We start from the raw sequence: 55169 nt of genomic DNA, 5'->3' as shown, positions 1-55169 counted from the left end.
CTCGCGGCGACCCTGGCCGCCGGCTGCACGCCGGCGACCGGCAACGATCCGGCCGCGGCCCCTACGGCAGCGAAAGCCGGGGGCGCGCGCACGGTGACCACCATCGCCGAAGCCTTCCTGTCACCGATGACCCCGGCCGACAACATCGACTCGCCGGCGGCCTGGCGCGCGCCGGACGGCGCGCTGTGGCTGATCGCCACCGCCAAGGCCACCGACAAGCTGGTGGTCTACGATGGCAGCACCGGCCAGCACCTGCGTGACGTTGGCAGCAGCGGCACCGGGCCAGGGCAGTTCGATCGCCCAAACGGCATCGCGGTGACCGACGACCTGCTGTGGATCGTGGAGCGCGACAATCATCGCGTGCAGGTGCTGAGCCTGCCGGACTTCATCCCGCTGGCAACGTTCGCTGCCGAGGATCTGCGCAAGCCGTACGGGCTGTGGGTCGACCGCCGTGCCGATGGCTACAGCGTCTACGTTACCGACTCCTGGGACAACGGCGAGGATGCGCAGGGGCGTGACATCCTGCCGCCGCTGGCCGAGCTGGACAAGCGCGTGCGCCAGTACCACGTGACCCGCGACGGTGCGAAGGTCGAGGCGAAGCTGGTGGCCAGCATCGGTGACACCAGCGAAACCGGTGCGCTGCGCGTGGTCGAGTCGATCTGGGGCGATCCGGAGAATGATCGCCTGCTGATCGCCGAAGAGGATGAAAGCTACGCCAGCGAGTTCAAGGTCTACACCCTGGCCGGACGCTTCACCGGCACCACGTTCGGCCGCGACGTGTTCAAGGCGCAGGCCGAAGGCGTGACCCTGCGCACCTGCGGCAAGGACGGCTGGTGGATCACCACCGAGCAGGGCAAGCAACGCAGCGTGTTCCATCTGTTCGACCGGCACACACTGAAGCCGGTCGGCGCGTTCCAGGGCAACACCGTGGCCAACACCGATGGCATCTGGATGATGCAGCAGCCCAGCGCGCGCTTCCCGCACGGTGCGCTGTATGCGGTGCATGACGACCAGGGCGTGGTGGCGTTCGACTGGGAGAGCATCGCCAAGCAGCTCGCGCTGCCGCTGGAGTGTGGCGCATGAGCGGCCAGTGCGTGATGCGTTCGCTGGTGCTTGGCCTGCTGCTGGCAATGCCGTCGCTGTCGTTCGCAGCGGCCGAACCGAATACCCAGGTGTCAGCGGGCAGCCGGCATTACGCAGCGACGGCGGTGCCGGACCGCATCGTCGCCTCGCCCTCGGCTGATCCCAGCCACGGTTTCGCCGTGGCCTGGCGTACCGATGGCAGCGTGCAGGCGCCGCTGCTGGAGATCGCGCTGGCCGCAGATTCGCCGGCCATCGAGGGCATCCGCCAGGTGCGTGCGACGACGCGAGCACTGCAGACCGAGAACGGGCTGTCGCATCATCATCGCGCGGACATCAGCGGCCTGCAGCCGGATACCCAGTACGTCTACCGCGTGCAGGGCAACGGCAGTTGGAGCGCCTGGAACCAGTTGCGCACGCTGGCCGCGGCCGATCAGCCGCTGACCCTGCTGTACTTCGGTGATACCCAGAACAAGAACGTCAGCCATGTCAGCCGTGTAGTGCGCGCCGCGCAGAAGGCCGCACCGCAGGCACGCATGAGCCTGTTCGCCGGTGACCTGGTCAGCGGCGGCGACAACATGGATGACAGCGAATGGGGCGAGTGGTTTGCTGCCACCGGCTGGCTGGCGCAGGAAACGCTGTTGGCCCCGGCGATCGGCAACCACGAGTACTTCGAGGAATTCGAGGATACCCCGCAGGAGCGGCGCGTGCTGGGCAAGCATTGGCCGGTCACCTTCGCGCTGCCGGGCAACGGCGCCACCGCCGCGCAGCAGACCAGCTACTGGTTCGATGCGCAGGGTGTACGCGTGGCGGTGGTCGATGGCACCTCGGCACTCGACCTCGGCACCGCCAAGGCACAGGCGCAATGGCTGGACAAGGTCCTGGCCGGCAACCGGCAGCCGTGGACCATTGTGCTGCTGCACCAGCCGTTCTACTCACCCCGCGAAGGCCGCGAGAACGCTGCGCTGCGTGACGTGCTGCTGCCGGTGGTACGCCGCCACAGCGTCGATCTGGTGCTGCAGGGCCACGATCACACCTATGGTCGCCGTGGCGAAGGGCAGGCCGCCACGCCGCAGTACGTGGTGACCGTGGCCGGACCGAAGCAGTACCGCCTTTCCGACGAAGCACGCAGGACGATGGATCCGGTGGCCGAGGATACCCAGTTGTTCCAGGTGTTGAACATTGATCCGCAGCACCTGCGCTATGAAGCACGCACGGTGACCGGCCGTCTCTACGATGCCTTCGAACTGCGCCGTGATGCCAAGGGTGGCAAGCAGCGCACGGAGCTGACCGAAGGTCGCATCAGGTCACGCGACTGCCCGCGTGCACAGACCGCCAAGGGTCGTGCCGACCGCTGCTGGGAGTGAGAAGACGCATATGACCACGCTCCGACGCATCCTTCCTCTCGCTGCCATCGGCGCCGCCCTGCTGTTGCTGGCCAGTGCGGTGACGGCCGCCGATACCGTGCTGCATCCGTTCCTGGTCGCCCAGCCGAAGCAGGCCCCGCAGGAGGTGAATCTGGCGGTGGAGATTCCGGCCGGCAGCTTCACCAAGTACGAGATCAAGGAAGACGGCCTGGTCCACGTGGACCGCTTCCAGTCGATGCCGGTGGCCTATCCGGCCAACTACGGTTCGATGCCGCGCACCCTGGCCGGTGACAACGATCCGCTGGACGCGCTGGTGCTGACCCGTGAACCGCTGCATCCGGGCGTGATCGTGCGCTTCCGGCCGATCGGCTATCTGAAGATGATCGATGGCGGTGAGCACGACGAGAAGATCATCGGCGTGCCCACCGACAAGGTCGACCCGACCTACGCCAGCATCCGCGACCTGAAGGATCTGCCGGAGGTCGAGCGTCAGCGCATCGAGGCGTTCTTCCGGGTTTACAAGGACCTGCCGGCGGGACGCAACCCGGTGCAGCTCAATGGCTGGGGCAACGCCGCCGAGGCGCGGGTACTGATCAGCGAAGCGATGAAGCGCTTCGAAAAGTAGATCCACGCCATGCGTGGATTCAGTCCAGCAACGTCCCGATGAACGACTCGGCCTGCAGGCGGTCGCCCAGTACCCGGGCCACCGCCTGTACGGCTGCCTCCTGGTGTTCAGGACGGATGCCGCCATCGTCATCGTCGTTGTAGAGGTCATCGCCGGCATCGAGGTACACCGTGCCTGCAGCAGCCAGAGCCGCCATCAAGGTCGGCACATCGGCAGTGATCTCGCCGGCATCCAGCAGGCCCGCACCGTGGTGACTGAACAGCACACGGCCGTCATCCAGGTCGAGGATGAACGGATCAGCGCCGCGATCGGCAATCACCAGCCAGTTCGATGGCCAGTTGTCGATCGGATCGCCGCTGATGCCATGCCAGCGATAGCCGGCCTGGTGACTCCACACGCGTCGCAGCGGCGGTATCCAGACATCGAGGCCCGGAACGGTGATTCCGGAGTTGCCCACCTTCGCATTGATCTCATGACCCAGCGGTCCCACCTGCGCGTAGAAGCACGCCAGCACCGGTGGTAACGGGAACGGTCCCTGCCAGTCACCTTCGTGCTGGGCCCGCAGCAGCCCGAAGCGGGCGAATGAGGCGTACAGATCATCCATGGCGGGTCCAACGAGGAGCGGCCCAGCAGCCTAGCAGACGGCGTCTGCGTGCAGCGCCTTCACCGCCGCTGGCTATCATGTCCGCCTTCAACAACGAAGGCGGTGTCTGTGTCGGTAGCGTTGGTATGGTTCCGCCGTGATCTGCGGCTGCAGGAAAATCCGGCCCTGCAGGCCGCGCTGGATGCCGGTCACGACGTGGTGCCGATCTACATCCATGCGCCCCACGAAGAGGGTGAGTGGGTGCCGGGTGCCGCCTCCGATGCGTGGCGCCACCGTTCACTGGCCGCGTTGGACGCCGACCTGCGCGTGCGCGGTTCGTCGCTGGTGCTGCGCAGTGGTGACAGCCTGCCGGCCCTGCAGTTGCTGATCGAGCAGACCGGCGCCGGGGCGGTGTACTGGAACCGCAAGTACGAACCGGCCACCCAGCCACGCGACGCCACCATCAAGCGCACGTTGCGCGAGCAGGGCATCGACGCACAGAGCTGCAATGGCAGCCTGCTGTTCGAGCCGTGGGACATCGCCACCCAGCAGGGCCAGCCCTACAAGGTATTCACGCCGTACTGGCGCAATGTACTCAGTCATTGGCGCCTGCCCGCGCTGCAGGCCGCACCGGAAGCATTGGCGACGCACGCGGTCGACAGCCTGGCATTGGATGATCTCCAGTTGGCACCGACGCTGGACTGGGATACCGGCTTCTGGGAGCACTGGCAGCCGGGTGAAGCCGGTGCGCTGGAAGCGCTGTCCGTGTTCGAGGACGGTGCGCTGCGCGGCTACCGCGAGCAGCGTGACCTGCCAGATCGCGTGGGCACCTCGCGACTGTCGCCGCACCTGCATTTCGGCGAAATCGCACCCTGGCGGATTGCCCATGCGCTGGAAGGGCTGCGCAGTGCCGGCACCGACGCCGACATCGACGGCTACCTTCGCCAACTGGGCTGGCGTGACTTCGCCTACCACCTGCTGCATCACTTCCCGAAGACGCCGACCGACAACCTCAACCCGCGCTTTGACCGTTTCCCGTGGGCCACACCGAGTGCCGCGCAGCTGCACGACTGGCAGCGCGGCAACACCGGCGTGCCGATCGTCGATGCAGGCCTGCGCGAGCTGTGGCACACCGGTTACATGCACAACCGGGTGCGGATGATCGTGGCCAGCTATCTGTGCAAGCACCTGCGCGCGCACTGGCTGCATGGCGCGCGCTGGTTCTGGGACACCCTGGTCGATGCCGACCTGGCCAACAACACGATGGGCTGGCAGTGGGTGGCCGGGACCGGTGCCGATGCCGCACCTTACTTCCGCGTGTTCAACCCCGTGACCCAGGCCGAGAAGTTCGACCCCCAGGCCCGCTACATCAGCCGCTGGGTGCCCGAACTGGGGGCGCTGCCGGTGAAAGCGCGCTTCGCGCCGTGGCAGCATCCGTTGCTGCTGGCGGCACATGCCCCGGGCTATCCGCGCACGCCGCTGGTGGATCTGGCGGTTGGCCGCGATGCCGCGCTGGCTGCCTATCGGCAGTCGGGAGCGGGGTAAAGTGCGGGCCGAGCGATCCGGTCAGTTAGCTGAACGCGGCCCTGTCGATGTGCCCGATCATCATTCCGGCATCGCATCGGGCTGTTTATTCTCTTTGCGCCCGCAGGCCGCCGGCCGACCGGAAACCAAGGAGAACCTCATGATCCGCAATACCACCCGCAACGTCGCACTGGCCCTGATGAGTGCGGCCGTCCTGTCGGCCTGCGCCACCGGCGGCTCCTACGTACAGAGTGACCAGTACGGCAACCCGACCGAGCAGCAGAACCGCACCGGCCGCAACGCGCTGATCGGCACCGCCATCGGCGTAGCCGCCGGCCTGCTGACCGGTGACAGCGCCACGGAGCGTCGTCAGCATGCGCTGATCGGCGCCGGTATCGGCGCGCTCAGCGGCGCCGCGGTAGGCCAGTACCAGGATCGCCAGGAACGCGCACTGCGCGAGCGCACTGCCAACACCGGCATTGATGTGCAGCGCCAGGGCGACAACATCATGCTGAACCTGCCGGACGGCATCACCTTCGACTTCGGCAAGTCGACCCTGAAGCCGCAGTTCTACGGCTCGCTCAATGGCGTGGCAGGCACCCTGCGTGACTACAACCAGACCATGATCGAAGTGGTCGGCCATACCGACAGCATCGGCAGTGACGCGGTCAACAACCGCCTGTCGAAGGAACGTGCCGACTCGGTCGCGCAGTACCTGATCGGCCAGGGCGTGCAGAGCGTGCGCATCGAAACCCTGGGCGCCGGCAAGTCGTACCCGATTGCCGACAACAGCACCGATGCCGGCCGCGCCAAGAACCGCCGCGTCGAAATCCGCGTGATTCCCCTGAAGCAGTAACGCGTAGCGTTACGGTTCCGGCGTAGCCGGAACGAAAATGCCGCCCTTGCAGGCGGCATTTTCTGTAGGTGCCGAGCTTGCTCGGCACACCGATAGCGCTCCCGGTTGCGGTTTCTCCAAACGGCGCCGACCAAGGTCGGCATCTACCGAAAGCCACGTAGCCGGAACGAAAATGCCGCCCTTGCAGGCGGCATTTTCTGTAGGTGCCGAGCTTGCTCGGCACACTGATAGCGCCCGTAGAGTCGAGCGTGCTCGACAGAAGCGCAAGAGCAGTCGAGCAAGCTCGACTCTACGGAATGCCGGTAGATCCACGCCATGCGTGGATGCTTCCGGTCATGCGGCCGAAGCGGCCACCTTCTCCAGAATCCGCTTGCCGCTGCTTTCCAGCGCCGCGTCTTCCTTTTCCTTCTGCTGCTGCGCCAGCTTCGCGCCCGGGCACTGCGCCAGCATGTAATTGGCGTCGAAGTTGAGCTTCTCGACCAGGAAGTCGACGAATGCACGCACCTTCGGCGAGACCAGGCGGCCACCGGCGAACACGGCGTTGAAGTCCACTTCCGGGCCGGTCCAGCCAGCCAGCACGCGGCGCACCATGCCCGACTCAACGAACGGCTTGGCCATCACGTCGCCGGTCAGCAGCAGGCCTTCGCCGCACACCAATGCACCATTCAACGCAGACATGTCGTTGGCGGTCATCAGCGGGGTAACAGGGAAGTCGCGCAGCTCGCCGCCGTTCTCGCCCAGCTGCCAGGTGAAGCGCGGCGAGTTGCCGGTGTGGTACGGCTTGCGCATCGCCAGGATGCGATGGAACTGCAGCTCTTCCGGATGCAGCGGCTCACCATAGCGTTCGATGTAGGCCGGGCTGGCGAACACCTGCGTGCGCAGGCTGCCCAGCTTGCGTGCCACCAGGTTGGAATCGGGCAGGGCACCCACGCGCAGGGCCAGGTCCGCCTCACCTGCAATCAGGTCCAGCTTCTCGTTGCCCATGTGCATGTCCAAGCGGATCTCTGGATACTGCGCATGGAACTGGCCCAGCAGCGGTGCAATCCAGGTGATGCCGATCGAGTAAGGCACAGTGAAGCGCAGCCAGCCGCGCGGACCGGACTGGAGCTGGCTCACCGCGCTCTCAGCTTCTTCCAGTTCGCGCGCGATGCGCTGGCAATGTTCGTGGTAGATCGAACCCGCTTCGGTCAGGCCGAGGCGGCGGGTGGTCCGGTGCAGCAGGCGCGCACCCAGGCGCGTTTCCAGCTCCTGCACTTTGCGACTGACCGTGGTCTTGGGCAGGCCGAGCGATTTGGCAGCGGCAATGAAACTGCCTTGCTCGACCACTTTGACGAAGATCAGCGTCTCGTTGAGATCGTGGGACATGGTCTGGGATCCTGGACGTCGGGGATGGGACAATCGTGACAGAACGATTGGACCGGGAGCGGGATGATTATTCCCCTTAATCAGGACTAATCAAGTAAAGGTTTGAGGTCTATCGTGGCGCCATTCGTTATTTGGAGCCCGTCCGCCATGAGCCTGCGCAACATTCTTGCCCGTCTCCGGAACGCCGGCCAGAGCACCCTGGACCTGGCAATGACCGTTGAAGTCCGCCCGAGTTCCTTGGTACACAAGGACTTCCGTGAGTTTACCGCGCCGATGCGTCAGCAGCGTGGCGGTGCCATCCGCCTGGCCCCGCACAAGGGCGACCGGCTGCGTCGAATCGGGACTATCCCGGATTTGGGAGGAAATGTCCCGTGAATGGGATGCTGACGCCCGAAGTCCTGGTCCTCGGCGGCACCGGTGCCGTCGGCCAGGGCGTGGTTGGCGCACTGCTGGAAGCCGGCAGCCCGGTGCTGGTGGTCGGTCGCGACCCGGGCCGGCTGGCGGGGCTGCATTCGCAGTTCGCTGATGAGCCTGGCCTGGAGACGCTGCTGGGTTCGCTCAGCGATGACGGCTCGGCGAGCGCACTGGGCGAACGCATCGCGCAGCGCCCGCGTCCGCTGGCGGCAGTGATCGCCGCAATGGGCGGCCCTTACCGTCGCGGCCGGGTGACTGACCGCAACGGCGATGAACTGCTGGGCGCGATGCAGGCCGATCTGATGCCGCACGTGCACGCAGTGCGTCATCTGCTGCCGCTGCTGCAGGACAACGTGCATGCGCGTCGCTACGTGATGATCGGCAGCCCGGCCAATGCCAAGCCATGGGCGGGCTATGGCGAAACCTCGATCACCACTGCGGCGCTGCGTATGTACGCGCAGGTGGTGCACCAGGAAGCCCAGGCATTGGGCGTGCGCGCGCAGATGCTGGAAGTCTGCAGCCCGGTGTGTACGCCGGCCAACGCGGCCAATGCCTGCATCGAGTGGCCCAGCTCACTGCTGGTCGGCCGTCGCGTGGTCTCCCTGCTCGACGGCTGCCGCGACAACCGCGCCATCGTCCGCTGCGACAGCAGTGATGCCGAACTGCCGCGCGGCCTGCTGCACCTGGACGTTCCTCCCCTGTGGCGCGATACCGCAGGCGTCGCTTGACCTCGACCATGGTTGAGGTCGCAGGATACGCCGCCTGTTTTTGCAACACGTTCTCATCTAGCTGTACCACCCCTCCGTACGGATGCATGCCATGACTTCCCCCAATTCCACCCCACATCGTTTCGGCCATCGCATCGCGATGGTCGGCGTGTCGATCCTCGCCGCAGCCGTGCTGGCGGCCTGCAGCGGCGGCCACGCCGAAGAAGCCGGTGCACCGCCGCCGCCGCAGGTCAGTGCTGCACCGGTGCTGGTCAAGCAGGTCAGCCAGTGGGACGAGTTCAGCGGCCGCGTCGAAGCGGTACAGAGCGTTGAACTGCGCCCGCGCGTGTCCGGCTACATCGACAAAGTCAACTATGTCGAAGGCCAGGAAGTGAAGAAGGGCGAAGTGCTCTTCACCATCGACGCGCGCAGCTACCAGGCCGAGTACGATCGCGCCGCTGCCGAACTGGCCCGCGCCCGCACCCAGGCCACGCTGGCCCGCAGTGAATCCGAGCGTGCCAAGCGCTTGTCCGAGCAGCAGGCCATTTCCACCGAGACGGCCGAGCAGCGTCGCGCTGCGGCTGACCAGTCCGGTGCCGCCGTACAGGCGGCCCAGGCTGCGCTGGATGCGGCCCGCCTCAACCTGGAGTTCACCAAGGTGCGTGCGCCGATCGACGGCCGCGCCGGCCGCGCGATGGTCACCGCCGGCAACCTGGTCACCGCCGGCGACAGCGCCAGCGTGCTGACCACGCTGGTCTCGCTGGACACCGTGTTCGTCTACTTCGATGCCGATGAAAGCACTTTCCTTCGCTATGCACAGATGGCACGCAAGGGTGAACGCCCGAGCGAGCGTGACAGCGATCTGCCGGTGAAGGTCGGCCTGTCCGGCGAAGAGGGTTACCCGCATTCGGGCAAGGTCGACTTCCTCGACAACCAGGTGGCACGCAGCACCGGCACCATCCGCGTCCGAGCGCTGCTGGACAACGCCGATCGCCAGTTCACGCCGGGCCTGTTCGCCCGCGTGCAGTTGCTCGGCAGCGGCCAGTTCCAGGCCCTGCTGATCGACGAGAAGGCTGTTCTGACCGACCAGGATCGCAAGTACGTGTACGTGGTCGACAAGGATGGCAAGGCCCAGCGCCGTGACATCCAGCTTGGGCGCACCGCCGACGGCCTGCGTATTGTCGAGCACGGCCTGGCCGCCGGCGACAAGGTGATCATCGACGGCGTGCAGAAGGTCTTCATGCCGGGCATGCCGGTGCAGGCCAAGGCCGTGGCGATGCAGCCGCAGGCTGCGCCGCCGGCACCGGGCCGCGATGCCACCGCCGCGCTGAACCACTGATCCGCCGTCTCCTGATCCGCGTCCCCGCTTAGCTGCCGGCGCCAGCAGCAGCCTTCCCTGCCTTCGTCATCTCGGCGAGGGGCGGGGAGGCTGTTGCCCGCCGAACGCCTTTCCCAGGAATTCCTCCATGGACTTTTCCCGTTTCTTCATCGACAGGCCGATCTTCGCGGCGGTGCTGTCGATCGTGATCTTCGCCGCAGGCCTGATCACGATTCCAATCCTGCCGATCAGCGAGTACCCGGAAGTGGTGCCGCCGTCGGTGGTCGTGCGCACGGTGTATCCGGGCGCCAACCCCAAGGTCATTGCCGAGACCGTCGCCACCCCGCTTGAAGAGGCCATCAACGGCGTCGAAGGCATGATGTACCTGAAGTCGGTCGCCGGCTCGGACGGTGTGCTGCAGATGACCGTCACCTTCCGCCCGGGCACCGACCCGGACGCGGCGGCGGTGAAGGTGCAGAACCGCGTGGCGCAGGCGCAGGCGCGCCTGCCCGAGGACGTGCGCCGGCAGGGCGTGACCACGCAGAAGCAGTCACCGACCTTCCTGATGGTGGTGCACCTGACCTCGCCGAACGGCAAGTACGACACCCTGTACCTGCGCAACTACGCCCGTCTGCACGTCAAGGATGCGCTGGCGCGTATTCCGGGCGTGGGTGACGCGCAGATCTTCGGTGGTGGTGACTACGCCATGCGCGCCTGGCTGGACCCGGACAAGGTCGCCTCGCGCGGCCTGACCGCCAGTGACGTAGTGCGCGCCATGCGTGAGCAGAACGTGCAGGTCTCGGCCGGCCAGCTCGGCGCCGAACCGCTGCCGAACAGCCAGTTCCTGACCCTGATCAATGCCCAGGGCCGCTTGAAGACTGAAAAGGAATTCGGCGACATCGTGCTCAAGAGCGGTGTTGATGGCGAGATCGTGCGCCTGGCCGATGTGGCCCGCCTGGAACTGGGTGCCGGTGACTACACCCTGCGTTCGCAGCTGGACGGCAAGAACGCGGTGGGTATCGGTATCTTCCAGTCGCCGGGTGCCAATGCACTGGAGATCCGCGACCAGGTCATCTCGACGATGGACGAGATGCAGAAGACCATGCCGGCCGACGTGAAGTACGAAGCCGTGTATGACACCACCATCTTCGTGCGCGACTCGATCAAGGCCGTGGTCTCCACGCTGCTGGAAGCGATCGCGCTGGTGGTGCTGGTGGTGATCCTGTTCCTGCAGACCTGGCGTGCGTCGATCATTCCGCTGATCGCGGTGCCGGTGTCGGTGGTCGGTACTTTCGCCGCGCTGTACCTGCTGGGCTTCTCGATCAACACGCTGAGCCTGTTCGGCCTGGTGTTGGCGATCGGCATCGTGGTGGATGACGCGATCGTGGTGGTGGAGAACGTCGAGCGCAACATCGAGGAAGGCCTGTCGCCCACCGCCGCGGCCCACCAGGCCATGCGTGAGGTATCCGGCCCGATCATCGCGATCGCGCTGGTGCTGTGTGCCGTGTTCGTGCCGATGGCCTTCCTGTCGGGTGTCACTGGCCAGTTCTACAAGCAGTTCGCGGTCACCATCGCCATCTCCACGGTGATCTCGGCAATCAACTCGCTGACCCTGTCGCCGGCCCTGGCTGCGCGCCTGCTGAAGGCCCATGGTGCGCCGAAGGACGGGCCGAGCCGCTTGATCGACCGCCTGTTCGGCTGGGTGTTCCGTCCGTTCAACCGCTTCTTCAAGTCCAGTTCGGAGAAATACGAGCGTGGCGTGGCCCGCATCCTCGGCCGTCGTGGTGCGGTGTTCGTGGTCTACGCGATCCTGCTGGTCGGTACCGGTGTGATCTTCAAGCTGGTGCCGCCGGGCTTCATCCCGACCCAGGACAAGCTGTACCTGATTGCCGGTGTGAAGCTGCCGGAAGGTTCGTCGATCGCGCGTACCGATGAAATGCTGCGCAAGGTCGCCAAGATCGCTCAGGAAACCGATGGCGTGGCCCACACCATCTCGTTTCCGGGTTTGAACGCGCTGCAGTTCACCAACACGCCGAACACCGGTGTAGCGTTCATTCCGCTCAAGCCGTTCGCCGAGCGCCATGGCCGTACCGCCGCGCAGATCAACGCCGAGATCAACCAGAAGATCGCCGGCCTGCAGGAAGGCTTCGCCTTCTCGATGATGCCGCCGCCGATCCTCGGCCTGGGCAACGGCAACGGCTACCAGATGTTCATCGAGGACCGTGGCAACCTGGGTTACGGCGCGCTGCAGAATGCTGTACAGGCAATGCAGGGCACCGTTGCGCAGACGCCGGGCATGGCCTTCCCGATTTCCAGCTACCAGGCCAATGTGCCGCAGCTGGATGCCGAGGTCGACCGCGTCAAGGCCAAGGCACAGGGCGTGCAGCTCACCGAACTGTTCGACACGCTGCAGACCTACCTCGGCTCGGCCTACGTCAACGACTTCAACCAGTTCGGCCGTACCTGGCAGGTCATCGCGCAGGCGGACGGTCCGTACCGCGAAACGGTCGAGGACATCGGCAAGCTGCGTACCCGCAATGACCGCGGCGAGATGGTGCCGATCGGTTCGATGGTCACCATCAAGCAGACCTTCGGCCCGGACCCGGTGCTGCGCTTCAATGGCTATCCGGCGGCGGATCTGGCCGGTGAAGCCGACCCGCGCCTGCTGTCTTCGGCCGAGGCGATGAACAAGCTGACCGAGATCGCCGGCAAGGTGCTGCCGGTGGGCATGACCACCGAATGGACCGACCTGAGCTACCAGCAGGCAACCCAGGGCAAGGCCGCCTTCATCGTGTTCCCGGTGGCGATCATGCTGGCCTTCCTGGTGCTGGCCGCGCTGTACGAGAGCTGGTCGCTGCCGCTGGCGGTGATCCTGATCGTGCCGATGACCCTGCTGTCCGCGCTGTTCGGCGTGTGGCTGACCGGTGGTGACAACAACGTGTTCGTGCAGGTCGGCCTGGTGGTGCTGATGGGCCTGGCGTGCAAGAACGCGATCCTGATCGTCGAATTTGCCAGAGAGCTGGAGATGGGCGGCAAGGGTATCGTTGAAGCTGCGCTGGAAGCCTGCCGCCTGCGCCTGCGCCCGATCGTGATGACCTCCATCGCGTTCATCGCCGGCACCGTACCGCTGGTGCTGTCGCACGGTGCAGGTGCCGAGGTGCGCTCGGTGACCGGTATCACCGTGTTCGCCGGCATGCTGGGCGTGACCCTGTTCGGCCTGTTCCTCACCCCGGTGTTCTACGTGGCCCTGCGCAAGTTCGTCACCCGCAACGGTGGTGGCCAGCTGGTGCAGCACGGCGAGCCGACCATCCACCACTGACATGGAACCCCGTCGCCGCCGGTCGCTGGCCGGCGGCGGCTTCCCCCTCACGAGGCAAGAATCCATGAACTCTCATCAGAACAAGATCGCGCTGGTCACCGGCGCCACCCGCGGCATCGGCGCCGAGACCGTGCGCCAGCTGGCCCAGGCCGGCGTGCATACGCTGCTGGCCGGCCGCAAGCGCGAGACCGCCGTAGAGCAGGCGCTGAAGCTGCAGGCCGAGGGCCTGCCGGTGGAAGCCATCCAGCTGGACGTGACCGATGCCGCCAGCATCGCCGAAGCGGTCGAGCAGGTACGCCAGCGCCATGGGCGCCTGGACATCTTGGTCAACAACGCCGGCATCATGATCGAGAACCCGGCGCAGGCGCCGTCCGAACAGTCGCTGGATACCTGGAAGCGCACCTTCGACACCAACGTGTACGCGCTGGTCGCGGTGACCCAGGCCTTCCTGCCACTGGTCAGGCAGGCCAAGTCCGGGCGGATCGTCAACGTTTCGAGCATGCTCGGCTCGCAGACCCTGCACGCTGATCCGACCTCGGGCATCTACGATTTCAAGATCCCCGCGTACAACGCGTCCAAGGCGGCGGTGAACAGCTGGACGCTGGCGCTGGCGCATGAACTGCGCAGCACCCAGATCAAGGTCAACACCGTGCATCCGGGTTACGTGAAAACCGATATGAACGGCGGCCACGGCGAGATCGAGATCAGCGAAGGCGCGCGCTCCAGCGTGCAGATGGCACTGATCGGCCATGAAGGCCCGAACGGCAGCTTCACCTACCTGGGTGAGGTGCTGCCATGGTGATCCGCACGTTGGCGATGGCTGTCTCCAGCCTGGTGCTGGCAGGCTGTGTCAGCGTCGGCCCGAACTACAAGGCCCCGGTGCAGGAACCGGTGGTGCTGCAGGGGGCGCAGCAGCCGGTGTTCAGCACCACCTCGCCGGTGGCGAGCTGGTGGGCGCAGTTCGATGATCCGGTGCTGGAAGAACTGGTTCACGGCGCACTTTCGGACAACCTGGACCTGCGCGTGGCCGTGGCCCGCGTCAGCCAGGCCCGCGCGGTGTTCGTCGAAAGCCGCTTCGACCAGGCGCCGCATGTCACCGCAGGCGGCAGTTACGATCGCCGCAAGCAACCCGATCCGCAGCTGGGTGGGCAGCGGGTGTTCAGTGAAAGCTACCAGCTCGGCTTCGATGCGGGCTGGGAGCTGGATCTGTTCGGCCGCAAGCGCCGTGCTGCAGAAGCCGCCCGTGCCGACCTCGATGCCGAGCAGGCCAACCTGGCCGACGCACAGGTACTGATCGCCGCCGAAGTGGCACGCAACTACTTCGAGCTGCGCGGCACACAGAAGCGCATCGCCGTGGCCCAGCACACCCTGGTCAATCTGCGCGAGACGCAGAAGCTGACCGAGGCACGCTGGGAGCTGGGCGCCGGCAGCGAGCTGGACGTGCAGAGCAGTCGTGCCCGGCTGAAGGCGATCGAGGCCGACATTCCGCTGCTGGAAGTGGCCGAAACGCAGTCGCGCAACCGCCTGGCGGTTCTGCTGGGCCAGCGTCCGGAAACGCTGACCGCCATGCTTGCGCCGCACGAAGTGCCGGCATTCGCCAAGGCGCTGCCGCTGGGCGATACCCGCGAGCTGCTGCGCCAACGCGCCGACGTGCGCGTGGCCGAGCGTCGTCTTGCTGCCGCTACCGCGCGGGTGGGCGTGGCCACGGCGGATCTGTTCCCGCGGCTGTCGCTGTCCGGTTTCGTCGGCTTCCTCGGTGGCGATGCCAGTGGCCTGGTCAATGGCAACAACAAGGCCTGGTCGCTGACGCCGTCGCTGAGCTGGGCGGCCTTCGATTTTGGCACCGTGCGTGCACGCCTGCGTGCCAGCAAGGCCGAGGCCGAAGGCGTGGCAGCACAGTATGAGCAGACGGTGCTGCTGGCACTGGAAGACACCGAGAACGCGCTGACCCGCTATTCCAAGCAGCAGGCGCGGCTGGCGATCGTGGTCGAGCAGGCGCAGGCGGCACGCCGTGCCGAGTCGCTGGCGCAGATCCGCTATCGCGAGGGCTCGGAGGACTTCCTGACCCTGCTGGATGCGCAGCGTACGCAGCTGGCAGCCGATGATGCGTTGGCCGCGGCCGAGTCCGAGGTCAACGTCAGCGTGGTGGGGGTGTACAAGGCGCTGGGTGGTTGGGGTCAATCACCGCAGCCGGCGAGTGTGGCGCAGGTGCAGTAACCGCAGGGGACGGAAGCAGTGGCTTCCGTCCCTTTCTTCTTTCAGGGCCAGCGATTGGCCGGTACCTCGCGCTCGCGCATGCGCACGATGCAGAAGCGATGGCCGGTCGGTGCTTCCATCACCCACCAGCGTTTGACGAAGCCTATCCGCCGCGCGCCGAGCTTCTCCAGGCGGTCGGCCTCGGCGTCGATGTCGTCACTCTCGATGTCCAGGTGCACCCGTGAAGGGTGATTGACGCGTTGCACCTCCACGTTCAGGCCTGCGGGCGCGCCCTGCAGGTCGGCGTACTCGGCGCCGTCTTCGGCATAGGCGGGCTGCGCCTGCAGGCCGAGCGCGGCGGACCAGAAGCGGGCACCTTCGTCGGCGGGAATGCCCTCGCAATCGATGATGAAACCGGCCAGGCGGCTCTGGTGTGCCATGCCTTTCTCCACAGTTCGGGAACGGGGGCAGGGTAGCGCGGTGTGTGCTGTGGACGTTGTCACAGTCGTGACGTTTCTGACTCTGCCGGAAGCCGTGTCCGCCGTGTAACTAGTGGGGCAGATTCCAGGGAGTAAAGACGATGAGTGATGACAGGCGGGATACCCAGCGCATGCTGTTTGGCGACCCGGGGCCACCCGGCGCGGGCCTTTCGGTGGCGGTCGTTGTGCTGCTGGTGCTGGCGACGATGGCCGCTGCGATCGGTTTCCTGCGACTGCCTGATCCGATGCTGGGGCTGGGCCTGATCGGCGTTGCCGTGTTCCTTGCTGTCGGCGCCCGCATCTGCCAGGCGCGCAACCAGCACCTGGCATTGTACCGGCTGTTGTCGCGGCAGCCGCCGCGGTAGCCACGGCTGCCGCAGAGATTCAGTGCGTCGGCCAGTCCAGCTCGACCACCAGCGGGAAGTGATCCGACGGCAGCACGCCGTCGATGCGGCGGTCATCGGTGAGGAAACTGCGGGCATGGAAGCCGCGCACCAGCACCCAGTCCAGCTGCACGGTGGCCTTGCCGGTGAAGTCGTGGAAGGTCAGGCGTGGTCCCTGCGGTGCCTTCACCTGCGTGCGTGTGTCCTGCAGCAGGCGGGTGAACGCCTTGTAGGTGTCACCGCCGGGCTCGCTGTTGAAGTCACCGGTCAGGACCACCGGCAGGTCGGCAGGCAGGGCTTGCAGGCGCTTGCCGATCAGCTCGGCACCCTTCACCCTGCGCGGTTCGTCCTCGTCGCGGTAGGGCAGGTGGGTATTCATGAAGTAGAAACGGCGGCCATCGTCCAGGCGCCGGAACAGGGCCCAGGTGACCATGCGCGGGTACAGGTTGCCCCAGCTGATGCTGCCGGGTACTTCGGGCGTATCGGATAACCAGAAGTTGCCGGATTCCTCGATGGCCAACACCTTGCTGTCGTAGAACACGCCCATGTGTTCATCGCCGCTGCCACCGCGGCGGCCTTCACCGAACCAGCGGTAGCCGGGCAGATGCCCGGACAGGAAGTCGGCCTGTTCCTTCACCAGCTCCTGCGTGCCGATCACGGCCGGGTGTGCATCGAGGATGACCTTGACCATGGCATCGCGACGGTCCGGCCAGCGCTTGCCCGGTTCGGTATCGGCCGGGGTACGGACATTGAACGACATCACTTTCAGTGGCGCCGGCGCAGCAGCCCAGGCGACGGCAGGCAGAGCAAGCGCCAGCAGCGCATACAGCGCAGGGCGACGGAAACGCGACAACATAGTGGAATCCCTCCATTCCATGAAAACGGTTTCATGAAGCATGCCATGGACGGTGGGGTCGGCGATATGCCGGGATGGGCGGATGGAAGATGCCGGGCGGGCGGTGAAGGTCCCGCCCGGCGGATAGCGCGGGCGCGATCAGGAGGTCATGGGTGCTCAGTCGGCGGGCAGGTACCACTGGCCATTCTGGTCAATCCAGTACACCTGGATGTAGGGAGTGCCGTCCTCGTCGAAGTACGTCACTTCGCAACGTTGATGGTAATAGGGCCCCATCTTGACCCGGACGCAGTTCGTGTTCTCCGGACCACCGCCACCACCGCCGGCGGTGGCCTGGGACGGCGTGGAGAGAGCTCCCACGGCAAACATCAGTGCGGCCATCGAGGCCAGGTGCAGTTTCATGGGCATCATCCTTGTGTCTGCAATCGCGCATCTGCGCGGTGTCGTGCAACTACCCCCGGGTAGAGCATGCACCCGAGCGGCAGCTGCTGCATGCGCGCCGGCCCGGCGGGCGGCCCGGCGCAGTCCCCTGCCGGCTCAGTCGCGCAGGTAAGGGTTGCCGTACTCGTCGATCCAGTACTCGGCTTCGTACACGTTGCCGAACTCATCGGTGTAGGTTTCCGTGCAGTGCTGGTGGACCCGGTTGTGGTCCACTTTCACCGGCACGCACGACACATTTTCTTTCGGTCCCCCGGCATTGGCGTCCGCCACCGGAGCCAGGGTTGCCGTTGCCATCACCAACGCGGCCATCGCGGCCAGTTGCAGTTTCATAAGCATCGTCCTTGCTTTCTGCAATCGCGCACATGCGCATGGCGTGTGTAACACGCGAACCAGAGCGCCGGAAGTGTCTTGCCCGGATCAGTCCTCGATCTCGCCGCGCCGACTGGCAGCACGCACCGCCTGCGCGGTGGTTGCCACGCCCAGGCGCTGGCGCGCGCGTCGCAGATGATTCTCCACCGTACGGGCGGAAAGCCCCAGCGTGGCCGCGATTTCCGCCTGGCGACGGCCGGCGGCGACCCAGCGCAGCACCTCGCGTTCGCGCGTGCTCAACGCTATTCCGGAAAGCTCGGTGGGCGTCTCGGAAAGCCGGCGTGCGGCACGGAATGCTGCAGCTGCAGCAGCATCCAGCAGCAGTCGCGCGCTGGCCGATGCATCGATCGCTGTCCCGGCAAAACTGATCGCGCCTTCCAGCCCTGTGGTGCCGAACACCGGCACCTGCAGACCGTGCAGGCCTTCACCACGTGGCTGCTTTACCACCTGATAGCGTTCGCCGCGAACGCCCTGGCGCTTGCTCCAGAAGAACGGCGCGTCACTGTCCAGAACGTGGCGATTGACCGGACAGGCGTGCAGGTAGCGCGCGAGGTCGGTAGTGCTGCCGTCGCCGAACCAGTCGCCCTCGATCCAGTACACGCGCTGGGTACCGCGTTCCAACCCCGTGCCGGTGGCGAACACCAGCACGCGGTCGTAGCCCAGCGGTGCACAGATGCCGCGCAGTACCGCGCCCACCGTACTCAGTGAGCGGGCGCGTTCCAGTTCCAGCAACGCCTGCACCAGATCGCTCACGCCAGTCAGCGCCCGGCCAATGCGTCGAGCAGCGTGCGCGCGGCCAGCTTGCCCAGCGCATTGCCGGCCAGCGGGCTGTCGCCGGTCAGCAGCAGGCGGTCCTGCAGCACGCTGCCATCGATGCCGTCGTTGACGATCTGCACGCCCTGCTGCGCCAGGCGCTCACCGAAGAACCACGGCAGCTGCCCGGGCATGTAGCCGATCTCTGGCGTCTGCCGGTCCATCGCATCGGGGAAGGCACAGATGCGGTAGCCGCGGAACAGCGAGCCACCCTCGGCCTCGTCAACGCCTGCGGCCAGCAATGCGGCCGGGCCGTGGCAGAGGGTGATGATGTGACGTTGCTCGGCCATCGCCCAGTGCAGGGCCGCCTTTACCGCGCGACTCTGCGGCAGCCCGATGAGGGCGCCGTGGCCACCGGGAATGAACACGGCTGCATAGTCCGACGCGGCATCGAGGCCTGCCACCACTTCTTCCAACGGCAGTGGCTGGCGGAAGCGGGCTTCGTAGCGGTCGTACAGTCCGCCGATCTCCTTGTCCTCATGCGGGAACGCCCACCACTCGAACTTGGCGGCGTTGCCGGACAGCGTCGCCACATCGATGTCGAAGCCAGCCTTGTCCAGGTGGTACATCGGCAGCAGGGTTTCCACCGGATGGTTGCCGGTGGAGAACAAGTGGCCGTTGGCGGTGGGCAGATAGCGTTCGTCCGCAGCGATCATCAGCACCTTCCAGCGGCCATCGCGGCGCGCGTCGGGATAGTCGGCGCCGGACAGGTCGCTCTTCGCCGATGTGAACTGTGACAGCGAGTACGGCGACGGGAAGAAGGCGTCGCGCTCGGCCGGATCGGGGCTGGGGTGGCGGCTGGGCTCTTGCGTGTTCATGCGGACCTCCAGTGGGGTAGTGGAGCCAGCATAGAAGGGCGGATGCGTACAGGCGATGAGGGTTTTCCCCTCATTCGCGCGACGTTGCCACCTGTTGGCGCCAGGCATTCGGGCTCATACCGAAGGCGCGGCGGAAAGCACGACTGAATGCCGGTTCGGAGAGATACCCGACGTCTCCGGCGATCTGAGAAACCCGCCGGTTTCCGCTGCGCAGCAGCTCTGCGGCCAGTTGCAGCCGCGATCCAGCGAGATAGCGCATGGGTGACATGCCAGTGGCCAGGCTGAACCGCTGCGCGAAATTCGAGCGCGATTGATTCAGGCTTGCCGCCAGAGACTCGACCGTCCATGCCTGTGCGGGGTGTGCCTGCATCAACGCCAGTGCCCGCCCGATCAATGGGTCGGCCAGCGCATGCAGACGCTGGCAGTTGTGTGGACTGGAGGTTCCCAGCCAGTAGCGCAGCGTCCAGACAAACAACAGGTCGAGCAGGCGTGACAGCATAAGCCCACTGCCCAGGGTGGGCCGGGCCGCTTCAACCTGGATCGCGCCCAGGGTAACCGCCACCCAATCGGCCGAGCTGGCGGGAAATCCGTTTGGCATCCGGTCCACCCCGGGGACATGCAGCCAGCCGGGCAGGGCATCAAGCAGCAACTGGCTGCCTGGGCCGTCAAATCCAAAGGATGCCGTGGTCAGATGGACGGGCCGCAGAGCTTCGCCGGCACAGTCGATGCGATGTGTCCGGCCATGCGGCATCAACAGCAGCTCGCCGGCCTGCAGTGGCACGACCGCTGCATCCGCATGCAGACGTGCCGTGCCCTGTTCGATGAAATGGAAGCAGCCGCGCCCCTCGGCAATGATGCGGGTTCCATCGGGCTGCACGACGTGGCGGGTGATGTCGCCGCCGTGCATGCGCGAGGACTGGAAGATCGCAAACAAGGCATCGGATCCGGCCTGGAGCGATTCGGTGGTGTGGAGCCTTGGCATGGTTTTCAGGAGTCCGTGCATCGCCGCTGGCAGTGGCGATCCGTAGTCTGGTCGGGTGGCTTCAGGCAGCGCTGGTGGCTGTCGGGCAACGATCCCATCCAAGTGAGGAGTTCTGCAAGATGAGCAAGCCAAGCATCGTTCTGGTTCATGGTTTCTGGGGTGGCGCCGCGCATTGGTCCAAGGTGATCCTGGAGCTCGATCGCCGGGGTTTCCACGACCTGCATGCCGTGGAACTGCCATTGACGTCGCTGGCCGACGACGCAGAGCGAACCCGGCGCATGATCCGCCAGATCCCGGGGCCGGTGCTGCTGGTCGGTCATTCCTATGGTGGCGCGGTGATCTCCGAAGCCGGAAACGAACCCAACGTGACCGGCCTGGTGTTCATCGCCGCGTTCGCGCCGGATGCGGGTGAGAGTCCCGGTGGCATTACCGAGCAACAGCTGCCGCAGGCGGCGGCCAATCTGGCGCCGGACAGCGACGGCTATCTGTGGCTGCAGCCCGGAAAATTTCACGAGAGTTTCTGCCAGGACCTGCAGGCCGACGAGGCGCGGGTGATGGCGGTCACGCAGAAGGCGCCGATGGCGAGCACGTTCGGTGATGCCGTCAGTGACCCGGCGTGGCGACACAAGCCGAGCTGGTACCAGGTCTCCAGCGCTGACCACATGATCCACCCTGACAACCAGCGGCGCATGGCGGCCCGCATGCAGCCACGTGCCAGCATTACGCTGGACGCCAGTCATGCTTCGTTGGCATCGCAGCCGGTAGCGGTGGCCGAACTGATCACCGACGCTGCGGCCCACGGACAAGGCTGAGTACGCCGGTCATGCCTCAGTGGCGGTGTCCCGGCCCGCCAGAGCACTGCTGCCGTGATGCCGCCACGCTTGCGTTACTTGTTCTGCCGGTCGTGCTCCTGCATGTCTTCATGCAGGATCCGCCGCAGTTCGACGATGGCTGGCGTGGCTTCCTGCACGCTGTGCCCGGACACGATCACCTTCTCCGAATCCGCGTGCGGAAGGTGCGAGCTCCAGTAGGGCACCAGCCCGTCGTCGGTCTTTTCCAGCGGACCATCTGCCTTGGCGCGCGCGATGATCGAGTGGTAACGCACCTTCGGTGCCATCGGCAGGTCGGCCACGGCGCGCACGAAGGGATCGTCCTTGTCCAGGTTCTGGATGCTGTTCATCTGGTAGCCGTGCTTGCCGTCGTTGCGATCGATCTTGCCGTCGTTGGCGATGGTGGCCACGTCCTCCAGGACGGTCAGTGGCAGCCGTACCAGGCGGCCGATCCAGCGGCCGAGGCGGGTGCTCGCCACATCGGTACCGCGGTGCGGTGTGGCAATGAATACCACGCGAGATACTTCCGGTTCCGGCAGGAAGGTCAGCACCGGCGCGCCCTTGGTGCGCAGCAGCTCCTGCTGCGCAGGCGTCATCTGTGCGGTCGCCAGCAGGGTCTCTACCAGGTGGTCGCCGGAAGAAGACACCATCAGCCGTGAGATCACCCCACCCATGCTGTGCCCGACCAGCACCATGTCATGAGAGGCCTGCGCCTTGCCGCTGGGGTCGAAGTGCTTGAACACCTCATCCAGCGTGTGGCGCATCGCATCGTGGCTCATCGCGATGGGCATGTTGGTCGGGTAGTAGAACTGCCAGACCTGGAAGTCCTGGCGGATCTCGTCGTCGCGCATCAGCTCGTTGGCGACGTTGACCCAGGCTTCCGGGCTGCTGGCCAGGCCATGGATCATCAGCAGCACGCGGCGGTTCGGGTCGTAGGGCTGCATCATGTACAGATGCGGCGTGTCGATGCCGCCCTTGCCACCGAACAGCGAACGCAGCGATTGGTGGCTGAAATTGGAGCGCGCCAGCCACAGTGCGTAGCCTGCGGTGAAGTTCGCGGCCAATGGCACCTGCTGCCCATGCAGGGTGACTTCCGTGACCTGGTAGGGATCGTGGATCTCCAGTTCCGGCTCGTCGTCGTGCAGTACTTCCCACAGGTTCTTTCCGGAGAAGCGCAGCAGCACCGTCATCGATGGCGACGGCATCTCGCTCCAGCTCTGCGTGACGGGCGTGGTGGCCTGCGCGGCGGCTGTGGTGGCCGGCGGCGTGGTGGCCGTAGTGGCGGCGGGATCATCCATCACGGCCACCAGTTCGGCACCGAAGCCATCGCGGCGATGCACGCTGCGCAGCGTGCCGGTGAACGACAGCGAGGCTGCCGGTACCAGTTCGGTGGGCGTACGCGTATCCAGCGGTGATGCTTGGCCCGACGGCGCCAGCACGAACGTCCAGCGGCCCAGCTGGAAGTGGCTGGCTTCACCATGCACGCGCCCGGTGGCATAGGCGTTGTACAACTGTACCGAGGCTTCCTGCACGGCCAGGTTGTAGTAGTCGCGCACCTGGGTCTGGCGGTCTTCGAAACCGCGCTGGTTGGCCGTGCGCTCGGTGAAGAACAGGTAGGCGTAGGCCTGCCGCGCGACCTGCATCCACGCGTCCAGGCGCGGCTGGAAGTCCGCATCCAGTTCGGTGATCGCGCTCTTGGCGCGGCCTGACGTGGAGTACTCGCGCTTGGGCGCGGGCAAGGTCATCGCATACTGCAGCCACAGCTCGGCCAGGCTGGAGCGCTTGTCCTCCTCGCGCACCACGATGCTGCCTTCCATGGCCTCGATGCAGGGCAGGCCTGGCTTGGCGCAGACGCCTTCGTCGAGGCCGGCGACGCGCAGGGTTTCCATGGTGGCCGAACTGAGCTTGCCGGTGGTCAGGATGTCGCCGCGTTTCAGGGCGATGTACTGGCCGGGGGTGACCGAGGCCACCTGCACCGACGGCCCGAACTGGCGCAACGTCGCGCAGCCGCCCAGGGTGAGCAGCACGGTGATGATGAGGGTCGTGCGGCCGATGAAGCCCAAGCCCGTGGTTGCCATACGATCCTCCTGCGCGGTGGCGCCACTCTAGCGGTCGGCATGTCAAAGCGGAAGATACCGGGCGGTCGGTTTGGAACGCGGAAATGCCGCCAACCGGGCGATTCAGGCATTCCCGTGTGACACTGGGGTGAACAGGATGAATGCGGGGCTGCGATGCGATGGCTTGAGACCCGTGTTCCTCCGCCTCTTGTGATGCTGTTGTGCGCCGCCATCGGCTACATGGGCAGCCGATGGCTGCCGGGCGCGGCGCTGCAGCTACCCGTGCCGGAGTTGCTTGCGGGTCTGGTGATGGCCTTCGGCGTGGTATTGAACCTGCTGCCGAAGCTGGCCTTCCGGCGCGTGGGCACCACGGTCAACCCCCTGCGGCCAGCGACGTCGAGCGTGCTGGTCACGCACGGCGTGTACCGCTACACGCGCAACCCGACGTACCTGGGCCAGGCCACTGTCCTGGCAGGTGCCATGCTGTACCTGCAGAATCTGACCGCACTGCTGGCCGTGCCACTGTTCGTGCTGTACATCAACCGATGGCAGATCATGCCGGAAGAGCGGGCACTGTCGGCCCGCTTTCCGGAGGCATACGCAGCCTTCCGCCAGCGCGTATGGCGCTGGCTCTAGCGCGGGTCAGGCAGTCACGGTGTGATCTGGCATTTCACGGCAGCGGAATAACCTTCGTAATCGTCACCGGCAATCACGTGCAGGGTGTGGCGCTTGTCGATGCGCTTCACGTAGGACGGTGCTTCGGTGTTGGCGTATTCGTTGACCGTGGTCACCGACCAGGTCTTGGCCAGGCGCTTCGGGTCGACACCGTTCAAGTAGACGAAGATGCTCTTCTCGCCCTCGGCGACATTCACGTCGGCATGGGTGACGGTACCGCCGAACAGGGCGACCGGCGTGGTTTCCGGCTCGAACGTGCCGCCAGGCTTTCTGGCCAGGCCGGCTGCCTGCAGGGCATCGATGGCCTCGGCTTCGCTGAAGGTCGAGCCTGCCTTGCAGGCCAGCAGGGCTTCGAGTGTTGCGGTGCCGGGCGGCGCGATGGCGGGTGCAGCCGCGTGCGCAGCCGGGGTCGCGGCACAAGCAGCCAGGAGCAGGGCAGAGGTGATGATCACGGTTCTCATCGCAGGTCCTTCTGTAGGTAGTGGGCAGCAACGCGGACGGAGGATGCCGCCTCATTGTGCGATGTTCCAGTCAGTGCCGCGTGCAGCAACGGATCATGGCACGCCCCGGTCGCCGTCGTCCGATTCAAGCAAGACGGCGCCGTCGCCGCGTTGTGACAACTGGTCGCCAGGGTTTCGCAACGGACAGTCCTTCAGTGACAGGCAACCACAGCCGATGCAGCCGTCAAGCTGGTCGCGCAGCTGGACCAGGCTGCGGATGCGCTCGTTCAGCATGTCGCGCCAGTTGCTGGACAGCCTTGCCCAGTCCTTCGAACTGGGCGCCCGTTCGGCTGGAAGATCATCCAGCGCGATCTTGATCGTGGCCAAGGGAACGCCCGCCCGCTGTGCGACCTTGATCACGGCAATGCGCCGCAGCACGTCGCGGCGGTAGCGGCGCTGGTTGCCGTTGTTGCGCCAACCATGGATCAGTCCCTTGGCTTCATAGAAGTGGACGGTGGCAATGCTGACCCCGCTGCGACGCGCGACTTCGCCCACGGAAAGCGGAACGCTGACATCGATCTTCATGGCCGGGGTTCCTTGACCTCATCAATACATGAGGTTTTATAAGGCAGTTCCCTTTTTCCTGCATGTGAACCCTGGGCTGCAGGTCATGAATCATAGGTTTGAACGAAAATGGAACAGCAAGGCATCGCCGTCCCCGGCACCCGCTGGGGCGATCTCCTGTCCGGCCGCAATGCAGTGCGCTCACTTGCCCTGGCGGGCGGGGTCGCACTGCATGCGGTCAACGTCTACATCGCCACCACCATGTTGCCAACCGTGGTGGAGGACATCGGTGGCCTGGATCTCTACGCATGGAACACCACGCTCTTCGTGGTCGCGTCCATCCTGGGGTCGGCATTGTCGATCAAGCTGCTTGAACGTGCCGGGCCTCGTGGAAGCTATGCACTGGCGACGCTCATCTTCGCAGCCGGTGCCGTGATCTGCGCGCTCGCGACCTCGATGCCGATGATGCTGGTGGGGCGGCTGGTGCAGGGTGTCGGCGGCGGCTTCCTGTTCGCACTGGCCTACGCCATGATCCGGCTCGCGTTCGAAGAGCCGCTCTGGCCCCGCGCGATGGCCCTGGTTTCGGGGATGTGGGGCGTGGCGACGTTGATCGGACTTGCGGTGGGCGGCGTCTTCGCCGAATGGGGCGTATGGCGGGCCGCATTCTGGTCGGTCACCGCGGTTGCCGTGTTGTTCGCGCTGCTGGCGTCGAACGTCCTTCCGCAGAGGGAGGCATCGTCTTCAGCTGCGGCCAGGTCTTCGGTCCCGTGGCTGCAGATCCTGCTGCTGACCCTGGCCGTCATCAGCGTCTCCCTTGGCAGTACATCCTCGAGCGCAGTCAACAATTTCATCGGCATCGTGATGGCCGTGTTCCTCACAGTGGTGCTGGTGAGGATCGAGTCCCGAGCGAAGCAGACGCTGCTTCCTTCCGGCGCTCTCCGGCTCCGCTCGCGGCTGGCCGCGTTGTATGGGCTGATGTCGCTGCTGGTGGTGATGATCACCAGCGGCGAGGTCTTCGTGCCACTGTTCCTGCAGGTGCTGCATCAGCAATCACCGCTTGCTGCGGGCTACCTCGCGGCGCTGATGGCGGCCGGTTGGACGCTCGGGTCGTTGGTCGGCTCCGGCTTCAGCGGGCGCGCCGTTGACCGGGCGTTGATGATCGGCCCGGCGCTGGGGTGGGTGGGCATGATCGGGCTGGCGCTGCGGGTGCCGGCTGCGGGCAGCGGTACGTGGTTGCAGATGGTGCCGATCTGCGTGGCGCTGGCCGTCATCGGGATCGGCGTGGGTCTGGCTTGGCCTCACCTGCTGACACGTGTTCTGACCTCTGCACCGCCGGAGGAACAGGAGCGCGCCGGTGCGTCGATCACCACCATCCAGCTGTTCGCCACCGCGGCCGGGGCAGCGCTTGCCGGGATGGTCGCCAATGCAGCGGGACTGATCGAGCCGGGCGGGGCCGAGGGAACCGCGCGTGCGGCCCGGTGGCTGTTTGCCACCTTCGCGCTGGCGCCGATGCTGGGCATGCTGCTGGTGAAGCGATGCCGCTTTCCGGCAGACGTGAACTGAGGAACGGAGGAGGGCGCAGCGACCTTGCCGGGCCGCTGCGCCATGCCATCAGTTGCTGGCTGCCTTCACGGCTTCGGCCGCGTCAATGATGCCTGGCCCGCAGCCACCCGGGCAGTTCGCTGCGGCGATCGGGTGCGCAGTGCGACGCAGGATGTCCTTGACCTGGTCGGTGGTCTTTGGCACCGGCGCCACCGCTTGCATCAGCGCGACGATGCCAGCGACGTGAGGCGCCGCCATCGAAGTGCCGGACATGAAGTCGAAGGCGTTGTTACCCACCGTGGACAGGATGCCCTGCGCCGGATGCTGACGGGTCGGGGCGCAGTTGGCCTGGCTAGGCGGCGTGGCCAGCGGCAGGAACTCGCCGACGGACGCGCGGCAGGACCAGGTTTCACCACCGGGTGCGGTGATATGGATGCCTGCGCCATAGTTGGAGTAGAACGCGCGTCGCCCGCCCTGATCGTTGGCAGCCACCGCGATCACGCCCTTGCAGTTCGCCGGAGCAAACTCGGACACATCCAGATTGCTGTTGCCGGCGGCGACCACCACGATGGTGCCCTGCGCGGTGATGTCGTCGATTGCATCCTGCTCGGCCGGCGAGCAGGCGCGGCGGCCGCCCAGGCTGAGATTGATGACTTCGGCCGGGTTCGCATTGGCCGGGACGTTGGGCACGTTGATGCCGGCACTCCAGAGCATGCCATCGATGATGTCGGCGGAACCGCCATTGCCCTGGTTGCCGAGTACGCGTACCGGCACGACCTTCGCGTTGTAGGCCACGCCGGCCACGCCGATCTGGTTGTTGGTCACCGCAGCGACCGTTCCAGCGACGTGGGTGCCGTGTGCGATGCCCGAGGCATCGAAGGCATCCGCGTCGCGTCCATCGCCATCGTCGGAGCCGCCACAGCCGGGATTCATTCCGCCGATGATGCATTGCCAATCACTGAACGGACGGGTCGACGAGATCATGTCGTAGCCCGGCAGCAGGTTGGCCTGCAGGTCGTTGTTGTTGAGGTAGCCCGAATCGACCACAGCCACCACCACGCCCTGGCCAGTGGAGCGATCCCACGCGCCGGGCAGGCGCGCGCCACTGGTCGGATTGCTGTAGTGCCACTGCTCGCCGTAGCGTGGGTCGTTCGGTGTGGCGAATGCGCTCATCATGTAGTTCGGCTGCACATACTCGACGTCCGGATCGTCGGCGATGCGCTGCATCAGGATCTGCGCTTCCGGGAGGTCCAGTGGCTTGTCCGTGGTGACCACGTCGGCCCCGCCGCCCATGCGGCGTTGATGGGTTACGGACGCGGCTGCTGGCGGTGCGTTGCCGATCGAACGCTTGCTGCGCTGCTGGACGCCGAGGCGCTTCTTCAGCGCATCCTGCGCGGTGGTGGCGGAGACGCGCTTGCTGCTGCCGTCCCGGTACTTGACGATGAAACTGCTGTACTGCTCGTTGCTGGCCATGCCTCGCGTCCATACCCGTTCGGTGGGTTGGGCGAAGGCGGGGGCGCTGGCCAGGACCAGGGTGATGGCGCTGGCAAGGGAAACCCGAAGCGACGTACGCATGGATACAGTTCCTTTGTGGAAGATGTGTCGAACAGGCCGTGCCCTTCGGGCTCGGCTTGGATGTGAAGGGTGCAGGTGTCCCGTGGTCTCCTTTTGATGGCGACCAAGGACGAACGGCTTCGCGGACACATCCCCCCCAAGGAGAGGGTGGGAAATTTCTGAAGTGGTTTAGTGATGTCGAAAGCGAGAGAAGATGGCGGTTGCCGACATTGCTTGACGGCATCGGACCGCGATTGCGCCGGGGCGTCGAACTTCGCAGCGGCGTAGAGCAGCCAATAAAAAAGCCCGGAAACCCACGCTGGTGGAATTTCCGGGCTTCTCCGGTCCTTGACGAACCGTTCGTTGGTGGAGGTGGGCGGAATTGAACCGCCGTCCGAAGGCACTCCATCCCCAGCACTACATGCTTAGCTCACCGTTGAATCTCATCCCCGAGCAGCACGGTGTGCAAAGCGCACCCGGGAACCAGCCTGTTGTGTTCTAGTGCCGGACTGACAGGCAGCCGCCCAGCGCGATTCCATGATAATGACTCTACGCTGCGAGCATGGACACAAGCAGTTTCGAGGCTCCGCCTAATTCGGCAGAAGGTCACGCACCGCAGTTTTTAGGCTGCGAGAGCGACCGGAGCGTAGTTGTCGTCGTTGGCAACTAGAGTTTTGCAGCTGGATTTACGAGGAAAGCTACCCCCTCGGCATGCGCCAGGCGACTTCACAACCCCCGTCGAAACCAATGCACCCCCGGTTTCTTCAAGCATTGCAAGGCTTTGGGGCCAATGCCGTCATAAAAGCTGACACTGACCCTGCCCAACGAGACGGATCTTACGGCAATCTTCCTGAACAGTCACGCGGGTGAGCGTCCGTCTCCCAGCTGATTGGCACGTTGCGATCCCTTGGGACGCCGTGCTCGAATTTCCGGTACCACTCCACGGGGGGCCTCATGGCCATTTCCGTCAGCCCCGGCAACTGGGGACAGTATCGGATCGGGCAAGAGGTGCGCGCTGGCATGCTGTCGGCTGAATCGTCCTGGTACATCCAGCCACACGCAGATCGGGCGGCGAAGGCCCTCGCGGCGGCGTTTCCGGCAACAGGTCCTGCATCAGGGCTGCAGGCCGATCTGTTGTTGAAGGCAGTGGCATCGGTCTGTGCTCAAGACGGGCCGCAATAGCGCCAAACGCTGAAGCGGGCCGGCGTAGGTGCGATCAGGCTTGATAGCATCCAGATTCCTGAAGTTGAGCCAGTGGAAGGACGCCATGACGCTAGACGTTGCAGTAACAGATGAACCCAGCGACGAAGCGCTGGAGGTGATTGGCACTGGCTTGGACCAGTTCAATCTGGAGGCTGCAGGGTGTGCCGATCGACGCGCGCTGGCGGTACTGGTTACCGATCCGGCCAGCGGCAAGGTAGTAGGGGGCCTTACCGGGCGAACCTCACTGGGCCTGTGGTTCGTGGATCTGTTCCATCTGCCAGCGGCCCATCGCGGCAACGGGCTGGGGTCGCGTGTGCTGAAGGCCGCAGAGGATGAAGCGCGGCGTCGCGGTTGCCGTTCCGGCGTGCTGTACACCCTCAGCTTCCAGGCGCCCGACTTCTATGTGAAGCATGGATGGGTCGTGTTCGGCCGGGTGCCATGCGATCCGGTCGGCACATGCAGGGTGTTCCTCAGCAAGGATCTGTCGGCGGGGTGAGCGCTGCGGGCGAGCCGCGCGTCCTGTCAATCCGCAACTTGTTGTAGAGCGTCTGTCATAGCGGATTGCTAACTTCGTGGGCACGAATTTGCGACACACTGGCGATGACCATCCGAGCCAGGACAGACACGGAGACCACGGGTGACCGATGCAAGCCAACAACGCAGCCTGCGGCAGCTGATCGGGCCGGTCGGTGCCGACTACCAGCGGCGTGCGTTGCCGCCGGGCTGGGTCTGGGCGGTGCTGGCGGTGCTGCTGGCGGCCACCTGGGTGACGGAGTTGCCGGCCACGGCAGCTGCGGCACTGGTCGCCAGCGCGGTGGTGGTGCACTGGTCGCAGCGCGGCCGCATCCATTGGCTGGGGTGGCGCCTGCCGGGTCTGGCAGTGCTGGCCGCCCTGCTGTGGGGGCCGGAAGTGCTGTCGCAGTGGTTCGAGCACGGGCTGGCTGTGGTGCTGATGTCGCTGGCCAGTCTCAGCATCGGCGTGCATGTGTGGCAGTCGCGACAGATGGCGCGCCAGCTGCAGGGCGCGGCCGATGCACTGGACGACGCCCAGTTGCTGGCGTTGCTGCCGGCTGATGCCGCGAACCTGGCCCAACAGTGGCGCTTGGGCGATGACCGTTACGCACCGGAGCTGGCGGTAGTGATGCACCTGGCGGTGATGCACGCGGCGCTGTCGCCGCGGATGCGCAGGCAGGGCATGCTGGCGGGGTGACCCGCCTTTTGTAGAGTCGAGCCATGCTCGACTGCTTTTCTTACCGAAGCCGAGCATGGCTCGGCTCTACAGAAAGCCAAGGCAGCCGAGCATGGCTCGGCTCTACATGGTCATGTGCAACGGCCTTACGCGTCGCGGTTGCCGCGACGCATCACGCGCTGCTTCTCGATCGCCCAGTCGCGGTCCTTGGCGGCATCGCGCTTGTCGTGGGTCTGCTTGCCCTTGGCCAGCGCGACTTCGAGCTTGATCTTGTTCTTGCTCCAGTACATCGCGGTGGGCACGATCGTGTAGCCATCGCGCTCGACCTTGCCGACCAGCTTGTCGATCTCGCTCCGGTGCAGCAGCAGCTTGCGATCGCGCCGGTCGTTGGCCACGACATGGGTCGAGGCCTGGATCAACGGAGTGATCTGCGCGCCGATCAGGAAGATCTCACCATCCTTCACGTAGGCGTAGGCGTCGACGATGTTGCCGCGGCCAGCACGGATCGATTTCACCTCCCAGCCCTGCAGGGCCAGGCCAGCTTCGAAGCGGTCTTCGATGTGGTACTCGTGGCGGGCACGCTTGTTCAACGCGATGGTTTTGTTGGCCGTCGCGCTCTTTGCTTTATCCTTGCCGCTGTTCTTGCTCATTTCCGTATTGTCTCCGATTCGGGCCCGCCCGGTCGATTGCCGAAACGTCCTGTATTCATGCCTACTATCCGCCGCAGCGCCCTGGTCGAACATTCGGCCGCGCGCATGTTCGACCTGGTCAATGATGTCCAGGCCTATCCGCGCCGTTTCCGCTGGTGTTCGGCTGCCCAGATCCTGGAGCAGGGCGAGGACCGGCTGGTAGCGCGCCTGGACCTGGGCCTGGGCTCGTTCAGCACCTGGTTCCAGACTGAAAACACACTGCAGCGCCCGCACAGCATCGATATGCAGCTGCGCGATGGCCCGTTCAAGCAGCTGCACGGCCGCTGGGAGTTCCATGCGCTGGCCGAAGATGCCTGCAAGGTCACCCTGACCCTGGACTTCGAGCCCAGTTCGCGCCTGCTCGGTCCGGCGCTGGCATTGGGCTTCCAGAGCCTGGCCGACCGCATGGTCAACGACTTCATCCGCGTTGCCGACGAGGCCTGAGCGATGATCGAGGTCGAGGTGGTGCTGGCCTGGCCGCAGCGGGTGCTTTCGCGCCGGTTGCAGCTGGACGAGGGCGCGACCGTGGCCGAGGCCATTGCCGCTGCTGCGCTGGAAGGCAGTGCCGACTGCCCGGCGGCGGCCGTGCATGGGCTGCTGGCGCGCCCGCAGCAGGTGCTGCTGGATGGCGACCGCATCGAGCTGCTACGCCCGTTGCAGGCCGACCCCAAGGACAACCGCCGGCGTCGCGCGCTCGGCGGTTGATTCCTGTCGCCCGTCCGCGAGGACGGGCAGGGGGCGTCAGCGACCCTTCTTCTTCTTGTCCTTCGGCAGATTGCGGCCGAACTGGCGCACGGTCTGCTGGGCCAGGGCCTTGTCGTTACCCGGGAAGTAATCGCCTTCCCAGCGGGTCACGTTGTCATTGTCGAAGAACACGGTGAAGTTCTTCACCTCGGTACGGCCCAGGCGGTTCACGCGCTGGCTGGAGGTGTAGTCCCAGCGCTGGGCGTGGAACGGGTCCGGAATGGACGGGGTGCCCAGCAGCGCAGTGACCTGCTGCTTGCTCTGCCCGACCTGCAGCTTGGCCACGGCATCTTCCCGGATCAGGTTGCCCTGATAGATGGGTTGCTTGTAGATGATGCCGCACCCGGTGGTGGACAGGGCGACGGCGGCGACCAACAGGAGATTGCGCATCGGGACTGGCGGTTGGGGAAATCAAACCGATGATACACTCCCGGCGTGCCACCGCGACCCAATCCGAGGCAGCTGGCGCTAAATCGCCAATGAACGGAGACCTATGGAAACCCACGACCTGCGAAAAGTCGGCCTGAAGGTGACCCATCCACGGATGCGGATCCTGGCGCTGCTTGAACAGCGCAATGCCCAGCACCACATGACCGCCGAAGACATCTACCGCCAGCTGCTCGAGCATGGCGACGAGATCGGCCTGGCGACGGTCTACCGGGTGCTGACCCAGTTCGAGGCCGCCGGCCTCGTGCTCAAGCACAATTTCGAAGGCGGCCAGGCCGTCTACGAGCTGGACCGTGGCGGCCACCACGACCATATGGTCGACGTGGACAGCGGCAAGATCATCGAGTTCGAAAGCCACGAGATCGAGGAGCTGCAGCGCAAGATCGCGGCCGACCACGGCTACGAGCTGGAAGAGCATTCGCTGGTGCTGTACGTGCGCAAGAAGCGCAAGTAAGCCGTTCGGGCCAGCTGGATGCGACGAAACCCCGGGCCTGCCCGGGGTTTTTCGTTGCTTACGGCAGATCCACGCCATGCGGGAGGGGCCCCATCAACACCTCCATATCCACCGCCTCGGCCATGGCCCGGTTGCCCGCATCGCCCGGGTGCAGGTGATCGCCGGAGTCGTAGGCGGCGGCCATCCGTGACGGATCGGCCGGGTCGCGCAGCGCCGGATCCAGGTCGATCACTGCATCGAACGGGCTGTCACTGCGCAGCCAGGCATTGAGCTGCTGGCGCAGGGCCTCCTTGTCCGGCTGGTAGTAGTCGTCCAGCGGCGTGCCGGGCAGGGCGCCGGCGAACGGCGTCAGGGTGGCGCCGAGGATGCGTAGACCCCGCCGATGGGCCTGCTCGGCCAGGGTGCGATACCCCGCCTGCAGTTCGGCCAGCGTGGGCCGGGCCTGGTTCCGGGCGAAGGCGGTGCCGGGCCAGCTGATGTCATTGATGCCGATCAGCACGACTACGCTGACCACGCCTGGTTGATCCAGCACGTCACGCCGGAAGCGGGCCAGGGCGGATTCGCCCATGCCATCGCGCAGCAGCCGCCCCCCGGAAATACCGGCGTTGACCACGGCAACGCCCCGCGGTGCCAGACGCGCCGCCAGATGGTCGGTCCAGCGCTGGTCCAGATCGAGGCTGGCGGTGGCGCCATCGGTAATCGAGTCGCCGATCACCACCACGCTGCGTGCGCTGGCAGCGGCCTCGACCTCGATGCCGGCCAGGAACAGGCGGGCAGTGGTGCTGCTGGCCCCGCTCAGAGCTTGGGTCAGGCTCTGGTCGCCGGGCGCAATCCAACTGGTCTGCCTGCCCTCCCAATGGAACGTCTGTACCGGCATCGGTTCCGGCACAAAGACACTGATCTGCAACGCCTGGCGATCATCCGTGGCCAGTGGCAGCGGATCGCTCAGCCGTTCCTGACCGGGCTCGATCGATACGCCGGGCTGGCCGTCGAAACTGAGCGGCTGCGGGGTGACACCGGCGTGTGCGGCCACGCTGGCCGCCCCGATCCGCAGCGGCTGGGTGCCGTAGGCATTGCTCAGCCGCACCCGCAGCCGGGGCCCGCCCAGGCTGATGCGCGCGGTCTGGCGGAAGGTCTGGTCCTGCAGCGTGGCCGGGACCAGGGTCGGGAACAGGAAATCGGCGCCCCAGACCGGTTGCGGACTAGCCTGCCAGCTGGCGACCCAGTGCGGGGCCGGGGCGGCACTGGCTGCGCTGGAGAGGGCGATCAAGGCGGTCGCGGTGAGCTGGCTGAGGCGGTTCATCGGGCAATCCCGGGAGGAGGGAGGGCCATGGTGATTCTCCGTCGATCTGTGAACTAGACTGCGCATGGATAATCATCTGTGAACTGGATTCATCGCCATGGCGCGACCCGACATCAACCGATCCGGCGAACTGGAAGTGTTCGTGCGGGTGATCGAGACCGGTGGCTTCTCCGCCGCGGCCCGTACCCTGGACATGACGCCGTCGGCAGTCAGCAAGCTGGTAGCCCGGCTGGAGCAACGGCTGGGTACGCGCCTGCTGCAGCGCTCCACCCGCCAGCTGCAGCTGACCCCGGAAGGCTGCGCATTCTACGAGCGCGGCCTGCGCGTGCTGGCCGACCTGGAGGAGGCCGAGCGCTGTGCCAGCGCCCATGCCGAGCCGCGCGGACGCCTGCGGGTCAATTCCAACGTGCCGTTCGGCCAGCATTTCCTGTTGCCGCTGCTGCCGGCATTCCTGGAGCGCAATCCGCAGGTGGGGGTGGATCTGACCTTGAACGACGAGGTGATCGACCTGCTTGAGCAGCGCACCGACGTGGCGGTGCGGGCCGGCCCGCTGAAGAGTTCCAGCCTGGTGGCGCGATGGCTGGGTGCGACGCGGATGATGATCGTGGCCGCGCCAGCCTACGCGCAGCGGCATGGACTGCCGCGCAACGCTGAGGAGCTGATGTCGCACAACCGTCTGGACATCGGCCATGCGCGTGCGATGCAGGGCTGGCCGCTGCTGCAGGACGGTCGCGAGCGCATGCTGCTGCCCAGTGGCAATGCCCGCGCCAGCAACGGCAACGCGCTGCGGCAGCTGGTGCTGGGCGGGTTGGGCATGGCGCGGCTGGCGACCTACCAGGTGCAGGAGGACATCGCCGCCGGACGCCTGTTGCCGGTGCTGGAGGAGGCCAACCCCGGTGACCTGGAAGAGGTGCACGCGGTGTTCCTGGGGCAGGGCGGCTACCTGCCGCTGAGGGTGCGTGCGTTCCTCGATTTCCTGGTGGAAACGGTGGATCTGGCGCGGCCACGGGGGTAGTGCCGGCCGCTGGCCGGCAATCTCATGATCTTCGTTCACCTGTGTTGGGTTGCCGGCCAGCGGCCGGCACTACCTCGCGCGTTGTAGATCCACGCCATGCGTGGATAACCGCGAACAGGCCTCAGACCTGCAGCAGCTTGCGTGCGGCGGCGCGCGCTTCCTTGCTCACTTCCACGCCGCCCAGCATGCGCGCCAGTTCTTCCTCGCGTGCCTTGCTGTCCAGCTTTTCCACCGCGCTCTGGGTCATGCCTTCCACCGGGGCCTTGCTGACCCGGTAATGCGCGTGGCCCTTGGAGGCGACCTGCGGCAGGTGGGTCACGCACAGCACTTGGCGCTTCTCGCCAAGGGCGCGCAGCTTCTGGCCGACGATGTCCGCCACCGCGCCGCCGATGCCGGAGTCGACTTCGTCGAACACCATGGTCGGTACTGCATCCAGGTCCAGCGCGGCCACTTCGATGGCCAGCGAAATGCGCGACAGTTCACCGCCCGAGGCCACCTTGCGCAGGGCGCGCGGCGGCTGGCCGGCGTTGGCCGCCACCAGGAACTCCACGCGTTCGGCACCCTGCGGATCGGGCTTGCCAGTGTCCTGTGGCTCCAGCTCGATCAGGAACTGGCCGCCGCCCATGCCGAGCTCGGCGATGATGCCGGTGGTGGTGGCCGACAGTTCGGCAGCGGCGCTGCGACGGCTGACGGTCAGCACCTCGGCCTGTACGCGCCAGGCCGCAGCGGCCTTGTCGATTTCGCCGGCCAGGCGCTGCAGGCGTTCGTCGGCGCCGCGCAGCTGTTCGACTTCGGCATGCATGCGCTCGCGCTGCGCGCCCAGCTCGTCCATCGGCACGCGGTGCTTGCGGGCCAGGTCGTGCAGGCGGCCGAGACGACGCTCGTTCTCCTCGAACTGCTCCGGGTCGGCGTCGAGGTCGTCATGCACGCGGTCCAGCAGCGACAGGGCTTCGTGCAGCTGGATCGAGGCGTTCTCGATCAGGCCGTCCACCTCGCCCAGGCGCGGGTCGTGTTCGATCAGGCGCGACAGCTCGTGGCGCACCTGCTGCAGCAGGTCCAGCGCGGAACTGCCGTCGTCGCCATTGAGCTGGTTGCTGGCCGCCTGGCAGGCGCTCAGCAGGGCGCTGGCGTGGGCCTGGCGGCGGTGGCTGGCACCGAGTGCGACGATCGACTCCGGTTCCAGATCTTCGCGGTCCAGTTCGCGCAGCTGGTGCTCCAGGAAGCCGATCCGGTCACTGACGTCGCCCTGTTGCGACAGCGCCAGCGATTCATCGACCAGAGCCTGCCAGGCCGCGGCGGCGCGGCGCACCTGGCGGCGCTCGTTCTCGTTGCCGGCATAGGCATCCAGCAGGGCCAGCTGCGACGGGCGCGTCAGCAGGGCCTGCTGTTCGTGCTGGCCGTGGATCTCCACCAGCAGCGAGGCCAGGTCGCCCAGCTGGGCCAGGGTCACCGGACGGCCATTGATCCACGCCCGGGAACCGCCATCGGCACGGATCACACGGCGCAGCTGGCATTGTTCCTCGTCGTCCAGCTCGTTGTCGGCCAGCCACTGGCGCGCGGCCTGCAGCTGGTCCAGCGCGAACTCGGCGGAAAGTTCGGCGCGCGCAGCGCCGTGGCGGACCACGCCACTGTCGGCGCGCAGGCCGGACAGGAAGCCCAGCGCGTCGACCATCAGCGACTTGCCGGCGCCGGTCTCGCCTGAAACCACGGTCATGCCTGGCCCGAACTCCAGTTCGGTGGCGCGGACGACGGCAAAATCCTTGATCGAAAGATGTCTGAGCATGGGTAAGGGGGTATCAGCAGCCGCGCAACGCTAGCACGCGGGCGAGGGAGGTCCAATGACTTGCCAAGGTGATGCGCCGCCATTATCTAGTGTCCGTGTCTCACAGGTTGATTCCATGCACGGTTCTCCCGACCAGCTTGCCCCGCGTGCGCGCCATCTGCTGCGCACGCTGATTGCGCGTTACATCCAGGACGGTGAGCCGGTCGGCTCGCAGACGCTGGCGCGTGTGGCTGGCCTGGAGGTCAGCCCGGCCACCATCCGCAACATCCTCGGCGACCTTGAAGACCTGGGGCTGCTGGCGTCGCCGCATACCTCGGCCGGGCGCATCCCGACCGCGCATGGCTACCGGGTGTTCGTCGACAGCCTGCTGCAGATGCAGCCGCCGGGCGAGGGCGAGCTGGCCCGTCTGCGTCAGGAGCTGGCCAGCGGCGGCAGCACCCAGGCCCTGCTCGGCAGCGCCTCGGAGCTGCTGTCGGCGATGAGCCACTTCGTCGGCGTGGTCAGCGCCCCGCGGCGCGAGCAGTTCGCCTTCCGCCAGATCGATTTCGTGGCGCTGGACGGGCGCCGGGTGCTGGCGATCCTGGTGTTTGCCGACAACGAGGTGCAGAACCGGGTCATCGAGACCCGCCAGGACTTCGCGCCAGGCCAGCTGGAGCAGGTCGCCAACTACCTCAATGCCCATTTCGCCGGCCTGCCGATGGCCGAGATCCGCACCCGCCTGCTGCTGGAGCTGCGCGATGCCCGTTCCGAGCTGGAGCAGCTGCTGGCGCACAGCATCGAACTGGCCGAGCAGGCCCTGCAGCCGGCCGCCGACGACATGCTGGTGGCCGGCCAGACCCGCCTGATGGGGGTGCAGGACCTGTCCGACCTGGAGCGCCTGCGCGAACTGTTCGAGCTGTTCTCCAGCAAGCGCGAGATCCTGCAGCTGCTGGAGCGCACCATCCAGGCCCCGGGGGTGCGCATCTTCATTGGCGAGGAGACCGGGATGATGCCGCTGCAGGGGGTCTCGCTGGTCACCGCCCCGTACACCGCCAATGGCCAGGTACTGGGCGTGCTGGGCGTGATCGGCCCCAAGCGGATGGCCTACGACCGCATGATTCCGCTGGTCCAGGCCACTGCCGATGTGCTCGGCGCGGCCTTTTCACCGGCCGGGCGCACTCCCGGAACATCCGACGCTTGAAACGCAGCATCCCGCCCACACTAGGGTGGGTGGAGGCGGAGACTGACCGCCAGGGACCCAGACATGAACCACGAACATCCAGATATCGAATCCCAGCAGACTGCCGCCGATGCGGCCGCCGCCGCCGGCGTCAACGACGAAGTGGAGCGCCTGCGCGCCGAAGTCGAGCAGATCAAGGCCGATGCGCTGCGTGAGCGCGCCGACCTCGAGAACCAGCGCAAGCGTGTTGCCCGTGACATTGAGCAGGCCCGCAAGTTCGCCAACGAGAAGCTGCTTGGCGAGCTGCTGCCGGTATTCGACAGCCTGGATGCCGGCCTGAAGGCCGCCGGCGACGACCCGCATCCGCTGCGCGAAGGCCTGGAGCTGACCTACAAGCAGCTGCTGAAGGTCGCTGCCGACAACGGCCTGGTCCTGCTGGACCCGATCGGCCAGCCGTTCAACCCGGAACACCACCAGGCGATCAGCCAGGTGCCGACCCCGGGCGCCGCCCCGGGCAGCGTGGTGACCGTGTTCCAGAAGGGCTACCTGCTCAACGAGCGCCTGCTGCGGCCGGCGCTGGTGGTGGTGGCCGCCGATTGATCGGCCGGGCCGGGCCATGCCCGGTCCCGGTCGTGCCAGGCCATGCCTGGCAAGGTTTTCCAGGCGCTGAACACAGCGTTCGGGAGGTGGCTTGAATGTTCCACGAGCCCCCCCCACATCGTATTCATCCACCGGCCGAGCGGCCGGACTGACCCCAACAAGCATCCTCAGGAGTCTCCCCCATGGGCAAGATCATTGGTATCGACCTCGGCACCACCAACTCGTGCGTGGCGATCATGGACGGCGGCAAGGCCCGCGTCATCGAGAATTCGGAAGGCGATCGCACCACCCCGTCGATCGTCGCCTACACCAAGGACGGCGAAGTCCTGGTCGGCGCCTCGGCCAAGCGCCAGGCCGTCACCAACCCGAAGAACACCTTCTACGCGGTGAAGCGCCTGATCGGCCGCAAGTTCACCGACGCCGAAGTGCAGAAGGACATCGCGCACGTCCCGTACGGCATCCTGGCCCATGACAATGGCGACGCCTGGGTGTCGACCAGCGACGGCAAGAAGATGGCCCCGCAGGAAATCTCGGCCAAGGTGCTGGAAAAGATGAAGAAGACCGCCGAGGACTTCCTCGGTGAGAAGGTCACCGAAGCGGTCATCACCGTGCCGGCCTACTTCAACGACAGCCAGCGCCAGGCGACCAAGGACGCCGGCCGCATTGCGGGCCTGGACGTCAAGCGCATCATCAACGAGCCGACTGCGGCTGCGCTGGCCTATGGCCTGGACAAGGGTGACAACAAGGATCGCAAGATCGTGGTGTACGACCTGGGCGGCGGCACCTTCGACGTCTCGGTGATCGAGATCGCCAACGTCGACGGCGAGAAGCAGTTCGAAGTGCTGGCCACCAACGGCGACACCTTCCTGGGCGGCGAAGACTTCGACAACCGCGTCATCGAGTACCTGGTTGAAGAGTTCAACAAGGACCAGGGCATCGACCTGCGCAAGGATCCGCTGGCCCTGCAGCGCCTGAAGGACGCCGCCGAGCGCGCCAAGATCGAGCTGTCCAGCGCCCAGCAGACCGAAGTGAACCTGCCGTACGTCACCGCTGACGCCTCGGGTCCGAAGCACCTGAACATCAAGCTGACCCGCGCCAAGCTGGAAGCGCTGGTGGAAGACCTGATCAAGAAGTCGATCGAGCCGTGCCGCGTTGCCCTGAACGATGCCGGCCTGCGTTCGAGCGACATCAGCGAAGTGATCCTGGTCGGTGGCCAGACCCGCATGCCGAAGGTGCAGCAGGCGGTGACCGAGTTCTTCGGCAAGGAACCGCGCAAGGACGTCAACCCGGACGAAGCCGTGGCACTGGGTGCTGCGATCCAGGGCGGCGTGCTGGGCGGCGACGTCAAGGATGTGCTGCTGCTGGACGTGACCCCGCTGTCGCTGGGCATCGAGACCATGGGCGGCGTGTTCACCAAGATCATCGAGAAGAACACCACCATCCCGACCAAGGCCTCGCAGGTGTTCTCCACCGCCGAGGACAACCAGTCGGCCGTGACCGTGCACGTGCTGCAGGGTGAGCGCGAACAGGCCCGCTTCAACAAGTCGCTGGCCAAGTTCGACCTGTCCGGCATCGAGCCGGCCCCGCGCGGCCTGCCGCAGGTGGAAGTGTCCTTCGACATCGACGCCAACGGCATCCTGCACGTGTCGGCCAAGGACAAGAAGACCAACAAGGAACAGAAGGTCGAGATCAAGGCCGGTTCGGGCCTGTCCGAGGAAGAGATCGCACGCATGGTCGCCGACGCGGAAGCCAACCGCGAAGAAGACAAGAAGTTCCAGGAGCTGGTGCAGGCCCGCAACCAGGCCGACGCCCTGATCCACGGCACCCGCAGCGCCATCACCGAGCACGGCAGCAAGGTCGGCGGCGATGTCATCGGCAAGGTCGAGGCGGCGCTGGCCGACCTGGAAACCGCGATGAAGGGTGACGACAAGGCACAGATCGAAGCCAAGTCGAAGGCACTGGAAGAAGCCGGCCAGTCGCTGTTCGCCGCCGCTTCGGCCGACCAGGGCGGTGCCGCCCCGGGTGCCGACGCTGGCAATGCGGGCAAGCCGCAGGATGACGTGGTGGACGCCGAGTTCACCGAAGTCAAGGACGACAAGAAGTCCTGATCCGGACCGACACGGGACGCTGGCCATCAGCGTCCCGTTGTCGCATCAGGGTCCTGACCGCCCACCGGCGTGTCGGGGCGCCCGACGCAAGAGCGGACCTGGTTCCGCTCTTCCGCTTTGACGAATCCCGACTTTCCGGAACCCGATTCACGATATGAGCAAGCGCGATTACTACGAAGTGCTGGGCGTTGCCCGCACCGCCAACGACGAAGAGCTGAAGAAGGCCTACCGTCGCTGCGCGATGAAGTTCCACCCGGACCGCAACCCGGGTGATGCGGCGGCCGAAGCCTCCTTCAAGGAGTGCAAGGAAGCCTACGAAGTGCTGTCCGACGGCAACAAGCGCCGCATGTACGACAGCCATGGCCACGCCGCGTTCGAGCACGGCATGGGCGGAGGCGGTCCGGGCGGCCCGGACATGAACGATATCTTCGGCGATATCTTCGGCAACATCTTTGGCGGTGGCGGCGGTGGTCCGCGCCAGGCCCGTCGTGGCGCCGACATCGGCTACGTGATGGAACTGGACCTGGAAGAGGCCGTGCGCGGCGTCGAGCGCCGCATCGAGATCCCGACCCTGGCCGAGTGCGGCGACTGCGATGGCAGTGGCTCCGAAGACGGCAAGGTCGAGACCTGCAACGTGTGCCATGGCCGCGGCCAGGTGCGCATCCAACGCGGCATCTTCGCCATGCAGCAGGCCTGCCACAACTGCGGCGGCCGCGGCCAGATCATTGCCAAGCCCTGCAAGACCTGCCACGGCAATGGCCGTGTCGAGGAAGACAAGGTGCTGTCGGTGAAGGTGCCGGCGGGCGTCGATACCGGCGACCGCATCCGCCTGCAGGGCGAAGGCGAGGCCGGTCCGGCCGGTACGCCGCCGGGCGACCTGTACGTGGAAGTGCGCGTGCGCGAGCATGCGATCTTCCAGCGCGATGGCGACGATCTGCACTGCGAAGTGCCGATCCGCATCTCGCAGGCGGCACTGGGTGACACCGTGCGCGTGGCCACCCTGGGCGGCGAAGCGGAGATCCGCATCCCGGCCGAGACCCAGACCGGCAAGCTGTTCCGCCTGCGTGGCAAGGGCGTGCGTTCGGTGCGCAGCCGCAGCGAAGGCGACCTGTACTGCCGTGTGGTGGTGGAGACCCCGGTCAACCTCACCAACGAGCAGCGCAAGCTGCTGGAGCAGTTCGAAGCCACCTTCGTCGGCGAGGAAGCGCGCAAGCATTCGCCGAAGTCGGCCACCTTCATGGATGGCGTGAAGGGCTTCTGGGACCGGATGACGTCCTGAGTTTTCAACGCAAACGTTGAACGGCAGCGCCGGGCCATGCCCGGCGTTTTCGTTTGCGGTCAGCGGAAAAACGCCGCTGGTGTCTGCCCCAGCTGCCGCTTGAACATGCTGGTGAATGCGCTGGGGCTGTCATAGCCCATCGCCAGCGCGACATCGATGACTTTGTCGCCGACCGCCAGTCGCTCCAGGGCGGCCAGCAGCCGCGCCTGCTGCCGCCACTGCCCGAAGGTCATGCCCAGTTCACTGGCGAAATGACGCTGGATGGTTTTCACGTCCACCTGCAGCGCCTGCGCCCAGTCCTGCAGGGTGGCGTCGTCGCCGGGATGTTTCTGGATGTGCTGGCAGATCCGCTGCAGGCGCGGGTCGGAGGGCGAGGGCAGGTGTAGCGGCAGCACGTCCATGCGGTGCAGCTCGTCCAGCAGCAGGCGCACCACGCGGCCGTCGCGGCTGTCATCCACATGCGCGGTCTCGATCAGGCTGGCGGCGAGCAGCAGCTCGCGCAGCAACGGCGCTACCTGTACCGCGAACGCCTCGTCCGGCAGCTGCGGCGCGAAGTCCGGTTCCACATACAGGCTGCGCATATGCACCTCAGCGATGCAGTCCACCGCATGGGCCATGCCGGCCGGCACCCAGATCGCGCGGGTCGAGGGCACCACCCAGCGGCCGCCATCCGCACGCACCACCATCAGTCCGGACATGGCGAACACCAGCTGGTGACGGCGATGCCGGTGGGGCGCGATGTGGGTGCCGGGTTTGTAGTGGCGGGCGCGGCAGGTCACCGGGCGGTGCACCGGAACCTCGTTCCACGGCGCAGTCTCGCGGACCGGGCAGGGAGTGTCCTTTTTGCGATATGCCATGACCCGAACGCGGCAGAAGGGAGGGGGAGGCCACCGTAGCATGCGTGGCTCGCCCCCAACCTGACTGTGTCCATGTCGACCCTGGCTTCTCCCGCAACGACCTCACGCCCGGTGGCCCCCGGCGTGCTGGCCGCCATCTCCACCTCGCATGTCGTCAACGACATGATGCAGTCGCTGATCCTGGCCATCTATCCGGTGATCAAGGGCGGCTTCAATCTCAGCTTCACCCAGATCGGTCTGATCACGCTGACCTACCAGCTTACCGCCTCGATCTTCCAGCCGTTGATCGGCATGGCCACCGACCGTCGCCCAGCCCCGTACTCGCTGCCGATCGGCATGGCCTCGACCCTGTGCGGCATGCTGCTGCTCGGCTTCGCACCGAACTACGCGGTTGTGCTGATGGCTGCGGCGATGGTCGGTATTGGCTCGGCCATCTTCCATCCGGAGGCCTCGCGCATCGCGCGACTGGCCTCGGGCGGCCGTCACGGCTTCGCGCAGTCGGTGTTCCAGGTGGGTGGCAATTTCGGAACAGCGCTGGGCCCGTTGATCGCCGCCGCAGTGATCGTGCCGTATGGCCAGCACGCCGCATCGTGGTTTGCCGGTGCTGCCCTGATCGGCATCGCATTGCTGACCTATGTCGGCCGCTGGTACGCGTTGCATCTGGGCACGCCACGACCGGTCAGCACGGCTGCGATGGCGCCGCGGCATCCGCCGCGCACCGTGGCCAAGGTACTGGCGATCCTGCTGGTGCTGATCTTCAGCAAGTACTTCTACATGGCCAGCATCGGCAGCTACTTCACCTTCTACCTGATCCACCACTTCGGCATTCCGGTGGCGCAGGCCCAGCTGCATCTGTTCGCGTTCCTGGTGGCGTCCGCCGCCGGCGGCTTCCTTGGTGGCCCGCTGGGTGACCGCATCGGCCGCAAGCCGATCATCTGGACCTCGATCCTGGGCGTGGCGCCGTTCGCGCTGATGCTGCCGCATGCTGATCTGCTGTGGACGACCGTGCTGGCGGTGCTGATCGGCTTCGTGCTGTCGTCGGCGTTCTCGGCGATCGTGGTGTACGCGCAGGAGATGATGCCGCACCGCATCGGCATGGTGTCCGGCCTGTTCTTCGGCTTCGCCTTCGGCATGGGTGGGCTTGGGGCGGCTGTGCTGGGCCTGCTGGCGGACAAGACCAGCATCGAGTACGTCTACCAGTTGACCGCGTTCCTGCCGCTGCTGGGCATCGTGGCGGCGTGGCTGCCACCGTCGCGGCCTGCTGCTCACTGAGGGGGTGGGGTTTGCAGGGCTTGCAGCCCTGCACCTGCAGAGGCAACGTCAACGTCAAAAGCCTGCATTCCGCGGGTTGGCGGGGTGGGTCCGGTAGGTGTCGACCTTGGTCGACACGGTAGATCCACGCCATGCGTGGATGAATTCATTCGATATCTGACAGATGTGTCGACCAAGGTCGACACCTACCAACAGCCGCGCGGAACAACAGCCGCAGTTACCAACAGCCGCGTGAACCTGTCGAAGATGGGGCGGTGTCGGATTGCGGGGTGTCAGCGGCATGGATGCGGCTGCCAAGCCTACAAGGACGTACTTGCGGCGTCCCCGCACTCCGACACCGCCCCGCCACCCCACGGAATGCCGCTTTGGCTTCGGCCGTTGCGGTTGCCGTTGCATTGAGCAGGTGCAGGGCTGCAAGCCCTGCCGAAAACTCCCTTGGGCGTAGAATGCGGCCATGAGCGAATCCCTTGATAACCACCTGGTCCACGGCCGCCGCCAGCGGCCGGATGGTCCGTCGCCGATCGATGTCATCTCGGTCCAGTCGCAACTTGTCTACGGCCACGCCGGCAACAGCGCCGCCGTACCGCCGATGCGTGCGCTCGGTGTGCGCGTCGCGGAAATTCCGACCGTGTTGCTGAGCAATGCGCCGTTCTACGACACCACGCGCGGTCGGGTGCTGCCCGCCGACTGGTTCGCCGACCTGCTGCTGGGCACCCACGAGCGCGGCCTGCCGCAGCGGGCGAAAATGCTGGTTTCCGGCTACTTCGGCAGCACCGCCAACGGTGCCGCCTTCGCCGACTGGCTGGACAACATCCTGCCGGTCTGTCCGCAGCTGCGTTACTGCCTGGATCCGGTGATTGGTGACACCCACACCGGCCCCTACGTGGAACCGGGCCTGGAAGCGATCTTCGCCGAGCGATTGCTGCCGCATGCCTGGCTGGTGACCCCGAACGCCTTCGAACTGAATCGTCTGACCGGTATGCCGGCACTGGCCGAGGCCGATGCCATCGCCGCCGCGCGCACGCTGCTGGACCGTGGCCCGCACTGGGTGATCGCGCACAGCGTGGGCGGTAACCCGGGTGAGCTGGTGACCCTGGCGGTCGGTCGCGAGGAAACCTGGCGCTGGACTTCGCCGCTGCTGCCGGTGGACGTGGCCGGCACCGGTGACGTGCTGATGTCGCTGGTGGTGTCGTTCCTGTTGCGAGGTGAATCGATGCAGCAGGCGATTTCGCGTGCGATTGCCGGTACCCATGCGGCGCTGGAGGCGACTCTGGACAATGGCTTCGAAGAGTTCGACGTGATCGCGGCGGCGCCTGCCGCACTGGCCGAAGGCACGCGCTTCCGCGCCGAACGCGTGGCATGAGCGGCTTGCTCGAACGCACGCCGCGCACGGTCGGCATCGTCGGCAGTGCCGGCGCCTATGGGCGCTGGCTGAGCCGCTTCTTCCAGCAGCACATGCAGCTGCAGGTGATCGGCCACGATCCGGCCGATCCGGACTCGCATACGCCGGAACAGCTGCTGGCGCAGGCCGACGTGCTGGTGTTCTCGGCACCGATCCGGCATACGCCGGCTCTGATTGCCGAGTACGTGCGGCAGTCGGCCGGCCGTGAGCAGGACCGGCTGTGGCTGGACGTGACCTCGGTGAAGGAAGCGCCGGTGCAGGCGATGCTGGCCTCTCAAGCCGAAGTGGTTGGCCTGCACCCGATGACCGCGCCACCCAAGGCGCCGACCCTGAAGGGCCGGGTGATGGTGGTCTGCGAAGCGCGGCTGCAGCACTGGCAGCCATGGGTCGATACGCTGTGCACGGCGCTGCAGGCCGAGTGCGTGCGGGCCACGCCGCAGCACCACGACCAGATGATGGCGCTGGTACAGGCGATGGTGCATGCCACCCACCTGGCCCAGGCCGGCGTGCTGCGCCAGTACCAGCCGCAGCTGGGCGATCTGGCCGCGATGATGCCGTACCGCTCGGCATCGTTCGAGCTGGACACGGCGATCATCTCGCGCATCCTGTCGCTCAACCCGGCGATCTACGAAGACATCCAGTTCGGTAACCCGTACGTGGCGCCGATGCTGGAACGGCTGGTCGGCCAGCTGCAGGCCCTGCAGGCGCAGGTCGGGCAGGGCGACGACCGTGCGCGTAGTGAATTCCGCGAGCAGCTGCTGTCGGCAAACCGCGGTGCCTTCGGCGAGCAGGCGCTGGCGGACGGCAACTACACCTTTGAACGCGTGGGTTATCTGCTGGCTGACCTGACCGAGCGTAATGCGTTGTCGGTGCACCTGCCGGAAGACCGGCCCGGCTCGCTGCGTGAGCTGCTGAACGTGTTCGAGCAGCATCGCATCAGCCTGGCTTCGATCCATTCCTCGCGCACGCCTGGTGGCGAAGTGCATTTTCGCATCGGGTTCGTGGCCGGCAGCGATGCGGCGGCGATCACCCGGGCAGCAGCCGACGTGGACGCCAGCGGCATCGGGCGGGTGCTGGGCTGAATTCATCCACAGGCGGTGTGGATGGTTCCTGAGCAAACGTGTGGATAACCTTGCTCAGGCCTTGGCAGCAAAGGCTGTCAAGATGCTTGGTGAAAAATTGATCACGCCTTTTGTAGCGTCGAGCCACGCTCGATTGCCCTTGGCAAAAGCGTGTCGACCAAGGTCGACATCTACCAGAGGCAAGAAAGCGGGTCGATCAAGGTCGACACCCGCCAGAGCGGGGCGATACGAAATCGGGTAGCGCCGGGGTCATGCCCGGCGAACCTCAGATCGTCAGCCGCAGCTCGCCGCCACTGGTGGTGAACTCGCGGCCATCGCGCACCAGCGGCCGCCCGTCATCCAGTTCGTAGCGTGGCGTGGCTTCGGAGTGATGCCCGCTGCCATTCGCCTCGGGCTTGAACTCGATGATGATGTGGCTTTCGCCGTTGCTGTCGACAGCGGGGAACTGACGGAACGACATCGTGCACCTCCTTCAGCGGATGCGGTTGTTGCGCGGCCAGCTTGGCCGCGCCGATGTTAGCCGGACGTCATCAATCGATGAACTGCAGGCGCGCAAGTTCAGCGTACAGTCCACCCTCGGCCAGCAGCTGTGCGTGCGTGCCCTCGGCGACGATGCGGCCCTGGTCCATCACCACGATGCGGTCGGCCTTGAGCACGGTGGCCAGGCGGTGGGCAATGACCAGTGTGGTGCGGCCCGCCATCAGCCGTTCCAGCGCTTGCTGCACGCTGTGCTCGCTCTGCGCGTCCAGCGCGCTGGTCGCTTCGTCCAGCAGCAGGATCGGCGCATCCTTCAGCAGCGCACGGGCAATCGCCACACGCTGCTGCTGGCCACCGGACAGGCGGGCACCGCGCTCGCCCAGCTCACTGTCATAGCCCTGCGGCAACGCGCGCAGGAAGCCATCGGCCTCGGCGGCACGCGCGGCAGCCTCGACTTCGGCGTCGCTGGCCTGCAGGCGGCCATAGCGGATGTTGTCGCGCGCACTGGCAGCGAACAGCGTCGGCTGCTGCGGCACCAGCGCCAGCTGCGCACGCAGCTCGGCCGGGTCGGCCTGGCGCACGTCGATGCCGTCCACGTCGATGCGGCCGCTGGCTGGATCATGGAAGCGCAGCAGCATCGAAAGCACCGTGCTCTTGCCCGCCCCCGAGGGACCCACCAGCGCCACGGTCTCGCCGGGGCGGACGTGCAGGTTGAAGTGATCCAGTGCGGCCTGGTCCGGTCGCTGCGGATAGTGGAACACCACGTCGTCGAACCGGATCTCGCCATGCAGCGGCTGCGGCAGCGCGCGCGGCTGTGCCGGCGCGCGGATCTCGATGTCTTCCTGCAGCAGTTCGCCGATGCGGCCCATGCCGCCGGCCGCGCGCTGCAGCTCGTTCCATACTTCGGCCAGTGCACCCACCGAACCGCCACCGATCAATGCATACAGCACGAACTGGCCCAGCGTACCGGCGCTGAGGCGGCCGTCGATGACGTCGTGCGCGCCCAGCCACAACACACCGACGATGGCGCCGAACACCAGCAGGATGGCGCTGGCGGTGACCAGCGACTGTGCGCCGATGCGGCGACGGGCGGCGCCGATGGCATCACCGAGTGCCTTGTCGAAGCGCCCGCGCTCGTACGGCTCGCGTGCATGTGCCTGCACCGTGCGTACCGCACCCAGGGTTTCACTGGCCAGGCTGTTGGCATCGGCGATGCGGTCCTGGCTGTTGCGTGCGACCGTGCGCAGCTTGCGCGCGCCGATGATGATCGGCAGCACCGCCAGCGGAATGCCGAGCAGCGACCATGCGGCCAGCCGCGGGCTGGTGACGAACAGCATTGCCAGGCTGCCGATGACGGTGACCGTGCTGCGCAATGCTACGGACATGGTCGAGCCGACCACGCTGCGCAGCAGTTCGGTGTCCGCGGTCAGGCGCGAGACCAGCTCTCCGCTGCGGCTGCGGTCGTGGAAGCCGGCGCCCAGCTGGATCAGGTGGGCATACAGCTGGCTGCGCAGGTCGGCCACGACCTTTTCACCCAGCAACGATACGAAGTAGAAGCGCGCGGCCGTGCCCAACGCCATGACGACCGCTACCAGCATCAGCAGGGCGAAGGCACGGTTGATCTGGCCGCCGCTGCTGAAACCGTGATCGATCATCTGCTTCACCGCCGGAGGCAGGCTCAGCGTGGCTGCAGAAGACACCGCCAGGGCCAGCAGCCAGGCGGTGAACAGGCCGCTGTGGCGGCGCACGAACGGCCACAGCGTGCGCAGGCTGCCGAGGCGCCGCAGTGGCGGGGTCGAAGCGGGGGCGTCGTCCTTGTCAGTCATCCTGGTCGTCGTCTTCTATGCGGATACGGTCACGGGTGGCGTCGCGCAGGCGGATTTTCAATGCGTCGACCTGATCGGCAGGCAATTCGATCCGCAGGCACACACCATTGGCATCGAACTGTTCATCGCGCTTTTCGGCACCGAAGGCGGGCAGGGTGGCATGCAGGGTACCCAGGTCCTCGAAGCCGGCCAGCAGCTGCAGCCGGGCCATCGCCACCAGCGGCAGGCGCGGGGCGGTGCGCAGGCACTCGGCGGCGGCGCCGCCGTAGGCGCGCACAAGGCCACCGGCACCGAGCTTGATACCGCCGAACCAGCGCGTCACTACCACCAACACCCGGTCGAAACCCTGGCCGTCGATCGCCGCCAGAATCGGACGTCCAGCCGTGCCGGCCGGCTCGCCATCGTCGCTGGAGCGATAGTCCTGCCCATGCCGGTAGGCCCAGCAGTTGTGGGTGGCATCGGCCACCGCAACCTGCTGCAGGAACGCCATGGCCGCTGCGGCGCCATCGATCGGCGCGGCATGGGCGATGAAACGGCTGTGTTTGACTTCCAGCGTGTGGCTGACCGGCTGGGCGAGAGTATCGAGCATTCCCGTCATTCTACGGGGTTGCCGGGTATTCCCGTCCGCTTCAGTCGTCCAGCAGCGGGCGCAGGTCGCGCGGCAGGCGTGCTTCCGGGTACTGCTGCATGTAGCGCTCCAGGCTGGCACGGGCCAGATCGCGCTGGCCGTCGTCGCGTCGTGTACGGATCTTCTGCAGCCACTGCCGACGCGGCAGTCGTGCGTCAGCGTCCACCTCGGCCTGCACGGCATCCGCGCTCAGGCCCGCATCGCTGCCGCGGCGCATGATGCCAGGTGCGGAACGGCTGGGAGCCTCGCGCTTCATCGAGGTGATTTCTACCCGGTCCAATGCCGGGGCCTGTTCGGCCTGCACGCTGTTGGACTCTGGCGTGCCTGCCGAGCGCGCCTTCAGCGAACCACTGGCGACAACCGGCGCCATCAGCGGCGCGGGTGCCGAGTAGGCGGTGGGAGCCGGAGGCGCAGGGGGGGCTGCTGCCGGCGCTGCGGCCGGAGCGGGCGGCAGGGCCGCAAAGGAGGTATCGGCGGCCGCATCCGCAGCCATCGATCGTGCAGCCTGGGCCGGCGCTTCAGCGGTCCCGGCCGGCGCAGGCTTGCTTGCGCGCGCGATGGCCGGTGCCGGGGCAGCGGCAACCGGGGCTGCCTCGGGTGCTGCGGGCGCAGCGGCCGGTTCCGCAGTCGCCACCGCGCTGTCGGCTGCACTGCGCTCAGCGGCCTGATCGGCAGCCGCGACGTCTTCTGCCGCAGCCGGTGCCGCCGCAACAGCGGCCTCGCCCGCCGGAACCGGTGGCGGTTCCGGACGCAGCTGCCAGGCGATGCCGATGGCGAACACCATCGAGGCGGCGATGCCGAACACCGCCGGCCAACGCGGGCGTGTGCGCTGCGTACGTGGTGCTTCGGGAGAGGCGACCGCATCGGCAGCCGGAGCGTCCACGGCAGCGCGGGCCGCGGCCAGGATGGCGGCGTCCAGTGCGGCGGGCGGTGCCTGTTCGGCGCGACGGCCGAGCAGCCGGGCCAGCTCGCGTTCTTCCGGCGTCAGCGGTTCGTCTCGGTTCATGCGTTCAATCCCGCACGCAGCTTGTCCATCGCATAGCGCAGCCGCGATTTCACGGTTTCCCGGCCTACGCCGGTGATCTGGCCGATCTCCTCCAGGCTCAGTTCCTGATCCAGTCGCAGTTGCAGCACTTCGCGCTGCTCGGGCGGCAGTTGTTCCATCGCCAGCTGGATGCGGCGACGTTGTTCGAATTCGGAAAGCTCGCCTTCCGGGGTCTGTCCATCCTCGATCGCGGCCAGGCGCAGGTCGGCATCGGCCGGGGCAGCCGGCCGGTGGCGGGCGGCGCGCCAATGGTCGTTCAGGCGGTTGTGGGCGATGCGGAACAGCCAGGTGCTGAACGCCGCGTCCGGTTGCCACCCCGCACGGGCGCTGATCACCCGCTGCCAGACGTCCTGGAAGATCTCCTCGGCCAGCGCGTTGTCGCGCAGTTGCCGCAGCAGGAAGCCGAACAGGCGCTTGCGATGGCGCGCATACAGGCTTTCAAACGCGCGCAGGTCGCCACCGGCCCAGGCCAGCATCAAGGCTTCATCGGTTGGCAGTGCGCTGGCTTCCACGGCGTACAGGGTAAGGCCTGCAGGCGATGGCGCATAGCCGGTGGCGAGGGCGGGCAGGGCGAGGGTCATGGCTCGGAAGGGGCTACGGTCAGCAGGAAAAACGTACGGGCGCACGATTCGGGGTTTACGGGCTTCCATTGCCCCCCGGGTGGCGCGCTATGCTCGGCGGCTCAGGGGAGGCGACGCACTGACGGCGCCAAGAGATTGTCATTTGTCCACGCATGCTGAACCGGCGGAAGAGCCACCACACGAGGCCGTGCTGAGCACGGCGCTGGTGCGCGCGTTGCATGCGCTTCTGCCGGAAACGGCCGTGGTCCGCGTCGGCTGGGATGACCCGCAGCTTGGCCGTGGCCAGGGGGCCTGGCCGAGGGCGGCTGCCGGAGGTGATGCGGCAGCGCCAGGCGTGGGCGATGGCCAGCACGGCTGGGAACATGATGGGGCGCGCCTGCTGTTGTCGGTGGAAGGCGCGGTGCCTTCGCCGGCATGGTGGGGGGTTGCCCGGCAGGCGATGGAGCTGGCGCTGCAGCGCGGCCGCCAGGCCGGCCAGATCAAGGCGCTGGAAGAGGCCGAGCGGTTGCAGCAGGCCTTGTTCCAGATTGCAGATCTGGCCGGTGCCGACCTGGAAATGCCCGAGATGCTGCGCCACGTGCATGGTGTGCTGGGCACGCTGATGTATGCCGAGAACTGCTACATCGTGGAATACGACGATGTGCGCGACCAGATCCGTTTCCTGTACTTCGCCGATCAGGTCGATGATTTCGTCGCCGATCCCACGCAGAGCCATGACGCCAGCGAGATGCCGCGCAGCCTGACCGTGGCGCTGTTACGCCATGGCAAGCCGCTCAGTGGTCCCTCGCGCGAACTGCTGGCGCAGGTGATGGAGCAGGAGCACGACCCGCAACGCGGGCCCGAAAGCCTGGATTGGCTGGGGGTGCCGATGCTGCGCGATGGCCGCGTATGCGGTGCCATCGTGGTCCAGAGCTATGAGCAGGCGGCCCGCTATGGCGAGGCCGAGCGCGCATTGCTGGGCTTCGTTGCGCAGCACGTGCAGACCGCGATGGACCGGCGCCAGGCGCAGGTGCGGCTGGAGCAGCAGGTGGCGCGGCGCACCCAGGAACTGCAGCGCGCCAATCACAGCCTGCAGGACGAGGTGGCCGAGCGTCGACGCGCCGAACAGCTGCAGACCGCCCTGTACAACATCGCCGAGATGGCGATGTCGGCCGACAGCCTGGCGCAGTTCTACGGACAGGTGCATGGGGTGGTCGGGCGCCTGCTCGACGCTCGCAATTTCTACATCGCCCTGGTCAACCCGGCCGGCAACGGCCTGGACTTCGTCTATTCGGTGGACGAGCACAACGCCAGCCGCGCGCCGCGACCGTTCAGCCGGGGCCTGACCGAGTATGTCGTGCGCAACCGGCGGCCACTGTTGGCGTCACGCGCGCAGATCGATGCGCTGCTGGCCAGTGGCGAAGTGCGTGAATCCGGTGCGCGCTCGCACTGCTGGCTGGGCGTACCGCTGCTGCGCGACGACGAAGTGGTCGGCGCGATCGTGGTGCAGAGCTACAGCGAGAACAGCATTTTCAGCGTGCATGACCAGCGCCTGCTGACCTTCGTCGCGCAGAACATCGGTACCGGCCTGGCCCGTCAGCGCGACCAGCAACGGCTGCGCTCGGCGCATGCCGAGCTGGAAAAGCGCGTGGAAGAACGTACCCGCGAGCTGGCCGAGGTCAACGAGAAGTTGCTCGGCCAGATCGGCGAGCGCCTGCGTGCCGAACAGCGCCTGACCCACCAGGCCATGCACGATGCGCTGACCGGGCTGCCCAACCGCCTGCATCTGCTGGACCGCCTGCAGGATGCGCTGGCCCTGGCCAAGCGTGAGGGCGGCCCGGTGTTCGCCGTGCTGTTCCTCGATCTGGACCGCTTCAAGCTGGTCAACGACAGCATCGGCCATGCCGCCGGCGATCGCATGCTGGTGGAAGTGGCCAAGCGCATCGTATCGATGGCCGGCACCGAGGACGTGGTGGCCCGGCTGGGCGGTGACGAATTCGCGGTGCTGCTGCAATGCCCGCAGGGCCTGGCCCAGGCCTTGGACTTTGGCCAGCGCCTGCTGCTGGCGCTGCAGGAGTCGATGTGGATCGCCGGGCGCGAACTGTTCCCGTCCGGCAGCCTGGGCATCGCGCTGTGGAACCCCCGCTACCGCACCGGCGAAGAGCTGCTGCGTGATGCCGACGCGGCAATGTACCGGGCCAAGGCACAGGGCCATGACCGCTGTGCGATCTTCGACGAAGACATGCGCGAGCAGGCCATGCGCAGCCTCGATCTGGAAGCCGACCTGCGTCGTGCGATCAACAACCGCGATTTCGTCCCGTTCTACCAGCCGATCGTGCGCCTGTCCGATGGCGAGGTGGTGGGCCACGAGGCGCTGCTGCGCTGGCAGCATGAGCGCCGTGGCCTGCTGCTGCCGGGGGCGTTCCTGGAGCTGGGCGAGGAAAGCGGCTTGATCGAGCAGGTCGACTGGCTGATCTACGAACAGGTGATTGCCGGCCTGGCCGAGGGCGGGCAGAGCTACGTCTCGGTGAACGTATCACCGCGCCATTTCCGCTCCGCCGGGTTCAGCGGCCGCCTGTTCGGCCTGCTGGATGCATGTGGTGCCGATCCGCGCCGGCTGCGCCTGGAGATCACCGAGGTCGCACTGCTGGATGACGGCCCGCACACGCTGCGCATCCTGCAGGGCCTGCGCGAGCGCGGCATCCAGGTGCAGCTGGACGATTTCGGTACCGGCTTCTCGGCGCTGTCCTACCTGCACCGTTTCCCGATCAGTACGTTGAAGATCGACCAGAGCTTCATCGCCGGCCTGCATGGGCCGGAAGTGCAGAGCACGCGGGCGCTGGTCGAGGGCGTGCTGTCGTTGGCGCGTACGCTGGGCATCGAGACCATCGGTGAGGGCATCGAAACCGAGGCGCAGCGGCAGACCCTGCGCGAACTGGGTTGCGACTACGGCCAGGGCTATCTGCTGGGGCGGCCCGCACCGTGGAGCTGCGCGGCGGTCTGAGCCGCCGCGCAGGAAAGCATCAGCGCAGGGCGGCGCGACGCTTTTCGTCGATCCACTTCGAGGCCTGCGCTGGCTTGTAGTTCTTCATCCACTCCAGCATCTCTTCGATATCCGAGCCGTACCACAGGTCCTGGCGCTGGTCCGGGTGCAGGAAGCGCTCTTCCACCATGCGGTCGATCATGCCGATCAGCGGGGCGTAGAAACCTTCCACGTCGAGGAAGGCGCACGGCTTGTTGCCGATGCCAAGCTGGCGCCAGGTCAGCATCTCGAAGATCTCTTCCATGGTGCCGAAGCCGCCGGGCAGGGTGACGAAGCCATCGGCGAGGTCGAACATGCGCGACTTGCGCTCATGCATCGAACCGACAATTTCCAGTTCGGTCAGGCCGCGGTGGGCCACTTCCCAGTCGGCCAGCTGGCGCGGGATCACGCCGGTCACTTCACCGCCGGCGGCGAGCACGGCATTGGCCACGGTTCCCATCAGGCCGACATTGCCGCCGCCGTACACCAGGCGCATCCCATCGCGGGCGATGCGGTCGCCCAGGGCAAGGGCGCGTTCGGTGTAGGCCGGCTTGCTGCCTGCGTTGGAACCACAGTACACACAGATCGATTTCATGGATCTTCCTGTCTCTTGGCCGGAAACGAAAACGCCCCGTCGCCGACCGCAGGGCGGTCAGGGACGGGGTGTCCAAGGATTATGAGGCCTTCAGGGGCCTTCTGTAGAGCCGCGCCGCGCTCGGCTGCTCTTCGTTCAGATCGCGGCTACGGCTGAGTCGAGCAAGCTTGTATGTTCCTCCCGGCTCCTACGAGGTATGTAGGAGCCAGGGTGGAGGGACCGTCAAGCATGCATCTGCGGATACTAGCCGACAGACGAGTCGAGCGATCCCCATCC

General features: G+C 66.4%; 54 protein-coding genes and 1 other RNA gene (1 of these 55 running past the window's edge). 30 read left to right on the top strand and 25 right to left on the bottom strand.

Annotated elements, in window-relative coordinates; translation table 11 throughout:
- The 3 genes in view from ABE423_RS08850 to ABE423_RS08840 are tightly spaced (at most 14 nt apart) and all read left to right on the top strand, a layout consistent with a single transcriptional unit that may run on beyond the window.
- A protein-coding gene (locus tag ABE423_RS08850) for a phytase (RefSeq protein ID WP_346485769.1) crosses the window boundary here: on the top strand, window positions 1–1083 show its 3' portion. The gene continues 33 nt to the left of window position 1, outside the view; the window shows 1083 of its 1116 coding nt (coding positions 34–1116); its start codon lies off the left edge, out of view; its stop codon occupies window positions 1081–1083.
- Window positions 1084–1097: 14 nt separating this feature from the next.
- Window positions 1098–2447: a metallophosphoesterase family protein gene (locus ABE423_RS08845; protein ID WP_258015709.1), complete on the top strand. Its 1350-nt coding sequence runs from the start codon at window positions 1098–1100 to the stop codon at window positions 2445–2447.
- A gap of 10 nt (window positions 2448–2457) precedes the next feature.
- On the top strand, window positions 2458–3072 hold the full coding sequence (locus ABE423_RS08840; RefSeq protein WP_107432879.1) for an inorganic diphosphatase: 615 nt from the start codon (window positions 2458–2460) through the stop codon (window positions 3070–3072).
- Between the two features lie 19 nt (window positions 3073–3091).
- Here the strand turns inward: ABE423_RS08840 and ABE423_RS08835 are convergent, their stop codons facing one another.
- On the bottom strand, window positions 3092–3676 hold the full coding sequence (locus ABE423_RS08835) for a hypothetical protein (protein WP_346485767.1): 585 nt from the start codon (window positions 3674–3676) through the stop codon (window positions 3092–3094).
- A 108-nt stretch (window positions 3677–3784) separates the two neighbouring features.
- Between ABE423_RS08835 and ABE423_RS08830 the strand changes: the two genes are divergently transcribed.
- Together ABE423_RS08830 and ABE423_RS08825 are read left to right on the top strand one after the other, a co-directional pair.
- On the top strand, window positions 3785–5200 hold the full coding sequence (locus tag ABE423_RS08830) for a deoxyribodipyrimidine photo-lyase (RefSeq protein WP_346485777.1): 1416 nt from the start codon (window positions 3785–3787) through the stop codon (window positions 5198–5200).
- Between the two features lie 139 nt (window positions 5201–5339).
- Window positions 5340–6035 (top strand): OmpA family lipoprotein, encoded by a 696-nt coding sequence (locus ABE423_RS08825; RefSeq protein ID WP_010484399.1) that lies wholly within the window; start codon window positions 5340–5342, stop codon window positions 6033–6035.
- Between the two features lie 333 nt (window positions 6036–6368).
- Here ABE423_RS08825 and ABE423_RS08820 read toward each other — a convergent pair whose 3' ends face one another.
- Complete coding sequence (locus ABE423_RS08820) at window positions 6369–7400, bottom strand: LysR family transcriptional regulator (RefSeq protein ID WP_005409107.1); 1032 nt, start codon at window positions 7398–7400, stop codon at window positions 6369–6371.
- 147 nt (window positions 7401–7547) lie between these two features.
- Here ABE423_RS08820 and ABE423_RS08815 point away from each other — a divergent pair, with 147 nt between their 5' ends.
- From ABE423_RS08815 to ABE423_RS08790, 6 genes are all read left to right on the top strand, one after another.
- Window positions 7548–7775, top strand: coding sequence for a hypothetical protein (locus ABE423_RS08815; protein ID WP_032128321.1), 228 nt, complete (start codon window positions 7548–7550; stop codon window positions 7773–7775).
- On the top strand, window positions 7772–8542 hold the full coding sequence (locus ABE423_RS08810) for an SDR family NAD(P)-dependent oxidoreductase (RefSeq protein WP_346485764.1): 771 nt from the start codon (window positions 7772–7774) through the stop codon (window positions 8540–8542). Before ABE423_RS08815 ends, ABE423_RS08810 begins: the two co-directional genes overlap by 4 nt.
- 91 nt (window positions 8543–8633) lie before the next feature.
- Window positions 8634–9860, top strand: coding sequence for an efflux RND transporter periplasmic adaptor subunit (locus tag ABE423_RS08805; protein ID WP_032128263.1), 1227 nt, complete (start codon window positions 8634–8636; stop codon window positions 9858–9860).
- Between the two features lie 127 nt (window positions 9861–9987).
- A complete protein-coding gene (locus ABE423_RS08800) occupies window positions 9988–13158 on the top strand; it encodes a multidrug efflux RND transporter permease subunit (RefSeq protein WP_032128264.1) in 3171 nt (1056 codons plus the stop codon).
- Between the two features lie 64 nt (window positions 13159–13222).
- Window positions 13223–13960 (top strand): SDR family oxidoreductase, encoded by a 738-nt coding sequence (locus tag ABE423_RS08795; protein WP_012510730.1) that lies wholly within the window; start codon window positions 13223–13225, stop codon window positions 13958–13960.
- Window positions 13954–15375 (top strand): efflux transporter outer membrane subunit, encoded by a 1422-nt coding sequence (locus tag ABE423_RS08790; protein ID WP_032128266.1) that lies wholly within the window; start codon window positions 13954–13956, stop codon window positions 15373–15375. Before ABE423_RS08795 ends, ABE423_RS08790 begins: the two co-directional genes overlap by 7 nt.
- Before the next feature lie 41 nt (window positions 15376–15416).
- On the opposite strand, the gene ABE423_RS08785 is transcribed toward ABE423_RS08790, so the two are convergent.
- Window positions 15417–15794, bottom strand: a complete 378-nt coding sequence (locus ABE423_RS08785) for a VOC family protein (protein ID WP_154263208.1) — start codon at window positions 15792–15794, stop codon at window positions 15417–15419.
- A gap of 140 nt (window positions 15795–15934) precedes the next feature.
- Here ABE423_RS08785 and ABE423_RS08780 point away from each other — a divergent pair, with 140 nt between their 5' ends.
- Window positions 15935–16198: a hypothetical protein gene (locus ABE423_RS08780; protein WP_049423576.1), complete on the top strand. Its 264-nt coding sequence runs from the start codon at window positions 15935–15937 to the stop codon at window positions 16196–16198.
- Window positions 16199–16217: 19 nt separating this feature from the next.
- On the opposite strand, the gene ABE423_RS08775 is transcribed toward ABE423_RS08780, so the two are convergent.
- From ABE423_RS08775 to ABE423_RS08750, 6 genes are all read right to left on the bottom strand, one after another.
- A complete protein-coding gene (locus ABE423_RS08775) occupies window positions 16218–17072 on the bottom strand; it encodes an endonuclease/exonuclease/phosphatase family protein (protein ID WP_346485760.1) in 855 nt (284 codons plus the stop codon).
- A 156-nt stretch (window positions 17073–17228) separates the two neighbouring features.
- Entirely contained in the window at window positions 17229–17471 is a 243-nt protein-coding gene (locus tag ABE423_RS08770) for a hypothetical protein (RefSeq protein WP_049462602.1), read from the bottom strand.
- Between the two features lie 135 nt (window positions 17472–17606).
- Window positions 17607–17840: a hypothetical protein gene (locus ABE423_RS08765; protein ID WP_032128272.1), complete on the bottom strand. Its 234-nt coding sequence runs from the start codon at window positions 17838–17840 to the stop codon at window positions 17607–17609.
- An 87-nt stretch (window positions 17841–17927) separates the two neighbouring features.
- The gene (locus ABE423_RS08760) at window positions 17928–18632 is read right to left on the bottom strand and encodes a PA1136 family autoinducer-binding transcriptional regulator (RefSeq protein WP_346485758.1); all 705 of its coding nucleotides are present in this window, start codon (window positions 18630–18632) and stop codon (window positions 17928–17930) included.
- 5 nt (window positions 18633–18637) lie between these two features.
- Window positions 18638–19510: a glyoxalase III HchA gene (hchA, locus tag ABE423_RS08755; RefSeq protein ID WP_032128274.1), complete on the bottom strand. Its 873-nt coding sequence runs from the start codon at window positions 19508–19510 to the stop codon at window positions 18638–18640.
- A 70-nt stretch (window positions 19511–19580) separates the two neighbouring features.
- A complete protein-coding gene (locus ABE423_RS08750) occupies window positions 19581–20513 on the bottom strand; it encodes an AraC family transcriptional regulator (RefSeq protein ID WP_346485755.1) in 933 nt (310 codons plus the stop codon).
- 98 nt (window positions 20514–20611) lie between these two features.
- On the opposite strand from ABE423_RS08750, the gene ABE423_RS08745 reads away from it, so the two are divergent.
- A complete protein-coding gene (locus tag ABE423_RS08745) occupies window positions 20612–21304 on the top strand; it encodes an alpha/beta hydrolase (RefSeq protein WP_125895148.1) in 693 nt (230 codons plus the stop codon).
- Window positions 21305–21378: 74 nt separating this feature from the next.
- Here ABE423_RS08745 and ABE423_RS08740 read toward each other — a convergent pair whose 3' ends face one another.
- A complete protein-coding gene (locus tag ABE423_RS08740; protein WP_032128277.1) occupies window positions 21379–23400 on the bottom strand; it encodes an alpha/beta fold hydrolase in 2022 nt (673 codons plus the stop codon).
- 153 nt (window positions 23401–23553) lie between these two features.
- On the opposite strand from ABE423_RS08740, the gene ABE423_RS08735 reads away from it, so the two are divergent.
- Window positions 23554–24015 (top strand): isoprenylcysteine carboxylmethyltransferase family protein, encoded by a 462-nt coding sequence (locus ABE423_RS08735; protein ID WP_346485753.1) that lies wholly within the window; start codon window positions 23554–23556, stop codon window positions 24013–24015.
- A gap of 14 nt (window positions 24016–24029) precedes the next feature.
- On the opposite strand, the gene ABE423_RS08730 is transcribed toward ABE423_RS08735, so the two are convergent.
- Together ABE423_RS08730 and soxR are read right to left on the bottom strand one after the other, a co-directional pair.
- Window positions 24030–24515, bottom strand: a complete 486-nt coding sequence (locus tag ABE423_RS08730; RefSeq protein ID WP_346485751.1) for a hypothetical protein — start codon at window positions 24513–24515, stop codon at window positions 24030–24032.
- A 93-nt stretch (window positions 24516–24608) separates the two neighbouring features.
- The gene (soxR, locus tag ABE423_RS08725) at window positions 24609–25079 is read right to left on the bottom strand and encodes a redox-sensitive transcriptional activator SoxR (protein ID WP_049423593.1); all 471 of its coding nucleotides are present in this window, start codon (window positions 25077–25079) and stop codon (window positions 24609–24611) included.
- A gap of 108 nt (window positions 25080–25187) precedes the next feature.
- On the opposite strand from soxR, the gene ABE423_RS08720 reads away from it, so the two are divergent.
- Window positions 25188–26621, top strand: a complete 1434-nt coding sequence (locus ABE423_RS08720; protein ID WP_346485748.1) for an MFS transporter — start codon at window positions 25188–25190, stop codon at window positions 26619–26621.
- Window positions 26622–26669: 48 nt separating this feature from the next.
- Here the strand turns inward: ABE423_RS08720 and ABE423_RS08715 are convergent, their stop codons facing one another.
- Together ABE423_RS08715 and ssrA are read right to left on the bottom strand one after the other, a co-directional pair.
- Entirely contained in the window at window positions 26670–28175 is a 1506-nt protein-coding gene (locus ABE423_RS08715; protein WP_223224726.1) for a S8 family serine peptidase, read from the bottom strand.
- A gap of 343 nt (window positions 28176–28518) precedes the next feature.
- Window positions 28519–28911, bottom strand: a transfer-messenger RNA (tmRNA) gene (gene ssrA, locus ABE423_RS08710).
- 197 nt (window positions 28912–29108) lie between these two features.
- Here ssrA and ABE423_RS08705 point away from each other — a divergent pair.
- From ABE423_RS08705 to ABE423_RS08695, 3 genes are all read left to right on the top strand, one after another.
- Window positions 29109–29336 carry a hypothetical protein gene (locus ABE423_RS08705; RefSeq protein ID WP_258015708.1) on the top strand — a complete coding sequence of 76 codons (228 nt, stop codon included), beginning with the start codon at window positions 29109–29111 and terminating at the stop codon, window positions 29334–29336.
- An 85-nt stretch (window positions 29337–29421) separates the two neighbouring features.
- Complete coding sequence (locus tag ABE423_RS08700; protein WP_346485746.1) at window positions 29422–29853, top strand: GNAT family N-acetyltransferase; 432 nt, start codon at window positions 29422–29424, stop codon at window positions 29851–29853.
- Window positions 29854–29994: 141 nt separating this feature from the next.
- Window positions 29995–30567 (top strand): hypothetical protein, encoded by a 573-nt coding sequence (locus tag ABE423_RS08695; protein ID WP_032128284.1) that lies wholly within the window; start codon window positions 29995–29997, stop codon window positions 30565–30567.
- Window positions 30568–30692: 125 nt separating this feature from the next.
- Here ABE423_RS08695 and smpB read toward each other — a convergent pair whose 3' ends face one another.
- On the bottom strand, window positions 30693–31196 hold the full coding sequence (gene smpB / locus ABE423_RS08690) for an SsrA-binding protein SmpB (protein WP_010484447.1): 504 nt from the start codon (window positions 31194–31196) through the stop codon (window positions 30693–30695).
- A gap of 57 nt (window positions 31197–31253) precedes the next feature.
- On the opposite strand from smpB, the gene ABE423_RS08685 reads away from it, so the two are divergent.
- Window positions 31254–31679, top strand: a complete 426-nt coding sequence (locus tag ABE423_RS08685; protein ID WP_010484449.1) for a type II toxin-antitoxin system RatA family toxin — start codon at window positions 31254–31256, stop codon at window positions 31677–31679.
- A gap of 3 nt (window positions 31680–31682) precedes the next feature.
- Window positions 31683–31940 carry an RnfH family protein gene (locus ABE423_RS08680; protein ID WP_032128285.1) on the top strand — a complete coding sequence of 86 codons (258 nt, stop codon included), beginning with the start codon at window positions 31683–31685 and terminating at the stop codon, window positions 31938–31940.
- A gap of 36 nt (window positions 31941–31976) precedes the next feature.
- Here the strand turns inward: ABE423_RS08680 and bamE are convergent, their stop codons facing one another.
- On the bottom strand, window positions 31977–32369 hold the full coding sequence (bamE, locus tag ABE423_RS08675; RefSeq protein WP_010484453.1) for an outer membrane protein assembly factor BamE: 393 nt from the start codon (window positions 32367–32369) through the stop codon (window positions 31977–31979).
- 103 nt (window positions 32370–32472) lie between these two features.
- On the opposite strand from bamE, the gene fur reads away from it, so the two are divergent.
- The gene (fur, locus tag ABE423_RS08670; RefSeq protein WP_005409235.1) at window positions 32473–32880 is read left to right on the top strand and encodes a ferric iron uptake transcriptional regulator; all 408 of its coding nucleotides are present in this window, start codon (window positions 32473–32475) and stop codon (window positions 32878–32880) included.
- A 58-nt stretch (window positions 32881–32938) separates the two neighbouring features.
- Here the strand turns inward: fur and ABE423_RS08665 are convergent, their stop codons facing one another.
- A complete protein-coding gene (locus tag ABE423_RS08665) occupies window positions 32939–34183 on the bottom strand; it encodes an SGNH/GDSL hydrolase family protein (protein WP_346485742.1) in 1245 nt (414 codons plus the stop codon).
- Between the two features lie 97 nt (window positions 34184–34280).
- Here ABE423_RS08665 and ABE423_RS08660 point away from each other — a divergent pair, with 97 nt between their 5' ends.
- On the top strand, window positions 34281–35198 hold the full coding sequence (locus ABE423_RS08660; protein WP_346485741.1) for a LysR family transcriptional regulator: 918 nt from the start codon (window positions 34281–34283) through the stop codon (window positions 35196–35198).
- A 121-nt stretch (window positions 35199–35319) separates the two neighbouring features.
- Here ABE423_RS08660 and recN read toward each other — a convergent pair whose 3' ends face one another.
- A complete protein-coding gene (recN, locus tag ABE423_RS08655; RefSeq protein ID WP_346485739.1) occupies window positions 35320–36981 on the bottom strand; it encodes a DNA repair protein RecN in 1662 nt (553 codons plus the stop codon).
- A gap of 115 nt (window positions 36982–37096) precedes the next feature.
- Between recN and hrcA the strand changes: the two genes are divergently transcribed.
- From hrcA to dnaJ, 4 genes are all read left to right on the top strand, one after another.
- Window positions 37097–38161: a heat-inducible transcriptional repressor HrcA gene (hrcA, locus tag ABE423_RS08650; protein ID WP_032128289.1), complete on the top strand. Its 1065-nt coding sequence runs from the start codon at window positions 37097–37099 to the stop codon at window positions 38159–38161.
- Window positions 38162–38224: 63 nt separating this feature from the next.
- A complete protein-coding gene (grpE, locus tag ABE423_RS08645) occupies window positions 38225–38740 on the top strand; it encodes a nucleotide exchange factor GrpE (protein ID WP_032128290.1) in 516 nt (171 codons plus the stop codon).
- A gap of 182 nt (window positions 38741–38922) precedes the next feature.
- Complete coding sequence (gene dnaK / locus ABE423_RS08640) at window positions 38923–40848, top strand: molecular chaperone DnaK (protein ID WP_032128291.1); 1926 nt, start codon at window positions 38923–38925, stop codon at window positions 40846–40848.
- A gap of 154 nt (window positions 40849–41002) precedes the next feature.
- Window positions 41003–42127 (top strand): molecular chaperone DnaJ, encoded by a 1125-nt coding sequence (gene dnaJ, locus ABE423_RS08635; protein ID WP_032128292.1) that lies wholly within the window; start codon window positions 41003–41005, stop codon window positions 42125–42127.
- 59 nt (window positions 42128–42186) lie between these two features.
- On the opposite strand, the gene ABE423_RS08630 is transcribed toward dnaJ, so the two are convergent.
- The gene (locus ABE423_RS08630) at window positions 42187–42984 is read right to left on the bottom strand and encodes a helix-turn-helix transcriptional regulator (protein ID WP_049463047.1); all 798 of its coding nucleotides are present in this window, start codon (window positions 42982–42984) and stop codon (window positions 42187–42189) included.
- Window positions 42985–43056: 72 nt separating this feature from the next.
- Between ABE423_RS08630 and ABE423_RS08625 the strand changes: the two genes are divergently transcribed.
- From ABE423_RS08625 to ABE423_RS08615, 3 genes are all read left to right on the top strand, one after another.
- Window positions 43057–44256 (top strand): MFS transporter, encoded by a 1200-nt coding sequence (locus tag ABE423_RS08625; protein ID WP_164162773.1) that lies wholly within the window; start codon window positions 43057–43059, stop codon window positions 44254–44256.
- A gap of 454 nt (window positions 44257–44710) precedes the next feature.
- Entirely contained in the window at window positions 44711–45619 is a 909-nt protein-coding gene (gene pdxY, locus ABE423_RS08620; RefSeq protein ID WP_032128295.1) for a pyridoxal kinase, read from the top strand.
- A complete protein-coding gene (locus tag ABE423_RS08615) occupies window positions 45616–46740 on the top strand; it encodes a prephenate dehydrogenase (protein WP_346485737.1) in 1125 nt (374 codons plus the stop codon). The genes pdxY and ABE423_RS08615 overlap by 4 nt, the downstream gene beginning before the upstream one ends.
- A 265-nt stretch (window positions 46741–47005) precedes the next feature.
- Here ABE423_RS08615 and ABE423_RS08610 read toward each other — a convergent pair whose 3' ends face one another.
- The 5 genes from ABE423_RS08610 to ABE423_RS08590 form a co-directional block, all read right to left on the bottom strand.
- Window positions 47006–47200 (bottom strand): hypothetical protein, encoded by a 195-nt coding sequence (locus ABE423_RS08610; protein ID WP_005409247.1) that lies wholly within the window; start codon window positions 47198–47200, stop codon window positions 47006–47008.
- A 70-nt stretch (window positions 47201–47270) separates the two neighbouring features.
- Window positions 47271–49043, bottom strand: coding sequence for an ABC transporter transmembrane domain-containing protein (locus tag ABE423_RS08605; protein WP_346485736.1), 1773 nt, complete (start codon window positions 49041–49043; stop codon window positions 47271–47273).
- Complete coding sequence (locus ABE423_RS08600) at window positions 49036–49632, bottom strand: YigZ family protein (protein ID WP_346485735.1); 597 nt, start codon at window positions 49630–49632, stop codon at window positions 49036–49038. Before ABE423_RS08600 ends, ABE423_RS08605 begins: the two co-directional genes overlap by 8 nt.
- Before the next feature lie 40 nt (window positions 49633–49672).
- Window positions 49673–50677: a hypothetical protein gene (locus ABE423_RS08595; protein ID WP_346485733.1), complete on the bottom strand. Its 1005-nt coding sequence runs from the start codon at window positions 50675–50677 to the stop codon at window positions 49673–49675.
- Entirely contained in the window at window positions 50674–51192 is a 519-nt protein-coding gene (locus ABE423_RS08590) for an RNA polymerase sigma factor (protein WP_229301232.1), read from the bottom strand. The genes ABE423_RS08595 and ABE423_RS08590 overlap by 4 nt, the downstream gene beginning before the upstream one ends.
- A gap of 247 nt (window positions 51193–51439) precedes the next feature.
- Here ABE423_RS08590 and ABE423_RS08585 point away from each other — a divergent pair, with 247 nt between their 5' ends.
- Window positions 51440–54280: an EAL domain-containing protein gene (locus tag ABE423_RS08585; protein WP_049400107.1), complete on the top strand. Its 2841-nt coding sequence runs from the start codon at window positions 51440–51442 to the stop codon at window positions 54278–54280.
- Window positions 54281–54299: 19 nt separating this feature from the next.
- Here ABE423_RS08585 and ABE423_RS08580 read toward each other — a convergent pair whose 3' ends face one another.
- A complete protein-coding gene (locus ABE423_RS08580; protein ID WP_032128301.1) occupies window positions 54300–54893 on the bottom strand; it encodes a TIGR00730 family Rossman fold protein in 594 nt (197 codons plus the stop codon).
- Window positions 54894–55169: the final 276 nt, after the last annotated feature.

The organism is Stenotrophomonas sp. TWI1409 (assembly GCF_039673015.1).
Taxonomy (GTDB): Bacteria; Pseudomonadota; Gammaproteobacteria; order Xanthomonadales; family Xanthomonadaceae; genus Stenotrophomonas; species Stenotrophomonas maltophilia_A.
The sequence above is the reverse complement of the archived record's forward strand: the minus strand, read 5'-3'. Positions and strand labels throughout refer to the sequence as shown.

Bases quoted from the DNA above. Each gene is read 5' to 3' on its own strand.
- ABE423_RS08800 (WP_032128264.1), top strand. From the start codon at position 9,988: ATGGACTTTTCCCGTTTCTTCATCGACAGGCCGATCTTCGCGGCGGTG.
- ABE423_RS08605 (WP_346485736.1), bottom strand. From the start codon at position 49,043: ATGACTGACAAGGACGACGCCCCCGCTTCGACCCCGCCACTGCGGCGC.
- ABE423_RS08720 (WP_346485748.1), top strand. From the start codon at position 25,188: ATGGAACAGCAAGGCATCGCCGTCCCCGGCACCCGCTGGGGCGATCTC.
- ABE423_RS08590 (WP_229301232.1), bottom strand. From the start codon at position 51,192: ATGCTGGCCTGGGCCGGTGGCGACCTGCGCGCGTTTGAAAGCCTGTAT.
- ABE423_RS08750 (WP_346485755.1), bottom strand. From the start codon at position 20,513: ATGCACGGACTCCTGAAAACCATGCCAAGGCTCCACACCACCGAATCG.
- ABE423_RS08600 (WP_346485735.1), bottom strand. From the start codon at position 49,632: ATGCTCGATACTCTCGCCCAGCCGGTCAGCCACACGCTGGAAGTCAAA.
- hchA (WP_032128274.1), bottom strand. From the start codon at position 19,510: ATGAACACGCAAGAGCCCAGCCGCCACCCCAGCCCCGATCCGGCCGAG.
- ABE423_RS08785 (WP_154263208.1), bottom strand. From the start codon at position 15,794: ATGGCACACCAGAGCCGCCTGGCCGGTTTCATCATCGATTGCGAGGGC.
- ABE423_RS08680 (WP_032128285.1), top strand. From the start codon at position 31,683: ATGATCGAGGTCGAGGTGGTGCTGGCCTGGCCGCAGCGGGTGCTTTCG.
- soxR (WP_049423593.1), bottom strand. From the start codon at position 25,079: ATGAAGATCGATGTCAGCGTTCCGCTTTCCGTGGGCGAAGTCGCGCGT.
- smpB (WP_010484447.1), bottom strand. From the start codon at position 31,196: ATGAGCAAGAACAGCGGCAAGGATAAAGCAAAGAGCGCGACGGCCAAC.
- ABE423_RS08685 (WP_010484449.1), top strand. From the start codon at position 31,254: ATGCCTACTATCCGCCGCAGCGCCCTGGTCGAACATTCGGCCGCGCGC.
- ABE423_RS08665 (WP_346485742.1), bottom strand. From the start codon at position 34,183: ATGAACCGCCTCAGCCAGCTCACCGCGACCGCCTTGATCGCCCTCTCC.
- ABE423_RS08730 (WP_346485751.1), bottom strand. From the start codon at position 24,515: ATGAGAACCGTGATCATCACCTCTGCCCTGCTCCTGGCTGCTTGTGCC.
- ABE423_RS08610 (WP_005409247.1), bottom strand. From the start codon at position 47,200: ATGTCGTTCCGTCAGTTCCCCGCTGTCGACAGCAACGGCGAAAGCCAC.
- dnaJ (WP_032128292.1), top strand. From the start codon at position 41,003: ATGAGCAAGCGCGATTACTACGAAGTGCTGGGCGTTGCCCGCACCGCC.
- bamE (WP_010484453.1), bottom strand. From the start codon at position 32,369: ATGCGCAATCTCCTGTTGGTCGCCGCCGTCGCCCTGTCCACCACCGGG.
- ABE423_RS08775 (WP_346485760.1), bottom strand. From the start codon at position 17,072: ATGTTGTCGCGTTTCCGTCGCCCTGCGCTGTATGCGCTGCTGGCGCTT.
- fur (WP_005409235.1), top strand. From the start codon at position 32,473: ATGGAAACCCACGACCTGCGAAAAGTCGGCCTGAAGGTGACCCATCCA.
- ABE423_RS08615 (WP_346485737.1), top strand. From the start codon at position 45,616: ATGAGCGGCTTGCTCGAACGCACGCCGCGCACGGTCGGCATCGTCGGC.
- ABE423_RS08780 (WP_049423576.1), top strand. From the start codon at position 15,935: ATGAGTGATGACAGGCGGGATACCCAGCGCATGCTGTTTGGCGACCCG.
- ABE423_RS08625 (WP_164162773.1), top strand. From the start codon at position 43,057: ATGTCGACCCTGGCTTCTCCCGCAACGACCTCACGCCCGGTGGCCCCC.
- ABE423_RS08795 (WP_012510730.1), top strand. From the start codon at position 13,223: ATGAACTCTCATCAGAACAAGATCGCGCTGGTCACCGGCGCCACCCGC.
- ABE423_RS08630 (WP_049463047.1), bottom strand. From the start codon at position 42,984: ATGGCATATCGCAAAAAGGACACTCCCTGCCCGGTCCGCGAGACTGCG.
- ABE423_RS08700 (WP_346485746.1), top strand. From the start codon at position 29,422: ATGACGCTAGACGTTGCAGTAACAGATGAACCCAGCGACGAAGCGCTG.
- ABE423_RS08715 (WP_223224726.1), bottom strand. From the start codon at position 28,175: ATGCGTACGTCGCTTCGGGTTTCCCTTGCCAGCGCCATCACCCTGGTC.
- ABE423_RS08660 (WP_346485741.1), top strand. From the start codon at position 34,281: ATGGCGCGACCCGACATCAACCGATCCGGCGAACTGGAAGTGTTCGTG.
- ABE423_RS08845 (WP_258015709.1), top strand. From the start codon at position 1,098: ATGCGTTCGCTGGTGCTTGGCCTGCTGCTGGCAATGCCGTCGCTGTCG.
- ABE423_RS08820 (WP_005409107.1), bottom strand. From the start codon at position 7,400: ATGTCCCACGATCTCAACGAGACGCTGATCTTCGTCAAAGTGGTCGAG.
- ABE423_RS08595 (WP_346485733.1), bottom strand. From the start codon at position 50,677: ATGAACCGAGACGAACCGCTGACGCCGGAAGAACGCGAGCTGGCCCGG.
- ABE423_RS08580 (WP_032128301.1), bottom strand. From the start codon at position 54,893: ATGAAATCGATCTGTGTGTACTGTGGTTCCAACGCAGGCAGCAAGCCG.
- ABE423_RS08735 (WP_346485753.1), top strand. From the start codon at position 23,554: ATGCGATGGCTTGAGACCCGTGTTCCTCCGCCTCTTGTGATGCTGTTG.
- ABE423_RS08770 (WP_049462602.1), bottom strand. From the start codon at position 17,471: ATGAAACTGCACCTGGCCTCGATGGCCGCACTGATGTTTGCCGTGGGA.
- hrcA (WP_032128289.1), top strand. From the start codon at position 37,097: ATGCACGGTTCTCCCGACCAGCTTGCCCCGCGTGCGCGCCATCTGCTG.
- ABE423_RS08825 (WP_010484399.1), top strand. From the start codon at position 5,340: ATGATCCGCAATACCACCCGCAACGTCGCACTGGCCCTGATGAGTGCG.
- grpE (WP_032128290.1), top strand. From the start codon at position 38,225: ATGAACCACGAACATCCAGATATCGAATCCCAGCAGACTGCCGCCGAT.
- ABE423_RS08745 (WP_125895148.1), top strand. From the start codon at position 20,612: ATGAGCAAGCCAAGCATCGTTCTGGTTCATGGTTTCTGGGGTGGCGCC.
- ABE423_RS08805 (WP_032128263.1), top strand. From the start codon at position 8,634: ATGACTTCCCCCAATTCCACCCCACATCGTTTCGGCCATCGCATCGCG.
- ABE423_RS08790 (WP_032128266.1), top strand. From the start codon at position 13,954: ATGGTGATCCGCACGTTGGCGATGGCTGTCTCCAGCCTGGTGCTGGCA.
- ABE423_RS08815 (WP_032128321.1), top strand. From the start codon at position 7,548: ATGAGCCTGCGCAACATTCTTGCCCGTCTCCGGAACGCCGGCCAGAGC.
- ABE423_RS08705 (WP_258015708.1), top strand. From the start codon at position 29,109: ATGGCCATTTCCGTCAGCCCCGGCAACTGGGGACAGTATCGGATCGGG.
- ABE423_RS08835 (WP_346485767.1), bottom strand. From the start codon at position 3,676: ATGGATGATCTGTACGCCTCATTCGCCCGCTTCGGGCTGCTGCGGGCC.
- pdxY (WP_032128295.1), top strand. From the start codon at position 44,711: ATGAGCGAATCCCTTGATAACCACCTGGTCCACGGCCGCCGCCAGCGG.
- ABE423_RS08740 (WP_032128277.1), bottom strand. From the start codon at position 23,400: ATGGCAACCACGGGCTTGGGCTTCATCGGCCGCACGACCCTCATCATC.
- ABE423_RS08840 (WP_107432879.1), top strand. From the start codon at position 2,458: ATGACCACGCTCCGACGCATCCTTCCTCTCGCTGCCATCGGCGCCGCC.
- ABE423_RS08765 (WP_032128272.1), bottom strand. From the start codon at position 17,840: ATGAAACTGCAACTGGCCGCGATGGCCGCGTTGGTGATGGCAACGGCA.
- recN (WP_346485739.1), bottom strand. From the start codon at position 36,981: ATGCTCAGACATCTTTCGATCAAGGATTTTGCCGTCGTCCGCGCCACC.
- dnaK (WP_032128291.1), top strand. From the start codon at position 38,923: ATGGGCAAGATCATTGGTATCGACCTCGGCACCACCAACTCGTGCGTG.